This is a genomic window from Ruegeria atlantica, assembly GCF_013032455.1.
Taxonomy (GTDB): Bacteria; Pseudomonadota; Alphaproteobacteria; order Rhodobacterales; family Rhodobacteraceae; genus Ruegeria; species Ruegeria atlantica_B.
This window is the reverse complement of record NZ_WQCF01000016.1, coordinates 1-53755: the sequence shown is the minus strand read 5'-3', so window position 1 is coordinate 53755 and position 53755 is coordinate 1. Positions and strand designations below refer to the sequence as shown.

Below are 53755 nucleotides of genomic sequence, written 5' to 3'. Positions count from 1 at the left end.
GCACCGAAATGGTTATGCCCGGCGACAACGTGTCGTTCGGCGTTGAGCTGATCGCGCCGATCGCGATGGAAAACGGCCTGCGCTTCGCCATCCGCGAAGGCGGCCGCACCGTCGGCGCCGGCGTTGTGTCGAAAATTATCGAGTAATTCGCGCAAGCGAATGATCAGACGGAAAGGGCGTCCCTCGGGGCGCCCTTTTTTTGAACAGCCAATGGCATTGCTAAAGCTCCACACATTTTCTGTTCTGTCCGCTGTTCATTGATAGTTTTGAAAGGCCACATCGGAATTGCCACAATTCCCGAGAATTTTTTTAGTTTCCGCTCTTTGCCATCATTTCCGCCAATTACCCAGGTATTGTGTCCAAGAGCGCGCGTTGAAAAGTTGTCGCGCTCCAGTTACGGAGTGAGAAGTTGGATTTAATTAGAGAGATCAGCGCTTCATTTGGAAGCCTATTCTGGTCGTGGGGATCGCGTTTCGCAATTCTCCATCTGTGTGTTTGCGTATTCATAGTATACGCAATTTGGCACTTTCGCGGCCGCCCAACAGGATTTCTTCGTTTCATTTTCCCGCGCGAAATCTATTTTCATCGTTCTAACCTTGTCGACATTCAGGTTTTTCTCGTGAATTTTGTGCTGGGGGCATTCGGATTTTTCGGCGCTGTCCTGTTTGCGCCAGTTGTGGTCGATATTCTGCTGACCAAGCTAATTTCCTTGCAGGGCGCAGCGTTTCAGCCGCTGGATGTCACCTGGGGTCGAAGCGCCTTGGCGACCCTGATCATCGTCATGACTGCCGATTTCTGTAAATATTGGACGCATTATTTGCATCATGAAAGCAGAGTGTTGTGGCCATTCCACTCGTTGCATCATTCGGCCGAGGTTTTGACTCCACTCACGGTTAGCCGCATTCACCCAGTCTATATTCTGATCCGCAACTTGATGATGAGCCTTGGTGTGGGGGTCGCACAAGCGTTGATGCTATTTCTGCTGATTGGCAAGATTGACCTGCTGACCATCGGTGGCGCCAATGCGGGGTATTTTCTGTTCAACTTGTTCGGAGCGAACCTGCGACACAGCCATGTGTGGCTAAGTTTCGGACCGGTGCTGGAACATATTTTCATCTCTCCTGCTCAGCATCAAATCCACCACTCTTGCGCCGTAAAGCACCACAATAAAAATTATGGAGAAGTTTTCGCTCTTTGGGACTGGATTTTCGGAACACTCTATATTCCGAAGACAGAGGAAAAACTGGAATTTGGCATTGCTGATGCCCAAGGGGTGAAAATTGAGCAACCCCACGCCACCTTAAAAGATGCGTTCGTAAGGCCTTTCTTGGACAGTTTTGAAGAAGTGTCGGGAATGCCTCGCATCCAGCGTTCGACCGACAAAGACCAAAAGCCGTCAGCCAGTCAAAAGCAATGACGCGGGGTGTTTCGATCTGGCTGGATGTTCTTCGGGCACTTGCCACGCTTGTCGTCGTCCTCTCGCATTGGGCTTATCCTAGGTTCACGGATTCCAAGTACATATTTTTGCGAGACTGGAATGTCGGAAGCGACGCCGTCATCGTTTTCTTCGTGATTTCTGGCTGCGTTATTGCCTATGCTGCCGATCGCGATGCAGAGCCTGGACGGTTTGCCTTTAATCGTCTGACACGTCTGTGGTCGGTTATGTTGCCTGCGCTTGTCCTTACGCTGATCTTCGATGCAATCGGCAGTCGTCACGACCCCGCGGCCTATCCACCCATGTTCTTCCAACCTCTTCCCGTTGATGAATTTCTGCTTCGGGGATTGAGCTTTTCAAACGAGTGGGGGTTGTTCGGGAGGTTGCGACTTGGAAGCAATGGCCCGCTCTGGTCCCTCAGCTACGAGGCCGCTTACTACTTTTTGTTTGGCGTTGCCTTTTTTCTTCGAGGTTCAAACAGGCTAAGTGTGTTGGCCTTGGGCATGATGGTTTTCGGCCTTGATATTCTACTTTTGATGCCTGCCTGGTTGTTTGGTGTGGGATTTTGGCATTGGCTTAAGTCTGAGGGACCGATGCGTGTGTCCTATGCTATGGGTGTTGCATTGGCCGTTCTGGGGCCTTTGGCTTACATCGCGTGCCAGTTTGGCGGTGTGCCTGAGGTGCTTTCCAGTGCTACTGCAGCCACATTGAATGTAGATGATGCCCGTTTTGTTCTGGGATTTTCTGATGAGTTCATTTGGAATAACATGATTGGCGTCTTTACAGTTTGTCACTTGATGGGAGTCTCTGTGATTTTCACAGGGCAGGGCGCTCGGTTTCGATTGCTTAATTGGATCGCTGGTGCCAGTTTTTCGATCTACGTAGTGCACTACCCAACTCTGCAGCTTCTGAACACATTCATTCCTGAGATACCCGGTCGTGATATATTTCTTTTGCTTGGATCGCTTGCCGTCGGGTTGCTGTTTGCATCTGTGTTTGAGCGCCCAATCGGAAAAATTCGTAGAAAAGTTAAGTTACTTTGGCAAAACTCAGTCGCCGAAAATGTTAAAGATCAATAGCATTCGGCTGAATCATAAGCCACGCTCTTCTTTGCTTTGATGTTTTGCGTGAACAGAGTCGTTCGGGTCGGAGACAAACCGCTGTACATTGCGGACAATAGTTCTTGCGAAGTATACAAGACACATGTATAGCGCGCGAGTTCTCAACAAGAACATCAAGGCGGGGTGATTCCCGCCTTTTGGGTTCGAAGAGGGTTGGCGATGCGCGTCTGTCCTCCTCTCAACCTCAACGCCTGATAAAAGGCTGTTAATATGCAAAGCCAAAACATCCGTATTCGGCTGAAGGCATTTGACTATCGCGTTCTGGATGCCAGCACGCAAGAGATCGTCAACACTGCCAAGCGGACCGGCGCGAACGTGCGCGGCCCGATCCCGCTGCCGAACAAGATCGAGAAGTTCACGGTTCTCCGTGGCCCTCACGTTGACAAGAAATCCCGCGACCAGTTCGAGATCCGTACGCACAAGCGTCTGCTCGACATCGTTGATCCGACCCCCCAGACCGTTGACGCGCTGATGAAGCTCGACCTCGCTGCTGGTGTGGACGTCGAGATCAAGCTGCAGTCGTAAGATCGGAGGGTATAGATTATGCGCTCTGGTATTATCGCAAAAAAAGTTGGCATGACCCGCCTGTTCATGGAAGACGGCAAGCAGATTCCTGTGACCGTTCTTCACCTGGACAACCTGCAGGTTGTTGCACAGCGCACCGCTGACAAAGACGGCTACACCGCCGTTCAGCTGGGCGCCGGTGCAGCCAAGGCAAAACGCACCTCGAAGGCCATGCGCGGTCACTATGCCGCTGCCAAGGTTGAGCCCAAGCGTAAGCTGGCCGAGTTCCGCGTCTCCGAAGATGGCCTGATCGAAGTGGGCGCCGAGATTTCGGCAGAACACTTCCTGGAAGGTCAGAAGGTTGACGTTTCGGGCACCTCGATCGGTAAAGGCTTTGCCGGTGCGATGAAGCGCCACAACTTCGGTGGTCTGCGCGCCTCGCACGGTGTTTCGATCAGCCACCGTTCGCACGGTTCGACCGGTCAGTGTCAGGACCCGGGCAAGGTTTTCAAAGGCAAGAAGATGGCCGGTCACATGGGTGCTGCCCGTGTAACCACCCAGAACCTGGAAGTCGTCAAAACCGACGCCGACCGTGGTCTGGTCTTCATCAAAGGCGCCGTTCCCGGACCGAAATCGGGCTGGGTCACCGTCAAGGACGCCGTGAAGAAGAAAGCACCGGAAGGCCTGCCTTTCCCGGCTGCTGTGAAATCGGCTGCAACCGAAGCACCTGCGGAAGAAGCTCCCGCGGAAGGTGGTGAAGCATGAAACTTGATGTAATCAAACTGGACGGCGGCAAAGCCGGCGACATCGAGCTGAACGCCGATCTGTTCGGGCTCGAGCCGCGTGCGGACATCCTGCACCGTGTGGTCCGTTGGCAGCGCAACAACGCGCAGGCCGGCACCCACAAGGTGAAGACCCGCTCGGAAACCAGCTACTCGACCAAGAAGATCTATCGCCAGAAGGGCACCGGTGGCGCACGCCATGGTGACCGTAACGCGCCGATCTTCCGCAAAGGTGGTATCTACAAGGGCCCGACCCCTCGTTCGCACGGCCACGACCTGCCGAAGAAGTTCCGTAAGCTTGGCCTGCGCCACGCTCTGTCGGCGAAAGCCAAGGCAGGTGAACTGGTTGTGATCGAGAACGCCGAAGCCGAAGGCAAGACCGCCGCTCTGGCCAAACAGGTTGCAAACCTGGGCTGGAAACGCGCTCTGGTCATCGACGGCGCGACCGTGAACGAAGGTTTCCTGAAGGCGTCGCGCAACATCGAAGGTCTGGATATCCTGCCGTCGATGGGTGCAAACGTTTATGACATCCTCAAGCGTGACACCCTGGTGCTCACCAAAGCGGCTGTCGAAGCACTGGAGGCTCGTCTGAAATGAGCGCGAAGGCAGAACACTACGACGTGATCCGCAAGCCGATCATCACCGAAAAGTCGACCATGGCGTCCGAAAACGGCGCGGTTGTCTTTGAAGTGGCGATCGACAGCAACAAGCCGCAGATCAAAGAGGCCGTTGAGGCGCTGTTTGGTGTGAAGGTCAAAGCGGTGAACACCACCGTGACCAAAGGCAAGGTCAAGCGGTTCCGCGGCCAGCTGGGCCGTCGGAAAGACGTCAAAAAAGCATATGTGACCCTGGAAGAGGGTAACACCATCGACGTATCCACCGGTCTCTGATCGGATCACGTTTGTGGAGAGAGATAAAGGCCCCCGCGAAAGCGGGGGTTTTTCTTTAGGAGGCAACACCAAGAATTGAGCGCAAATTAGGCGTTTTTCCCGGAATTCACTTGCTATCCTGAGTGGGGTGTCTATCCGGTTTCCCACAAACAAAAACATGGCAGGCGCATGACCGAACCCTCTCTCTCGACACGGGGCAACCCAGAAAAGACCTCGGCGCGGGATTGGGTCACGACACTTGCTAAGTATCGCGAACCCAACCAGTGGCGCAGTTCATTTGAGCTGGGTGTCAGCATTATCCCATTCTTTGTGCTTTGGGCGCTGTCCTGGATGGCGCTACCCATCAGTTACTGGCTGGCATTTGCGATTGCGATCCTGAATGCGGCCTTCCTGCTGCGCCTGTTTGCGATCCAGCATGATTGCGGGCACGGAGCGTTCTTCAAGAACCGGACTGTCAGCGACTGGGTTGGACGCGTGATCGGGGTGCTGACCCTGACACCCTATGATGTCTGGCGCCGCACGCATTCTTACCATCACAACAGTTCGGGCAACCTGGACAAGCGGGGAATGGGCGATATCCATACTCTGACAGTGGCCGAGTACCAGTCCAAGACTCCCATCAACCGGTTCTGGTATCGCGTTTACCGAAATCCCGTCACACTGTTCGTTCTTGGCCCCAGCTATTTGTTCCTGTTCCAAAATCGCCTGCCTTTGGGATTGACGGGCAGCGTTCGGTTCTGGGTCAGCGCGATGGGCACCAATGTCGCTATTCTGGCCGCACTTCTGGCCGTCTACTACTTTGGCGGCCCGATGCCGGTCCTACTCATCTTTCTGCCCTCAACCCTGATTGCGGCAACTGCCGGAGTATGGCTGTTTTATGTGCAACACCAATTCGAAGAAACGCATTGGGATTCGGACGCGGATTGGCAGCTGCACGAGGCGGCCCTGCACGGTAGCTCGCATTATATCCTGCCGTCCGTATTGCAGTGGTTCAGCGCCAATATCGGTATCCACCATGTGCATCACCTGTACAGCCGCATCCCGTTCTACCGCCTGACCGAAGTGCTGCGCGATCATGATGAGCTGGCAAACAGCAACCGGATGACCATCCGCGAGAGCCTCGCCAACGCGCGGCTGCACCTGTGGGACGAAAAGAACCGCCGCCTCTTGTCCTTCGCCGAGGCAAAGGCGCTGTATGGGTAAAGGGGCAAGCCGCCCTAACCCGAGACCCGCCCGAGCAACGCGATGAGCCGTACCAGTGACTGCCCGTGGGATGGCGCCGCAACGGCTGAATAGCGCGCTTTATTGTGCCAAATACATCTTAACTCATAGCGAGGCGCAAACGCCCCCAAAGCGCCAGCCCGCCGGTACGGGCAGTCGCTGGCGCGGCGGCCTTCGGCCTTGTCCCGCGCTTGGCTGCGTTGAGGGATGGACGTCAGAAAAGTATATGTGACCGCGGAAGTGGGTAACACAATCGATATGTCCTCCGGTGTGAACGGACACGTCTTTGGAGATAGATAAAGAGCCCTAAGAAAGCGCGATTTTTTGTTGTGCCAAAGGTGCTCAACTTATAGGGGTTTCGCGGCTAACATATTGTTCAGTCTAAATTAGGCTTTTTAGAATGAAAATTTTACAGACCGTGATGTTGTGCATATTGACTGTGGCTTGTTCCGTTGCTGCTTTGTTCCTATATCTCTTGTGGAGCATGAAGAAAGTTACCGTGAACGGGCCGGCGGGCTCTAGCAGCTACACCCTAGATATGCTGGCAATTAACATCACAATTTTGGAAATTGTTCTGGCACTTGTAGGTTTTATTGTCGCTGCATTAGGGGTTATCGGCTATGCTGGTATTAAGACAGCGGCGATTGATGCCGCTGAAAAGGAGGCAAAACGGGTAGCTGATGAGCAAATGAGGCTTTACAGCCTTACTAAGGAAGGCACCCAAACGGGACTATCTGAGCATCCCGGTGGATATTCTGGAGCTGATGCACCCATTGATAGCGCGGTCCCGGCGTCGGAGGGAGAGTAATGTTAACCTATGCCGATAAAATGAGTATTGTGCGCCAGCATCAAAATGATGCACCTGTGCAAACTGTGCCTTTGGCACAAGCCTTGGGTGTTTCCGTTTACCACGTACCGAATTGGCCCGACGATTTGAGCGGAAAGATAATGAAGTCTGAAGAGCACGGTGGAAGCTCGGGCTATGCGATATTTGTAAACCAGGCGCACCATAAGAACCGTCGGCGCTTTACCACGGCGCACGAGATAGCGCATTACATCTTACATAAGGATGCAATTGGCGATGGAATCACGGATGATGGCCTCTATAGAAGTCGTCTTAGTAATTGGATGGAAGCTCAAGCCAACCAGTTGGCTGCAGACATTTTAATGCCGTGGAACTTGCTAAACAATTACATTGGAATGGGCATAACTTCGGTCACCAAGCTGGCGTCTATTTTTGAAGTATCGCCAAGTGCGATGTCCATTCGACTGGGCGTACCTGCGCAAGCGGAGGTGTCTCCACAAGCTGAGGTGAAGCCTCTAGCGGCGGAATTTTAGGCAGCTACGAGCGTTGGGTCGTGGTGCGTTTGTGAGTAAACGCTTTGTAACCAGAAAAAGCCGACCCGCCCTATAGACACCCACCCGCAACCCTGTTACATGCTCCCAATCTTGCGGCCTCGGATTCGTTCCGGGGCTTCTGATATTTGTAACGGGGACCTTCGGGGCCCTATGCCCTTGGCACCTACGGGGGCCTATCACATAGCGGGGAAACTCCCTGCACTTGCTAAACGGAAGACAGAAAGCATGGCACTCAAGTCGTACAAGCCGACGACGCCGGGCCAGCGCGGGCTGGTGCTGATCGACCGTTCGGAGCTTTGGAAAGGACGTCCGGTCAAGTCTCTCACAGAGGGTTTGACCAAATCGGGCGGCCGGAACAACACCGGACGGATCACTTCACGCCGCCGCGGCGGTGGCGCAAAGCGTCTCTACCGGATCGTTGACTTCAAACGTAATAAATTTGATGTCGCGGCAACCGTCGAGCGGATCGAATATGACCCGAACCGGACCGCATTCATCGCACTGGTAAAATACGAAGACGGCGAGCAGGCATATATCCTGGCTCCGCAGCGTCTGGCTGTTGGTGACAAAGTCGTGGCATCCGCCAAGGCCGACATCAAGCCGGGCAACGCAATGCCGTTCTCGGGCATGCCCATTGGTACCATCGTCCACAACATTGAGATGAAGCCTGGTAAAGGCGGTCAGATCGCACGTGCGGCCGGTACTTACGCTCAGTTCGTTGGTCGCGATGGCGGCTACGCTCAGATCCGTCTGAGCTCGGGCGAGCTGCGCATGGTCCGTCAGGAATGCATGGCCACCGTTGGTGCCGTGTCCAACCCCGACAACAGCAACCAAAACCTCGGTAAAGCCGGTCGTATGCGCCACAAAGGCGTTCGTCCGTCGGTTCGTGGTGTTGCAATGAACCCGATCGATCACCCGCACGGTGGTGGTGAAGGTCGTACCTCGGGTGGCCGTACGCCGGTTACTCCGTGGGGTAAGGACACCAAGGGTAAGCGTACCCGCAACAAGAACAAAGCGTCCCAGAAGCTGATCATCCGCTCGCGGCACGCCAAGAAGAAGGGACGTTAATCTATGTCTCGCTCTGTTTGGAAGGGTCCTTTCGTCGATGCTTACGTGCTGAAAAAAGCCGAAGCAGCGCGCGAGTCGGGCCGCAACGAAGTCATCAAAATCTGGTCGCGTCGTTCCACCATTCTGCCCCAGTTCGTGGGTTTGACCTTTGGTGTGTACAACGGCCAGAAGCATATCCCGGTAAACGTCTCGGAAGACATGATCGGTCAGAAGTTCGGTGAATACTCGCCGACCCGTACCTATTATGGCCACGCCGCAGACAAAAAAGCGAAGCGGAAGTAAGTCATGGGCAAGGAAAAGAACCCCCGCCGCGTGGCTGAAAACGAAGCAATGGCAAAAACCCGTATGCTTCGCACCAGCCCGCAGAAACTGAACCTGGTTGCGCAAATGATCCGCGGCAAGAAAGTCGAGAAGGCTCTGACCGACCTGACTTTCTCGAACAAGCGTGTCGCGCAGGACGTCAAGAAGTGCCTGCAGTCTGCAATCGCGAATGCCGAAAACAACCACAACCTGGACGTTGACGAGCTGATCGTCGCCGAAGCATGGGTTGGCAAAAACCTGGTCATGAAGCGCGGTCGTCCGCGTGCCCGTGGCCGTTTCGGCAAGATCATGAAGCCGTTCTCGGAGATCACCATCAAGGTGCGTCAAGTTGAGGAGCAAGCCTAATGGGTCATAAAGTAAATCCGATCGGCATGCGCCTGCAGGTCAACCGCACCTGGGATAGCCGCTGGTACGCCGACACCAAGGACTACGGTGATCTTCTTCTGGAAGACCTCAAAATCCGTGAGTTCATCAACAAAGAGTGCAAGCAGGCCGGTGTTGCCCGTGTGATCATCGAACGTCCGCACAAGAAGTGCCGCGTTACGATCCACACAGCACGTCCCGGTGTCATCATCGGCAAGAAAGGTGCAGACATCGAAGTTCTGCGCAAAAAGCTTGCTCGCATGACCGACAGCGAACTGCACCTGAACATCGTCGAAGTGCGCAAGCCCGAGCTTGACGCGCAACTGGTTGCCGAGTCCATCGCTCAGCAGCTGGAACGTCGTGTTTCGTTCCGTCGCGCAATGAAGCGCTCGGTTCAGAACGCCATGCGTATGGGCGCCCTGGGTATCCGGGTGAACGTCGCTGGTCGTCTGGGCGGCGCCGAAATCGCACGGACCGAGTGGTACCGCGAAGGCCGCGTGCCTCTGCACACTCTGCGTGCCGACATCGATTACGCACATGCCGAAGCGATGACCCCCTATGGGATCATCGGGATCAAGGTCTGGATCTTCAAAGGTGAGATCATGGAGCACGATCCGCAGGCACGTGACCGTAAAGCACAGGAACTCCAGGACGGCCCTGCACCTCGTGGTGCTGGTGGCGGTCGTCGCTAAGGAGGGAAAGATATGCTTCAACCAAAGCGTACTAAATTCCGCAAGATGCACAAAGGCCGGATCAAGGGCGAAGCCAAGGGCGGCTCTGATCTGAACTTTGGCACCTACGGCCTGAAAGCTCTTGAGCCTGAGCGTGTAACTGCACGCCAGATCGAAGCTGCACGTCGTGCCATGACGCGTCACATGAAGCGTCAGGGTCGTGTCTGGATCCGCATCTTCCCCGACACTCCGGTCACTGCAAAGCCGATCGAAGTTCGTATGGGTAAAGGTAAAGGTTCGGTCGACCGCTGGGCATGCAAAGTCAAGCCTGGCCGCGTGATGTTCGAGATCGACGGCGTCAATGACGACATCGCCCGCGAGGCCCTGCGCCTGGCCGCGATGAAGTTGCCGATCAAGACTCGCGTCGTGGTTCGCGAAGACTGGTAAGGCGATGGGGGGATACCCGTCCTAAGAATCGAAACCCCCGTCGGGAAACCGGCGGGGGTTTTCTTTTGGTTCCGATTTTTTGTGACTGTGCGGGTTGTGATAAATGTCGACCTGCGCCCAATGCCCTCATAGGCTGCGGCCAATGAATGGGAGGGTATTATGGTTCAACTGCGTAAGAAAGTATTCATCAAGGAAGTCATAGCCACGGATCAATTGGGTCAACCCTGCGATCCGATCAGCCGCGTTGCGGTCCTTGCGGTCGTTCAGAACCCTCTGGCCGGGACGTTTTCCGAGGACTTGTCCTCGTTGTTCGAGATTGGCGGTGCTTTAGGCGCGAACCTCGCCGCCGAAGTGGTGGGGCAACTGGATGGCACGCCGGTTTCTTACGGCAAGGCTGCAATTGTCGGCGCGAACGGCGACCTTGAGCAGGGCGGGGCGATGATCCACCCCAAGCTTGGCGCGCCCATGCGCGCAGCAGCCGGTGGCGGAGAGGCGGTGATACCTTCCAATGCCAAGCTGGGCGCACCGGGCTGTGCGATCGACCTGCCGTTGGGGCACAAGGACGACCCGTGGTCGTTTGACCATTTCGACACAATGACGCTGAGTATTCCCGATGCGCCGAAACCGGATGAGATCGTCTTATGTTTGGCCTATGCCGACGGCGGTCGCCCAATTCCCAGATGCGGGAAAGGGCCTGTGAAAACCTGAGTCCGGCCTTGCGACTATTTTCCAACGCGCATTCAGAAAAACAGGGTTGAAGGGTGGTAACTCGCCAGCATCGGTGAAATGAAGCACGCGTCAGCTTCGTCCCTGTTGGAATCGGCTGTGCGAATGAAATCGCGCCGGTTCAGTCCGGACGAGCAAGCAGAGAACACTTCTGGTACTCAGTGACAGAACCGAGAGATACAATGGGCCTCACATGCCGGGACGTTATGGTCCCAACCGAAAAACAACAGACAATTCACCCCGATGACACCGTGGCAAAAGCGTTCGACATCATCCGTGACAGCCGGGCGAGGTTTCTCCCGGTTGTGGATGAGAGCGGGAAATTTGTAGGCGCTTTCACAGCGCCGACGTTGATCAAAATGATCCTTCCGAGTGCAGCGCTGATTGGTATGAGTTCGGATGCACGTGTTCCGATCAGTAATCTCAGCTTTATGGACCTGACCAAAGAGGATTTTCGGAAGCAGATTGAGCGACTGAACGAGGAACGGGTAGGGGACCATTTGTCCAATCCAGCCAACATTCCTGTCGCCGCCCCTGACACGCCGGTGATGGAAGGCATCTTCCTGATCCATAAATTCAAGCGCCACGTCTTCCTGGTCGAGCCGGAAACCGAACGTTTCGTCGGCACTGTCAGCCCGAACTCGCTGATGGATCACGCGCTGAGTTAACCCCAAAATACCGGATCAGAAAATTGACCGAACATTCCGTCTCGCATGGAGAACACGCGTTCTCCGTTCCTCAACTATTGGGTATTGATCCCTTGTGGATCGCTACCGGCATTCTTATTGCCGTCTACGCAGTATTGATCACCGAAAAGGTGAACCGCGCCATTCTTGCGATGCTGGGCGCATCCTTGATGGTGTTGTTTGGTATTCTCAATCAAGAACAGGCCGTGGCTGGCGTGGACGCCAACACTCTGGCGCTGTTGATCGGCATGATGGTGATTGTAGGGATCACCAGCAAATGCGGGTTGTTTCAATACGTCGCGATCAAGGCGGCCAAGGTCGTCAAGGCCAACCCGACCGGTATTCTGGTCATGCTGACCCTGATCACGGCGATCTTTTCGGCCTTGCTGGATAACGTAACCACCGTTCTTCTGATTGCGCCGATCACGTTGCTGATCACGGACGCTTTGGAAACGCCCGTGTTTCCGTTCTTCTTCGCCGAGATTCTGGCCTCGAATGTGGGTGGTACCGCCACTCTGATCGGTGACCCGCCGAATATCATCATCGGCTCGGCCACCGGGCTCAGCTTTAACGAATTCGTAGTCAACCTGGCCCCGGTCTCGGCCATCTGTCTGGTTGTGCTGACCGGTATCATCTATCTGATGAACCGCCGCGCGCTGGCCGCCATCCCGAAATCGGCCAGCGAAAAGATCATGCGCTTCAACGAAGGCGAGGCGATCACAGATGTGCGCCTGATGATCAAATCCCTGTCGGTCTTGGCGCTGGTTTTGCTGGGCTTCACGCTGGGGCATGGCTACGGAATCCAGCCGGGTACCTCGGCGCTGGCTGGTGCTGGTCTGCTTATGCTGTTGGCCTATGGGCACCAAAGCGGCGAAGAGCAATCTGAGTCCGTCCACCATATCCTTGGTGAGGTGGAATGGGTTACGATCTTCTTCTTCGGCGGTCTGTTCGTGATCGTGGCCGGTGTTGAACATGTGGGCCTGCTCGAGTTCTTCGGCCAGAAAGTTCTGGAACTGACCGAAGGCGACATGATGTGGACCGCGTTCCTCATTTTCTGGGCGTCGGGCATCCTTTCGGCCATTCTGGACAACATCCCCTTTGTTGCCACGATGATCCCGCTGATCGAATCCACAACCGACACCTTTGGTGGCCCGGATGCGATCGAGCCGCTGTGGTGGTCGCTGGCGCTGGGGGCCTGTCTGGGTGGTAACGGTACACTGTTGGGGGCCAGTGCAAACCTGACCGTCGCCGCCTTTGCCGAGAAGGCCAAGCAGCCCATCGGCTTCGTGAAGTTCGCGATCTTGGCCTTCCCGATCATGATCCTGACGCTCATGATCGCCAACGTCTACATCTGGCTGCGCTACTTCTATTAGAGCGTTTGGCGTTTTAGCCGATTGTAAGCATCGAAATGCGCGTTCGACCGAAGGTCGAGGCAGCGCATTTCGATGCAAATTAAACGCTAAGCGATAAGTCGTACCCGACCAGCCGCTTTTCTGGGGTGGCTGGTCTCGCGCTTGTGTCTCGACTGGGCTATAGCCGGGGCATGGCACAGATTGAATCACTCTTCGTTACCCGCCTCTATCGCGCAGCTTTGTCCGAGTTCGATCCCAAGATCGATGCGGAAGAACTGGAAAGCTCTTGTCTTGTCATCGCCGAGGATGATGAGGCCGGACAGGAATGGTGTGAAGAGAACGGCTATCCCGGCTACACCAGCTATGCCTCGCTGACCGATCTGCCCTGGCGGTTCCCGATTTTTGCCGATCTGGTCAAGGCGCTGGATAAGCACGTGGCGGCCTTTGCCAAGGATCTGGAGTTTGATCTGGGTGAGGGCGAGCTGAAGCTCGAGGATCTGTGGATCAACATCCTGCCCGAGGGCGGCATGCATTCCAGCCACCTGCACCCGCACAGTGTGATTTCGGGCACGACTTATGTGTCGATGCCGGAAGGGGCGAGTGCGTTGAAACTGGAAGACCCCCGTTCGGGCCGCATGATGGCCGCACCGACGCGGATCAAAGGCGGGCGGCGGGATTTGCAGCCGTTCATCTATATGAAGCCGAAGGTGGGCGATGTTCTGCTGTGGGAAAGCTGGCTGCGTCACGAGGTGCCGATGAACATGGCCGAGGATGAGCGGATTTCGGTGAGTTTTAATTATAAGTGGGAGTAAGCCCCGATCCGCGTAGCGGCAATCGCTCCAGTGGAGCGATTGAGGGGCGAACGGGCGGAGCCCAGTTCGGTGCGAAGACTAGATGCTCACTCCGTCACCTAGGGCCTCAACGATTTCCTGTGCTGTGATTATTCTAATATTAAACTCCACTTCAAGCTGCTCTCGGTGTTTAAGGAAGTCCGTATCGCTTGTCGCAAAAAGATCGCGACCGCTCACTATATGATCTTCCAGATGCAACGCGTCCGCGTGGTGGCCGCGCCCCAATATTGCGTTTATTCTTTTGTAGGGTGTTTCATCAGAAGCAATTTTTGCATTTCCAGTGGTCGCCAACGGGCTGCCTATTATCATTGTTGGAAGCCTTTTTCGTTCGGCATCAATCTTTTTGGTGGTTTTTACAGCTTCGATGTTGACGGCCCAAAGTTCCACGCATCCTTTTCGTTCTAGTTTGCGCAAAATTTTTAAATCTGCACTGGGGTCCCAGGTTACAGTAAGCTTGCTTTTCCTATCTTTCATCTCGCTCTCTGGTCTATGCAAACGGGTAACGTCGCAAGGAAAGAGCAAATTTCAGTCAATGTCGATCTACTGAGGTTTTGTTGGTCGCAAAAAAACCTGTGGCTGAGTTCCCAAACTTTCCCTTGCCACCCCACCCCTAACCCCCTATAGAGCGGCATCCTGCGATCTCCCGGCGTTGTCGGGCGATTCGTATGTCTATCATTCATCCACCAGGTCCAAGGTGACCCGTGTACGGGGCCTTCTGGTGTTTTGAGCAAAGGAAAAAGGCGATGAACGCCCAAGAACTGCGTGACAAGACCCCGGACCAGCTCCGCGAGGAACTGGCCAACCTGAAGAAAGAAAGCTTTAACCTGCGCTTTCAACAGGCAACCGGTCAGCTGGAAAACACTGCTGGCATCAAAGCGGCTCGCCGCAACGCTGCCCGCGTCAAAACCATTCTGAACGAAAAGGCCGCTGCTGCGGCATCGGAGGAGTAATCCTATGCCCAAGCGTATCCTGTCCGGCGTGGTAACCAGCGACGCCAACGAGCAAACCGTAACTGTTTCGGTTGAGCGTCGTTTCAAGCACCCGCTGCTGCACAAAACCGTCCGTAAGTCTAAGAAATACCGGGCTCACGACGAAAAGAACGCCTTCAAGGTCGGCGACACCGTACGCATCATCGAATGCGCGCCGAAATCGAAGACGAAACGTTGGGAAGTTCTGGAAGCGTAAGTTTCCGGGATTTTCCCATTTGTCGAAACCCTGGGGGATCTAACGAGACCAGCCCCCACAGGTCGGGAGAAACCACATGATCCAGATGCAGACCAATCTGGATGTCGCTGACAACTCCGGCGCACGCCGAGTTCAGTGCATCAAGGTCCTGGGTGGTTCCAAGCGTAAATACGCCTCCGTTGGCGACATCATTGTCGTCTCGGTGAAGGAAGCCATCCCGCGCGGCCGCGTAAAGAAAGGTGACGTCCGCAAGGCCGTCGTCGTACGCACCGCCAAGGAAGTCCGTCGCGAAGACGGCACCGCGATCCGTTTCGATCGCAACGCCGCCGTCATCCTGAACAACAACAACGAGCCCGTAGGTACCCGTATCTTTGGCCCCGTTGTTCGTGAACTGCGCGGCAAGAACTTCATGAAAATCATCTCGCTGGCTCCGGAGGTGCTGTAATCATGGCTGCTAAACTCCGCAAAGGCGACAAGGTCGTCGTGCTGGCCGGCAAGGACAAGGGCAAAGAGGGAACTATCACCTCGGTTGACCCGAAAGCCGGTAAAGCTGTTGTCGATGGCATCAACATCGCCATCCGCCACACCCGTCAGTCGCAGAACTCGCAAGGTGGTCGCCTGCCTCAGGCAAACCCGATCGAGCTGTCGAACCTGGCGCTGCTGGACAAGAACGGTAAAGCAACCCGCGTTGGCTTCCGCATGGAAGGTGACAAGAAGGTCCGCTTCGCCAAGACCACAGGGGACGTGATCGATGCTTGATTCCGCAACCTACACCCCGCGTCTGAAAGCTCAGTACGCTGAAACCATCCGTGCCGCTCTGAAAGAAGAGTTCGGCTACAAGAACGACATGCAGCTGCCCAAGCTGGAAAAAATCGTTCTGAACATCGGTTGTGGTGCTGAGGCGGTCAAAGACTCGAAGAAAGCGAAAGCTGCTGTCGAAGATCTGACTGCGATTGCTGGTCAAAAGGCCGTTGCAACCAAGGCGAAGAAGTCGATCGCGGGTTTCCGCGTCCGTGAAGACATGCCGCTGGGCGCGAAAGTGACCCTGCGCGGTGACCGGATGTACGAATTCCTGGATCGTCTGATCACCATCGCGATGCCGCGTGTTCGTGACTTCCGCGGTGTGAAGCCGTCTTTCGATGGTCAGGGCAACTTTGCCATGGGCATGAAAGAGCACATCGTGTTCCCGGAAATCGATTTCGACAAGGTCGACGAAGTCTGGGGCATGGACATCGTAATTGCCACCACAGCGAAAACCGACGCTGAAGCAAAGGCACTGTTGAAAGCTTTCAACATGCCGTTCAACGCGTAAGCGCCGGGAGGATTGAGACATGGCTAAAAAAGCAATGATCGAACGCGAGAAGAAGCGCGAACGCCTGGTGGCCAAATATGCCGCAAAGCGTGCCGAGCTGAAAGAAATCGCGAATGACGAGAGCAAGCCGATGGAAGAGCGTTTCAAAGCGCGTCTGAAACTGGCGAAACTGCCGCGCAACAGCTCGGCTACACGTCTGCACAACCGTTGTCAGCTGACCGGTCGTCCCCACGCTTACTACCGTAAGCTGAAGGTCAGCCGTATCGCGCTGCGCGAGCTGGGTTCTGCTGGTCAGATCCCCGGCATGGTGAAATCGAGCTGGTAAGGGAGACATAGATATGAACGATCCTATCGGCGATATGCTCACCCGTATCCGCAACGCGCAAATGCGCGGCAAGTCCACCGTTTCCACCCCGGCTTCCAAGCTGCGCGGTTGGGTTCTGGACGTGCTGGCGGACGAAGGTTACATCCGTGGCTACGAAAACACGACCGGTGAAAACGGTCATCCGGCCATCGAAATCAGCCTGAAATACTACGAAGGCACCCCTGTCATTCGCGAACTGAAGCGGGTCTCAAAACCCGGTCGCCGCGTGTACATGGGCGTCAATGACATCCCGCAGGTCCGTCAGGGTCTGGGCGTGTCGATTGTCAGCACTCCGAAAGGTGTGATGTCGGACGCAAACGCTCGCTCCAACAATGTTGGCGGCGAAGTGCTCTGCACCGTCTTCTAAGGAGGTCTGCAATGTCTCGTATTGGTAAAAAGCCGGTCGAGCTGCCCAGCGGCGTTTCCGCCTCTGTGTCGGGTCAGACCATCGAAGTCAAAGGTCCGAAAGGCACCCGCAGCTTCACCGCAACTGACGATGTTTCCCTGTCGGTCGAAGACAACGTGGTCAAAATTGATCCGCGTGGTTCGTCCAAGCGTGCTCGTCAGCAGTGGGGCATGAGCCGCACCATGGTTGCCAATCTGGTAACCGGTGTGACCCAGGGCTTCAAAAAAGAGCTGGAGATCCAGGGTGTCGGTTACCGGGCTCAGATGCAGGGCAACACCCTGAAGCTGAACCTGGGCTACAGCCACGATGTTGATTTCACTGCCCCGGAAGGTGTCACCATCACCGCGCCGAAGCAGACCGAAATCGTTGTGGAAGGTATCGACCAGCAGCAGGTGGGCGAAGTCGCGGCCAAAATCCGCGAATGGCGCCGTCCCGAGCCGTACAAAGGTAAGGGCATCCGCTATAAGGGCGAGTTCATCTTCCGCAAGGAAGGCAAGAAGAAGTAAGGACGCAGACAATGGCAAACAGCAAAAGAACCCTGTTTCTGAAGCGCCGCCTGCGCGTTCGGAACAAACTTCGCAAAGTCAACGCGGGCCGTGTACGCCTGTCGGTTCACCGTTCGAACAAGAACATCAGCGTTCAGCTGATCGACGACGTTCGTGGCGTGACCCTGGCCTCGGCCTCGACCCTGGAAAAAGATCTGGGTGTTGTTGGCAAGAACAACGTCGAAGCGGCCACCAAAGTGGGCGCGGCCATCGCCGAGCGTGCCAAGAAGGCAGGCGTCGAAGAGGCCTATTTCGATCGAGGTGGCTTCCTGTTCCACGGCAAGGTGAAGGCAGTTGCCGACGCCGCGCGTAAAGGTGGTCTGAAGATCTAAGACTTGCGGGCGGGTTTCGATCCGCCCCGATGATCCGGGGGCCTCGGCGACAGTCGGGGCTCACTTGGATTGAAGAAAACGGCGCCGTAAGCGCCACATGAGAAAAGGGATGCCAAATGGCAGAACGTGAAAACCGTCGGGGCCGTGGCCGCGACCGTGAAGAAGCACCGGAATTTGCAGATCGCCTGGTCGCAATCAACCGCGTGTCGAAAACCGTAAAAGGTGGTAAGCGCTTTGGCTTCGCCGCTCTGGTGGTTGTCGGCGATCAGAAAGGCCGCGTCGGCTTTGGTAAAGGTAAAGCGAAAGAAGTACCTGAAGCCATCCGCAAGGCGACTGAACAAGCCAAGCGTCAGATGATCCGCGTACAACTGCGCGAAGGTCGGACCCTACACCACGACATCGAAGGCCGTCACGGCGCCGGTAAAGTGGTTATGCGCACCGCACCTGAAGGTACTGGTATCATCGCCGGTGGTCCGATGCGTGCCGTGTTCGAAATGCTGGGCGTCAAGGACGTTGTTTCCAAGTCGCTGGGCTCGCAGAACCCGTACAACATGATCCGTGCCACCATCAACGGCCTGCAGAAAGAGCAGAGCCCGCGTTCGGTTGCCGCACGTCGTGGTAAAAAAGTTGCCGACATCCTGCCCAAGCGGGACGAAGCACCGGCTGCTGAAGCCGAAGCGTAAGGAGAGCGACCCATGGCAAAAACCATCGTCGTCAAGCAGATCGGTTCCCCGATCCGCCGCCCCGCCGAACAGCGCGCAACCCTGATCGGTCTGGGCTTGAACAAGATGCACAAGACCCGTGAGCTGGAGGACACTCCTTCGGTCCGCGGCATGATCAACAAGATCCCGCATCTGGTAGAGATCGTCGAAGAGCGCGGCTAAGCGCGACTTCCATCGAACTAAGAAACGCCTCCGACTTGCTCGGGGGCGTTTTTTTTACGTTTTAGATATTTTGTCGTTTTTCAACGTGCATTGCCGTCATTTTACCGCAGGTAGGCGACGAGATATCTATCTTGAGAGGTTGTGTAGATTGGCTTCTTTACAACCCATATTTGGCAGCCCAACCCATTGCCCGTTCTCCGAACATCGCCGCGGATCTTTGAATTTCGTCAGCGTAAGCCTCGATCAACCGTGCCTTGATTTCCCCCCGTAGCAAGACCTGAGCCTTGTCTCCCTTTTCGTTGGGAGAAGGAACAAGGTTTGTGTCCTTGTCCAGGCGATGTTCCATCGACCATTTTGAGCCACTACGTTGTTCGCCCGTCACCGTAGTATAGATTTCGTCGCTTATTCCCCTGGGACTGGAAATAATCTCCTCCAAGGAAAACACTCTGATAGCGTCTTCGCCGTATACATCGCGCCAAACTCGATAAATCTCGGAAGGTTGGGAGTTCAGCGGAGGCGCTAACGTTTCCTGATCGACAATCATCTGCCCCTTTTGCGTCCCAAGCATCTCCTCCATGCGAGCTTGTTGCTGAGATCTTATTCTTAGCAAGTTTCCTCGTGTCTCTCTGCGCAGGCGCATATTTATTGCAGACCATGCACGCGAAATAGGATCGCGGAGTAAAAGGACAATTTTGGCGTGAGGTAAAAGGGAATGCACGCGTTGCACTTCTTTGCGTTTCAGCCGCGAGTAGCCCGGTGTGATATCGCCCGTAATCACCCCCTCGGGTTTGAGGGAGAACATTTCGAGGTAATCCGCGTCGCAGCATCCGTTTTCGAGATAGCTGCGGCTTTTTTTTAGAAATTGCAGGTCACGTTCGTCGACCTTTCGAACGCCGTCGCGCGCACGTCGCGCGTTCAGTAGTGATAGACGGATACCCCCAGCTTGCAGCGCGTCGTAGAGTTTTTGTTGTCTTTCGTGTCGTTTGGGTATCTCGCTCCCGTCGAAATGGTGGAATTCTTTGACAAGAGGCATCCAATATCGGTCATCCAGTGACAGGATTTGCTGTAGTGTGCGTGTTCCGGCTTTTTGAAGTCCGATACATAGGAAATCTGGACCCACTACCTCTGGTGGATGAACTAACAAACTCTGCTCCTTCAAGTTACTTCGGCGAAATCGACCTTGGATGTATCTAACTTCGAGCGAACCATGGCGAGAATCATTGTTGTAGGGTGTTCTCCACAGGATTGCTGCAAATAAAAGCAATTTTGGGATCAAGCCCGTTTCAGCCATACCATAGTTGCATAGCGGCTAGACTGAATTCTGCGTTGTTAGTGGTGTCCGGCGAGCCTATCTGCATCCTGTCTCCAAAAGGAACAGAAACTCTATCATCGGGGAATTCGCTCCGATCAGGAAAGGAATATAGATATGGCCCATACAGCAACAGCACATCACGGCGGCATTAACCTGATTACGCGCGCTACAGATTTCGTCGCGAGAATCAAAGAAGCCTATACTTTGCGCGCCGAATACAACCGCACTTTTTCGGAACTGCAAGGCCTGACTGACCGCGAACTGAACGATATCGGCGTACGTCGCTGCGATATTAAGGATATTGCGCACGACCACGTCTACTGCGCGTAACCTTGCGATCCACCACTCACCCAGAGGCGCCAATTGGCGCCTCTTTTGGTTTTTGGTCTCGCACATCACAGTTTCGGAATTTCTAAGTAAGTGGCATTGATAGGGTTTCCCTTGTAGGGCAAAGGCTGTCAGGACGGGTTCAACTGCCGTATTATTTTGACAGAAAGACACATTATGGCGCGTGAATATCAGATCGGAATGCTATGGGTCGAAGGACCGCTAAGCTTTCTTGAGCAGCTCTGCATCAAGTCCTATCTGGACGCCGGTCAAAGCGTGCGCCTCTATACCTACGACAACGTCACGAATATCCCGGACGGGGTAGAGAAAAGAGATGCGCGTGAAGTTTTGCCCGATTCTGAGTTCATTACGCATGGAAGAACTGGAAGCCCCGCGCCGCATTCGGACAAGTTCCGGTATCGGATGTTGGCACAAGAGCCTGATCTGATCTGGGCTGATACGGATGCCTATTGCCTGCGACCGTTCACAACGCCAAACGGCCACTACTACGGATATTTGGAAGGAGAGGTGGCCATTGGCGTGCTGGCCCTGCCTCAGGACAGTGAAACGCTGGGCAAACTGATCGAGTTCACCAATGATCCGTATCGCATTCCGCCCTGGTTGCCGCCCCGCCATCGCAAACCGTTGGAGGAAGCACAGCGAAACGGGGCACCCGTGAATGTTGCCGAAACTCTTTGGGGGGTTTGGGGCCCAAAGGCTATGACATGGGCACTGAGACAGACGGGCGAGATAAAATACGCTCTGCCTGAGCACGTTTTTTACCCGCTGAACTACACGCGCCGACGCGCTTTGGCTCGACCCGGAGCGAACGTAGACAGATTTTTCAAGGAAGATACGGTATCGATCCACCTATATGGTCGTCGGATGCGGGCGATCATGCAGAACAAGTATGAAGGTAAACCCGACCCCGACAGTCTGGTCGGGAAGCTGGTCGAGAAACATGGTATCGACCCACTTGCAGCGCCCATTCAGCCGCGTGAAGGGGGCAAGGAAATGGCAGCACAGGGCGAAGAGTGAGGCGACACCCACCTCAGACTTGCCAAGCGGGATCAACGCGCCTATACGCCTCCGGTGGACTGATGTCCGCGAGAATCAAAACCAAGAAATGCCGTGTTTGGCCCATCACGCTTCGGGGGTCACATCCGGCTTAGGAGAAGCGAAATGAAACTGAACGAATTGCGCGACAATCCTGGCGCCAACCCGAAACGCACCCGCGTTGGCCGTGGTCCGGGTTCCGGCAAAGGTAAAATGGGTGGCCGTGGTATCAAAGGCCAGAAATCCCGTTCGGGTGTGGCCATCAATGGCTACGAAGGCGGCCAGATGCCGCTGTACCAGCGCCTGCCCAAGCGTGGCTTCAACAAGCCGAACCGCAAGGAATTTGCCGTCATCAATCTGGGCCTGATCCAGAAATTCGTCGACGCCGGCAAACTGGACGCCAAAGCTGCGATCACCGAAGATGCTCTGGTTGCGTCCGGTCTGGTTCGCCGCAAGCTGGACGGAATCCGCGTTCTGGCCAAAGGCGAAATCAGCGCCAAAGTGAACCTGGAAGTAACAGGTGCTTCGAAAGCTGCTGTTGAGGCAGTTGAAAAAGCGGGTGGTTCACTGACGGTCACAAAAGCTGCTGCGGCAGAGTAAGCGCTTGTGAGCGGGCGAAGACCCGCTTACATAGAGCACTAAGTTTTCCCAGACGCCGCCCGAGCCGGAAAACGGTTCTGGGCGGTGTTTTCATAAGAGAGACCGATTTATGGTATCAGCAGCAGAACAAATGGCAGCCAACACAAGCTGGTCTGCCCTTGGCAAAGCCACCGATCTGCGCAACCGCATCCTGTTCACACTGGGTTTGTTGATCGTTTATCGCCTGGGCACCTTCATTCCGGTGCCGGGAATCGACGGACAAGCGCTGCGCGAGTTCATGGAGCAAGCGGGGCAAGGCATCGGCGGCATGGTTTCGATGTTCACCGGCGGGGCGCTGGGACGAATGGGCATCTTTGCCCTTGGTATCATGCCCTATATCTCGGCCTCGATCATCGTGCAGCTGCTGACATCTATGGTTCCCGCGCTCGAACAACTCAAGAAAGAGGGCGAGCAGGGGCGTAAGAAGATCAACCAATACACCCGTTTCGGCACTGTGGCTCTGGCCACCGTTCAGGCCTATGGTCTGGCGGTTTCGCTGGAATCGGGCGATCTGGCGACCGATCCGGGCTTGTTCTTCCGCATGTCGACCATGATCACTCTGGTTGGCGGTACTATGTTCCTGATGTGGCTGGGTGAACAGATCACCGCGCGCGGCATCGGCAACGGTATCTCTCTGATCATTTTCGTCGGCATCATTGCCGAGGTCCCGGCCGCTCTGGCGCAGTTCTTTGCCTCGGGTCGTTCGGGCGCAATCAGCCCTGCCGTGATCGTTGGTGTGATCCTCATGGTCATCGTCGTGATCACCTTTGTGGTGTTCATGGAGCGGGCCTTGCGCAAGATCCATATCCAATATCCGCGCCGTCAGGCCGGTATGAAGATCTATGAGGGCGGCTCTAGCCACCTGCCGGTCAAAGTGAACCCGGCGGGCGTTATCCCGGCGATCTTTGCCAGCTCGCTGCTGTTGTTGCCTGTGACGATCTCGACCTTCTCGTCGGGTGCAACCAATGGGCCGATCATGTCATGGCTGCTGGCCAACTTTGGCCCCGGACAGCCGTTGTACCTGTTGTTCTTTGCCTCGATGATCGTGTTCTTTGCTTACTTCTATACGTTCAATGTGTCGTTCAAACCGGACGATGTAGCGGACAACCTGAAAAAGCAGAACGGTTTTGTGCCGGGTATTCGTCCGGGCAAGAAAACCGCCGAGTATCTGGAATACGTGGTCAACCGCGTGCTGGTTCTGGGTTCGGCTTATCTGGCGCTGGTCTGTCTGTTGCCGGAGATTCTGAGGAACCAGTTCGCCATTCCGTTCTATTTCGGCGGTACATCGGTTCTGATTATCGTCTCTGTGACCATGGACACGATCCAACAGGTCCAGAGCCATCTGCTGGCGCATCAATACGAAGGGCTGATCGAAAAGTCCCAACTGCGCGGCAAGGGTAAGAAACGTGGCAGGAAGGGACCCGCTCGTCGATGAATATCATTCTTCTTGGGCCCCCGGGGGCCGGTAAAGGGACGCAAGCGCGCCACCTGGTCGAAACACGCGGCATGGTTCAGCTGAGCACAGGAGACATGCTGCGCGAAGCCAAGACCTCGGGTACCGAGATGGGCCAGAAGGTTGCGGCGATCATGGATGCAGGCAAGCTGGTCACGGATGAAATCGTGATCGGCCTGATCGAAGAGAAGCTGACCAGCGAAACAGGCGCCGGTTTCATCTTTGACGGTTTCCCCCGTACGCTGGCGCAGGCCGATGCACTGGCAGCGTTGCTAACCAAGCTGGGTCAGTCGTTGCATACCGTGATTGAGATGCGCGTCGATGACGAAGCGCTGGTGGACCGTATCACGGCACGTTCGACCTGTGGCGGATGTGGTGAGGTCTACAATGACAACACCAAACCGATCCCGGCGGATGGCAAATGCACCAATTGTGGCAAGGAAAATGATTTCCAGCGCCGCGCGGATGACAACGAAGACAGCCTGCGCACGCGTCTGATGGAATACTACAAAAAGACGTCGCCACTGATCGGTTATTACTATGCCAAGGGCGATCTACGCCCGGTCAATGGCTTAGCCGATATCAAGGAAGTCACTGCCTCGATTGAGGCGATTCTTGGCTGATGTCAGGTAGGGGCTTGACGGCCCCACCAAAACCCCATATCGACCCACATCCCTATGGGAATCAAGACTGCAGGCGGGATTCGTCCCAAATGCCCCGACCACCTCGAATAATGCTGAACCCTCTGGCGGCACTGCCACGGTTAGGCGTTGTGAAAAAAGGTTCTGGAGTTACGGAACCGCAACGAAAAGGAAAGTGACACGTGGCACGTATTGCCGGCGTAAACATCCCGACTGCAAAGCGGGTACCAATCGCCCTCACCTATATCACCGGTATCGGAAACACCTCGGCCAAAGCGATCTGCGAAGCTGTAGGCATTGAAGCGCACCGTCGCGTCAACGAACTGTCCGACGCCGAAGTTCTGGCCATCCGTGAACATATCGATGCAAACTTCACCGTCGAAGGTGACCTGCGTCGTGAAGTTCAGATGAACGTCAAGCGCCTGATGGACCTAGGCTGCTACCGCGGTCTGCGTCACCGCCGCAACCTGCCGGTTCGCGGTCAGCGCACCCACACCAACGCTCGTACCCGCAAAGGCCCCGCAAAGGCCATCGCTGGTAAGAAGAAATAAGGGAGGGTCTGACTGATGGCACGTGACAAGACTCGCGTTAAGCGCAAAGAGCGTAAGAACATCGCATCGGGCGTCGCCCATGTGAATTCGACCTTCAACAACACCAAAATCCTGATCTCGGACGTACAGGGCAACGCCATCTCGTGGTCGTCTGCCGGTACCATGGGTTTCAAGGGTTCGCGGAAATCGACCCCCTACGCCGCTCAGATGGCTGCAGAAGACGCAGGCAAGAAGGCGCAGGAACATGGCGTCAAGACGCTGGAAGTCGAAGTTCAGGGCCCCGGTTCGGGTCGTGAATCGGCTCTGCGTGCGCTGGCTGCAGTGGGCTTCAACATCACGTCGATCCGCGACGTGACACCGATCGCTCACAACGGCTGCCGTCCGCCGAAGCGTCGTCGCGTCTAAGCGATTTTGAATTGAGCTGGGGCTGTGTTTTTTGCACGGCCCCAGCACGTCATTTTGAACCTCGGGCGTCTGCACCTTGTTGGTCATGGGGCGCGGACAGGAATGGAGGGATTACATGATCCATAAGAATTGGGCAGAATTGATCAAGCCGACCCAGCTGGAAGCCAAGCCGGGCAATGATCCCGCGCGTCAGGCGACATTGGTTGCCGAGCCGCTGGAGCGTGGCTTTGGTCTGACTCTGGGCAACGCGCTGCGCCGCGTTCTGATGAGCTCGCTGCAAGGCGCAGCCATCACCAGCGTCCAGATCGACAACGTCCTGCACGAGTTCTCCTCGGTTGCAGGCGTTCGTGAAGACGTCACCGACATCATCCTGAACCTCAAGGGTGTGTCGCTGCGCATGGAAGTCGAAGGCCCCAAGCGCCTGTCGATCAATGCCAAAGGCCCCGCAGTTGTCACCGCCGGTGACATCAGCGAAAGCGCCGGTATCGAGGTTCTGAACCGCGATCACGTCATCTGCCACCTGGACGATGGCGCCGACCTGTTCATGGAACTGACCGTCAACACCGGTAAAGGTTATGTCTCGGCTGAGAAGAACAAGCCAGAAGATGCACCTATCGGCCTGATCCCGATCGATGCGATCTACTCGCCGGTCAAAAAGGTTGCCTATGACGTTCAGCCGACCCGCGAAGGTCAGGTTCTGGACTATGACAAGCTGACCCTGAAGATCGACACCGACGGTTCGATCACCCCGGAAGACGCGCTGGCCTTCGCCGCTCGTATCCTGCAGGACCAGCTGTCGATCTTCGTTAACTTCGACGAGCCGGAATCGGCTGGCCGCCAGGACGAAGACGATGGTCTGGAGTTCAACCCGCTGCTGCTGAAGAAAGTAGACGAGCTGGAACTGTCGGTCCGTTCGGCAAACTGCCTGAAAAACGACAACATCGTTTACATCGGCGATCTGATCCAGAAAACCGAAGCTGAGATGCTGCGCACCCCGAACTTCGGCCGCAAGTCGCTGAACGAGATCAAGGAAGTGCTGTCCGGTATGGGTCTGCACCTCGGCATGGATGTCGAGGACTGGCCGCCCGACAACATCGAAGATCTGGCAAAGAAATTCGAAGACGCGTTCTAAGCGCGTCTTCCCCAATGCCCGGGCTTCCGGGGACTGTATGGGCGCTGATGCCCCAAGGAGAGCCGGTGACACGCATCGCCGGCCAGACAAAGCAAAACGCGAAAGAAGGAATTGAAAAATGCGTCACGCACGTGGTTACCGCCGCCTGAACCGTACTCATGAGCACCGTAAAGCTCTGTTTGCGAACATGGCTGGCTCGCTCATCGAACATGAGCAAATCAAAACGACTCTGCCCAAGGCAAAAGAACTGCGCCCGATCATCGAAAAGCTGGTCACTCTGGGCAAGCGCGGCGACCTGCACGCCCGCCGTCAGGCCGCAGCACAGCTGAAAGAAGACAAAGACGTCGCGAAGCTGTTCGAAGTTCTGGGCCCCCGCTACGCCGAGCGTCAGGGCGGTTATGTCCGCATCCTGAAAGCTGGCTTCCGCTATGGTGACATGGCTCCGATGGCGATCATCGAATTCGTTGACCGTGACATTGACGCCAAAGGCGCGGCCGACAAGGCCCGCGTTGCCGCCGAAGAGGCAGCAGACGAAGAATAAGAAAGCCCCGCTTTCTAAATATATAACCCCCGTGTCTCCGGATGCGGGGGTTTTTTGTCGGCAGATCTGCTTGCTCCTGACCTATTTGATCCACCCTTGTTCGCGATAGTATCGGACAGCGCCCGGATGCATGGGTGCGGGCAAGCTGTCGCGGATCATCTCAGACGGTTGCAGGCTGGACAGGGCAGGGTGCTCGTGGCCCAATTCGCTTAGGCTTTCAAAGGTGAATTTGACGAAAGCGTAGACATCCTCATCGGAAAACTCTGCACTGCTTAGAAATACTGCCTTGTAGCCAAAGGATTTCGTCGGTGCCGTTATACCTGTGTACGCGTTTGCAGGAATTGTTTCTTTGCTGAGCGCATCAGAACCCGCGACCAACTTGTCAATCGGTTGCCCAGACAGGTTTAGCAAGTGGATCGGGCAAGTGTGAGCTGTCTTTTGGATCAAACCGGACGGGTAACCAACAACTGCTGCCACGGCATCAATCTTTCCTGCGCACAGTGCGGAATATTGCGCTTTCATGTCCTTTGGTTTGACTGTTTGGAAAGAAGACACATCCCACTTCGCCGAGCTCGGGATTTGCTTGACTAAATGCGTCGCGGACTTGCCTAATCGGACACGCTTGCCGCTCAGGTCGCCAGCCGTGTAAATCCCAGCGTCTTTTCGGGCAACGATGGTCAAGGGTTCGCTATGAACTGAAAACAAGGACCGTAGAGCGGGGTTCGGACCTTTGGACTGAAAGTAGCCGCCGCCTTCCAATGCCTGTTTAGCCCAGTCTGACCGCGCTACGACGATATCAAATTTTCCACTTTGAAGTTTTGGAAGGTTTTCCGTCGGGCCATTCGTAGGCTTAGCCCGGCACTTGTAGCCGTTTATTTCTCGGTCCAAGGATTTGCAGATCAGATCACCGACGTGGAAATAGTACCCTCCCTTTCCACCTGTACCAACAGTCACTTTGATATCTGCAGCCTGAGAGGCAGGCGCGATTGATCCAATAAGTGCAGCGATAATCAAAAATGAAAAGCGAGGGAGAATGAGCATGTTCAGGCAAAAGGTTTTAAACACAATTCTTCCGTTTTTAGTAGCGGTTGTGGGGGCATGTTTCCTGCGCCGCCGCTGCCCGTCAATGCGAATTGTTGCCAGAATCGCAAACTTGGGTGATCCTTTAAGAAATTAAAGGATCGCAATATGTTTAGATATTTAATAATTGCGCTCGGGATTGGCGCATCCACAGCACTTTATGCGCAAGAGACGTCTGACGATACAGCGGCAGACGAAGACGTGTCGGCAGACCAATCTAATTTTCTGACGGATGCTGAGCTTCAAACTCTTGTTGCTCCGGTGGCTCTGTACCCGGACACTTTGCTCATCCAGATATTTGTTGCTGCCACTCAGCCGTTGGAGATCGTGAAGGCCGAGCGTTTCCTGTTGGACAACGCCGACCGTGATCCGGTCGAGTTGGAGCCGGAAATCGAAGCCATGGGCTGGGACCCTTCGGTCAGTGTACTTGCAACGGCTTTTCCCGAAGTTGTTGGACAGATGGCCACTCATATTGACTGGACTGAAACGATGGGCACCGCGATGTTGGCCCAGTCCGATGATGTAATGGACGCTGTTCAGGTTATGAGGGACCAGGCGATTGACAGTGGTGCTTTGGTCTCGGGTCCTGAACAAACCGTAGAGGTGGCCGAAGATGAAACAGTCGTCATCACGCCAACAAACACTGAGACAGTGTATGTACCCGAGTACAATCCTGAAACAGTCTACACCGGACCTTCGACCGGAGACATAGTGGGTACGGCTTTGCTGACATTTGGTGCTGTTGCCCTCATTGATGAAATTTTTGACGACGACGATGATTGGTACGACTATTGGGGTTGCCGGAATTGTGGGGGCTGGAATGGTCAACCCATCGTCCGGAACCCCGATATCGACATTGATGTCGACCGCAACGTCAATATCGACAACGTTGATCTTGGCGATCGAAAGGATATCGGATGGCAACCCGACCCTGATCGCAAAAAGCAGGCGCAGGATAAAATCTCGAACCACAAAAGGCCCGAAGGTGGCCGTGGCGATCTGCCGGTGAACCGCCCTGAAGGCCGAACGGACGAGTTGCGGGCGAAACTGAGCCGGGAATCCGGTGCTGCTGATATCAGCCGGGATGGCGCATCGCTGGATCGGGCAGCAGCGGTTGCCGCCGGAGCAGGTGCGGGAGCCGTCGCTGGCGGTGCTCTTGCCAATCGCGGCGGTGGAAAAAAGGACCTGCCACAAGTGAACCGAGGCAATGTCGACCGGGATAAAGCTGCGGCCAAACAGCAAGCCGTCGACCGTACCAAGCAAAGACCAGATGCTGCGAAAAAGCCTGTTAAACAAAAACCTCAGGCCGCCAAGAAACCTCAGGCGAAGAAAACGACGACGACTCAGCGCAAACAATCTGCGTCGAAAGGTAAGGCGATGAAGAAACAGGCGTCAGGGAAGAGAACCCACAGCGCGTCCAATCGCGGCCACGCCGCCAAAGGAAAGCGGAGACGGTAAGATGCGTAATTCGGTTTTTTCTATTGTATTTATTGCTGCAACTGCGGGTCCGGCACTTTCAGATGGGGCTCGGTTTGATACGCCGCAGACCGCCTTGGATACCTTTGTCGATGCCCTGAGGGCGGATGATCAGAACAAGTTATTGGAAATTTTCGGACCCGAGGCCGAAGACCTGATTGGGACAGGTGATCCCGTCGAGGACCGGGAAAGGCGGCAAGAAGTGCTTGGCATGTACGCCGAGGGTTATCGCTTTCAGCCAGAGGATGAAGGGGTTGTTATCCTGCTGGGCGAAGACAGCTGGCCTTTCCCGATCCCCATTTCCCGCGGGGAAGACGGTTGGCATTTCGATCTCGAAGCTGGGATTGAAGAGCTCTCGGCCAGAGAGATTGGTTTGAACGAACTGGATGTCATCGAATTGCTTGAGGCTTACGTCGATCTTCAGGCCGCGTTCAGGCTGGTCGATCACAATGGCGATGGCGTGATGGAATTTGCTCAGACGATCATTGCGGATCCGGGTGTCAGAAACGGGCTGTTCTGGCCCGAAGAAGACAGCTTTGTCGGTGCAGCGCTGGCCCGAGCTGCCGCGTCGGGTTGGAGTGATGGCGAGGCAGACTATGACGCCGAGCCCTTTCTTGGATATTACTACACCGTCTTGCAGGGGCAGGGTCCAAACGCTCCGGGAGGGGCGTATTCCTATTTTGTCGGCGATAAGTTCGTTGCCGGGCATGCGCTGTTGGCGGTCCCGTCGGACTACGGTGAAACCGGAATCCATTCATTTCTGGTGGGTGAAAACGGGATCGTCTATGAGGCGGATTTTGGTCCCGATACACTCGAGCGATTGGCTGAAATCTCAACCTATGATCCCGGTCCGGATTGGTCGCCGGTCGAGTGATGAGTTGAGTTAAACTTTGAGTCTGCGTTTGTCACCAACCATGCCAATCGCCGAGGGATTACCTTGCTGGGCACATGTCTGCACGGTCTTCTGAACCGACTGCCGCCGGAAGCTTGCATTACGTTTCACGTGGGCGCATATCCAACTCAACTCTGAAAGTTGAGGTCACTATGTTCCGCGCGACACTTATCGCTTTTTCCTTCGTATGCGCTTCGGCTGCCATTGCGGAAACCCGTGTGCCGCAGTCGCAAGCCGAGATATCGTTGGGTTTTGCCCCGGTGGTCAAAGAGGCCTCGCCTGCGGTCGTCAATATCTATGCCAAGATCGTTCGGCAGGGGCGTTCAAACCCGTTCTTCTCGGACCCGTTCTTTCAGGATTTCTTTGGCGGTGGCTTTGCTGAACCGCGTCCACGGGTGCAGAACTCTCTGGGATCGGGTGTGATCCTGTCCGCGGACGGCTATGTGGTGTCGAACTATCACGTGGTCGGGACGGCCACCGAAATTCGAGTGGTGACGACAGACCGGCGCGAATATTCGGCCCAGGTCGTGCTGGGTGACAAGGAGAGCGATATCGCCATTTTGCGCCTTGAAGAGGCCGAAGACCTTCCGTTCCTGCAATTGCGCGACTCGGATCATGTCGAGGTGGGTGAGCTAGCCTTGGCCATTGGCAACCCCTTTGGGGTCGGGCAGACCGTGTCGTCGGGCATCATATCGGGGCTTGCCCGAACCGGGGCTGCAACCGGTAACGCGCGAGGTTATTTCATTCAGACAGACGCGGCCATCAATCCGGGGAACTCGGGTGGCGCGTTGATCGATGTGAACGGCGACCTGATCGGGATCAACACCGCGATCCTGACCCGTTCGGGCGGCTCAAACGGTATCGGCTTTGCGATTCCGGCCAATCTGGTGGCCGAGTTCCTGCGACAGGCGCAGCAGGGCAATGAAAGATTTGTAAGCCCTTGGGCCGGAATGGCAGGCCAGCACATGAGCGCCGATATCGCCGAGTCGCTGGGTCTGGTGATCCCTATGGGCGTGGTGATCTCTGACTTGCACCCGCTCAGCCCATTGGCTGAGGCCGGGCTGCGTGTCGGTGACGTGGTAACCCATGTGGATGGGGATGAGGTGAACTCTCCGGCAGAGATGAAGTTCCGCATGTCCGTGGCTGGTGTCGGCGGCACCTCGGTTGTGACACGGCTGCGCGGTGATGAAAACGCCGAGGTTGAGGTAGCTCTGATCAAGGCTCCCGATCATCCAGCGGCCGAAGAAACGACGCTAGATGAACAAACGGTAATGCCTGGCCTGACCATTTCGCGCATTAACCCGGCGGTGATTGCGCGAATGGGGCTGGCGCTGTCCCAGACGGGTGTGGTCGTGGTGGATGCGGGGCGATATGGCGGTCGCTCCGGTTTGCGTGTGGGGGATGTGGTCAACAGCATCAATGGCGCGCAGATTGAAACCCCCGGCGATGTTGTTGATGCTCTGACCAACCCGGGGCGCAGGCTGACCTTGGATATCGTGCGCGGGGGACGCTCGGTTTCCCTGCGGTTCAGGCTGTAAATTCGTGAGCGACCTTTTCGATACCGGGGCTGCCGAGCCTGCGCCGTCTGCCCATCGCCCTCTGGCGGATCGGTTACGACCGAAGACGCTGGCCGACGTGATCGGGCAGGAACAGGTCTTGGGGCCGGACGCGCCGCTGGGTGTTATGCTGGCCTCGGGCAGCTTGTCGAGTCTGGTGTTCTGGGGGCCTCCGGGTGTGGGGAAAACCACGATCGCGCGGTTACTGGCGCAAGAGACTGATCTGCATTTTGTACAGATCAGCGCGATCTTCACCGGCGTGCCGGATCTGAAGAAAGTGTTCGAGGCCGCCAAGATACGCCGTCAGAACGGGCAGGGCACGCTGCTGTTCGTGGATGAGATTCACCGGTTCAACAAAGCCCAGCAGGATGGCTTTCTGCCGCATATGGAGGACGGCACGATCCTGTTAGTCGGAGCCACGACCGAGAATCCGTCTTTTGAGTTGAACGCCGCTGTGCTGAGCCGGGCGCAGGTGCTGGTGCTGGAACGACTTAGTCTGGCCGATCTGGAACGTCTGACTCAACGTGCGGAAAAGGAATTGGACCGCGCCCTGCCACTGAACGGTCCCGCCCGTGAGGCGCTGCAAGAAATGGCCGACGGTGACGGGCGCGCGCTGCTGAACTTGATCGAGCAGGTCGCGGCGTGGAAGGTCGATGCGCCGCTGGACCCGGATGCGCTGTCGACCCGGCTGATGCGTCGGGCGGCGAAATACGACAAATCCGGGGATGAGCATTATAATCTGATCTCGGCCCTGCACAAATCAGTGCGTGGGTCGGACCCGGATGCTGCGCTTTATTGGTTTGCCAGGATGCTGACGGGCGGAGAAGATCCGCGCTACCTGGCGCGTCGGATCACGCGGATGGCGGTCGAGGATATCGGATTGGCCGACCCACAGGCACAGGCGATCTGCCTGCAATCGTGGCAGACCTATGAACGCCTAGGTAGCCCCGAGGGCGAGCTGGCGCTGGCGCAGGCGCTGGTTTATCTGGCTTTGGCCCCGAAATCGAACGGGGCCTATGTCGGATACAAAGCCGCAATGCGACTGGCCAAGCAGTCGGGCAGTGAGCCTCCACCCAAGCATATCCTGAACGCGCCGACCTCGTTGATGAAGGATCAGGGCTATGGCGCGGGCTATGCCTATGATCATGATGCCGAGGATGGGTTTTCAGGCCAGAACTACTTTCCGGACGGTATGGAGCGACCCGAATTGTACCAGCCGGTCGAACGAGGGTTCGAACGCGAGTTGAAAAAGCGGCTGGACTATTTCGCCAAGTTGCGGGCGCAGCGGAACGGCTAAGGCCTGCTTGACTCTTTGCCCTTTGCACGCCACAGACGCGCATGTTTTCTAAGGCACGTACAGACAGGTTTACCGCGCAGAACATCTGCGCGACGCAGGGGATATCGGCATGAGCGGCGTACAGATGATCACCGTGGCAGAGGGTGATGGCGACCAGCGGCTGGACCGGTGGCTGCGCCGCCTGTTTCCGCATGTCAGCCAGGGGCGCATCGAAAAGATGTGTCGCAAGGGTGAGCTGCGGGTTGAAGGCGGACGGGTCAAGGCTTCGACCCGGCTCGAGGCCGGTCAGGTTGTGCGCGTGCCGCCGCTGCCCGATGCGGATCACAAGCCAGCCGAGGTCAAGCGCCGCATCTCGGATGCGGATGCCAAGATGATCCAGTCTTGTGTTATTTATCGCGACGAACACGTGCTGGCGTTGAACAAACCGCATGGCCTGCCGGTGCAGGGCGGCAGCGGTCAGACTCGCCATGTGGACAGCCTGTCCGAGGCACTGCGGTTCGGCTATGACGAGAACCCTCGCCTTGTGCATCGGTTGGACAAGGACACGTCAGGCGTTTTGCTGTTGGCCCGCACGCGCGAGGCCGCAAAAGGGCTGACCGCCGCGTTCCGTCACCGTGATACGCGCAAGATCTACTGGGCCTTGGTGGCCGGGGTGCCGACCCCCTACCTGGGTGAGATCAAGACCGGGCTGGTCAAGGCCGCGGGCCACGGCAAGCAGGGCGAAGGCGAAAAGATGATCGCCGTACATATGAACGAGGTGAACGACACGCCCGGCGCGAAAAGGGCGCATACGCTTTACGCGACGCTATATCGAGTCGCAGGGCGCGCCGCCTGGGTTGCGATGGAGCCGATCACAGGCCGTACGCATCAACTGCGCGCGCATATGGCAGCCATTGGCCATCCGATCATCGGTGACGGTAAATACGGCGGCTCGGGGCAGGAGAATCTTGGCGATGGCTGGGGCGCGCAGCTTGGCGGTATCATCAGCAAGAAATTGCACCTGCACGCGCGTCAGGCTTCATTTCAGCATCCGGTGACGCGGAAGACAATCACGGTGACCGCACCTTTGCCCGATCACATGAAGCACAGTTGGGACACGTTCGGCTGGACCGAAGACCTGGCTGACAACGATCCCTTTGAGGCGCTGCAATGAGCGCACCGCTGCGTTTGGTGCTGTTCGACGTAGACGGCACTTTGGTTGACAGTCAGGGCAGTATCGTGGCGGCGATGACCGCCAGTTTCGATGCACACTCCCTGCCGGTGCCCAAGCGGGATGCAATCCTGTCTATTGTGGGCCTGTCCCTTCCGGTAGCCATGGCGCGATTGGCGTCGGAACATTCCGACACGGTTCAGCAGCGTTTGGTTGATGGCTACAAGCAGGCCTATCATGCGCATCGGCTGGAACAGGGGGCGGCCAGTTCGCCGCTCTATCCAGGGGCGCTGGATGCGATTGAGGCGCTACATGCGGTGCCCGAGGTTCTGCTGGGCGTGGCTACCGGGAAATCGCAGCGTGGACTGGACGCCTTGATCGAGGCGCACGGGCTGGAGCGGTACTTTGTGACCCGGCAGGTGGCGGATCACCACCCGTCGAAACCGCATCCGTCGATGGTCGACACAGCGCGCAGCGAAACCGGGGTGGAGGCGGCCAACACGGTCATGATCGGTGATACACAGTTCGACATGGACATGGCCCGCGCCGCTGGTGTGGCTGGCATTGGCGTGGCCTGGGGTTATCACGAGCGGTCCGCTTTGAGCGGTGCCACTAGCATAATCGAAACTTTTGAGCAGCTGCCTCGTGCGCTGGACGATATCTGGACCTGAAGACATGAGCGACTGGAAACCGAAACGATTTTGGACCGAGAGTGCGGTGGTTGATGCCGAGGGCGGCTATACCGTGGAACTGGATGGTCGCAGTGTGAAAACTCCGGCCAAGGCCACCCTGATCCTGCCGACCCGTGCCATGGCTGAAGAAGTGGCGGCGGAATGGGACGCGCAGGATAAAGAGGTCGACCCGACCTCGATGCCGTTCACACGATCGGCAAATGCCGCCATCGACAAGGTTCGCCGTCAACACGCTGAGGTTGCGGACATGCTGGCCGACTACGGCGATTCGGATCTGCTTTGTTATCGCGCGGCCCACCCGCAAGAGTTGCAGGAGCGTCAGGCCGAGCAGTGGGACCCGGCATTGGACTGGGCCGCCGAGGTGCTTTTGGTTCGACTGCAATCCGTGGTCGGCGTGTTGCATCAGCCCCAACCACCTGAAGCTCTGACCGCCCTCAGGCAACGTGTTCATGCACTTAGCGATTTTCAACTGGCTGCTTTCCACGACCTTGTAAGCCTGTCTGGGTCGCTTATTCTGGGATTGGCTGCCGCCCAAAACTGGCGCACAGCCGAAGAAATCTGGAATATTTCAAGGTTGGACGAACTTTGGCAGATCGAGCAATGGGGCCATGACGATGAAGCCTTCGCAGCCGCAGAAGTCAAAAAAGCCGCCTTTTTGCACGCAAAACGGTTCTTTGACCTCTCGAATTGAACCTTCAGCGCCTGATTTTACAACCTCGGATGAGGCATCTCTGAATTGACTCATCGTTTTCCCTGATCCTGCCCTTGACGTTTGTTTATGAATGCGACCAAACTCGTGCCCACTAAAGGGGAGACACCTTTGGGGAAACCTTTCTGGTGCCAGAGGTGCCGGACAGAACCGTCCCTGGAGTGGGGCGGACAATCAGGAAGAGGTAAAAATGAAAAAATCCGTAATCTTGGGCGTGGCAACCATCGCCGCGCTGGCTGCTGGTGCAGCTGCGGCGGGGACCGTCGATGATGTCAAAGCACGCGGTAAACTGAACTGCGGCGTGGCAACCGGCGTACCCGGCTTTGCCAGCCCGGATGCCAACGGCGAATGGCAGGGTTTTGACGTGGCCGTGTGCCGCGCAGTCGCAGCCGCCGTTCTGGACGATCCGTCCGCTGTCGAATTCATTCCGACCACCGGTAAAACACGTTTTACCGCTCTGGCTTCGGGCGAGATCGACATGCTGGCTCGTAACACCACCTGGACCTTCAGCCGCGATGTGGACTTGAAGTTCGAATTTGTGGGCGTCAACTACTATGATGGTCAGGGCTTCATGGTTCCCAAGGCGCTGGGCGTCAGCTCGGCCAAGGAACTGGATGGCGCAACCGTCTGCATCCAGACTGGCACCACCACCGAGCTCAACCTGGCGGACTTTTTCCGCATCAACAACATGAGCTATGAGCCGGTTCCGATCGAAACTAACGCCGAAGCGCAGCAGCAGTATCTGGCTGGTGCCTGTGACGTCTATACAACAGACGCATCCGGCCTAGCGGCTACCCGCGCCACGTTTGAAAACGCTGGTGATCACGTGATCCTGCCCGAAATCATCTCGAAAGAGCCGCTGGGCCCGCTGGTCCGTCACGGCGATCACGAGTGGGGCGATGTGGTTCGCTGGACCCTGAACGCGCTGATCGCGGCGGAAGAACTGGGCGTGACCTCGGCCAATATCGACGAACTGTCGAGCGGCCCCGGCGACAACCCGGAAGTGAACCGTCTGCTGGGTACCGAAGGTACTCTGGGTGAGATGCTGGGTCTGGATGCGACCTGGGCACAGCGCGCGATCAAGGTGGGCGGCAACTACGGCGAAGTGTTTGCCAAGAACATCGGTGAGGAAACTCCGATCGGTCTGGCACGCGGCCTGAACGCACAGTGGACCGATGGCGGTCTGCTATATGCACCGCCGTTCCGCTAAAATCCACGGAATAGGGCGCAGGGCAACCTGCGCCCTTTTTCCTTAAATAAGAAACACTCCCGGATAGATTGAGCGAAGACCAACTTCGCCGGTTAAAAGCGGGATGCACGGGGAAAAAAATAGGTCATGACGACAATCACTGACCCGCCGAAGGAGCACTTCCGGCTGTCCATGCTCCTTTACGATACGCGGTATCGATCTGCGACCATTCAGGTCATAGCGATGATCGGTTTCATGCTTCTGGCAGCCTGGATTATTAGCAACACCATTCAAAACCTCGAAACGCTGGGCAGAACTGTCGGGTTCGGTTTTTTCAGCGAGCCGTCGAGTTATGACATCAACCAACGCCTGCTGGAATACGACTCGCGCGATACCCATTTGCGTGCGGCCTTCATAGGCTTGCTGAACACGCTTGTTGTCGCGGTTCTGGGCTGTATCACGGCAACGATCATCGGCGTCATGGTTGGTGTTCTGCGTCTGTCGAACAACTGGCTGATCGCGCGGATCATGACGGTTTATGTCGAAATGTTCCGCAACGTTCCGGTTCTGCTTTGGATCGTGTTCGCCATGGCGATCCTGATCGAAAGCCTGCCAGCACCACGTGCGTTCCGGGGTGAGAATCCAGAAGCCACAATGGATCTGTTCGGCACGGTCGCTGTGACCAACCGCGGGGTCTATATCCCCGAATTCCTGTTTTCGCGCGGTTTGGGTGACATCCACCTGTTCGGCACGTCGAGCTTGCGGTTTGATGTTTCTCTGGACCTCGTAGCGTTCCTAATTGTCCTTGGCGGCAGTATTTTTGCTATGCGCAAGGTGTCGGCCTGGGCCAATGCCACGCAGGAACAGACGGGCGATCGTCCAACCATTTGGCACATTCAGCTGGGCCTGCTGTTCGTCCCATCTGCCATCCTTTTGACTGTGCTGGGCTTCCACCTCGGCTATCCCGAATTGAAGGGCTTCAACTTTACCGGCGGCACCCATTTGCGGAACTCGCTGATTGCCCTCTGGCTGGCCCTGTCGCTGTACACTGCGGCTTTCATCGCCGAGATCGTGCGTGCCGGTATTCTGGCCATCTCTAAAGGCCAGACCGAGGCCGCATCTGCACTGGGCCTGCGCCCGGGTCGGACCATGCGCCTTGTGATCCTGCCGCAGGCGCTGCGGGTGATCATCCCGCCGATGATCTCGAACTATCTGAACCTGACCAAGAACTCGTCACTGGCGATTGCGGTCGGATATATGGACATCACGGGGACCCTAGGTGGCATCACCATGAACCAGACCGGGCGTGAGCTGGAATGCGTTCTGCTGCTGATGCTGGTCTATCTGACCATCTCGTTGAGCATTTCGGCGGTGATGAACTGGTACAACAACCGTGTCAAACTGGTGGAGCGGTAATATGAGTGATGTTTCATTTGTCCGCACGGAAATGTTGCCGGAAAAGGCTCCGCCCGCATCCGAAGTGGGTGTGCTGGGCTGGATCAGGCATAACCTGTTCTCAAGCTGGCTCAACGCCATCCTGACCATAGTGTCGCTGTTCTTCATCTACTATGTGCTCTCGAACATCCTGGCATGGACGTTCCAATCCGTTTGGAACGCCAATTCCCTGTCGGAGTGTCGTGAGATCATGATGGCGACATGGGGCGATACCCACGGTCATGCTTGCTGGGGTGTTATCAAGGACCGGTGGCTACAATTGCTGTACGGTTTTTATCCGCCTTATCCGGCGCATCCGGACGCAACATGGTCTAATCCGCCAGAAACTGGCGCGTGGCCGGCCTATTTCCGTCCAAACCTGACCTTCATCCTGTTGCTTGTTGCGATTGCGCCTGTGCTGTTCACTAAAGTTCCGCGCAAACTGCTTTTCGTGACGGCGGCCTACCCGTTCCTGCTGCCTTGGTTGATGTGGGGCGGCAGCATCTGGGGACCGCTGATGGTCGCCGCTGGGTTTGCCATTGGATATCTTGCATACAAGTTTGTGCTCCCAGTCGCAGGTTCACTGATAGCGATGATCGTTGCGGTCGCGCTGCCAATTCTTTGGTGGTTGTTTGCTGCTGGTTCGGTTGCTGACGCGATCAACTCTGTCATTCCGATTGGCATTGCCTCAGTAGAAAGTCGTGACTTTGGTGGCTTCATGCTGGCGATCCTGTTGGGGGTTGTCGCCATCGGTGTCTCATTGCCCATCGGTATCGTACTGGCACTGGGTCGTCAGTCGGATCTGATGATCGTTAAGTATCTGTGCGTGGGCTTTATCGAATTCATCCGTGGCGTACCGCTGATCACCCTGCTGTTCGTGGCCTCGCTGCTGTTGAACCTGTTTCTGCCGCCGGGTACCAATTTTGACATCATCCTGCGGGTGATGATCATGATGACCCTGTTCTCGGCCGCCTATATGGCCGAGGTAATCCGGGGTGGTCTGGCAGCTCTGCCACGCGGTCAGTACGAGGGGGCCGACAGTTTGGGCCTGAACTACTGGCAGGCGCAACGGCTGATCATCATGCCACAGGCTCTGAAAATCTCGATCCCGGGCATCGTGAGCACGTTCATCGGTATCTTCAAGGATACCACGCTGGTTTCGATCATCGGTCTGTTCGACGTGATCGGCCTGACCAACGGCATCCGCGCCGATACCGCCTGGAATGGCGTCTACTGGGAACTGTTTGCCTTTATCGGCGTTCTGTTCTTCGTCGTCTGCTTCTCCATGTCCCGTTATTCCATGTACCTGGAGCGCAAGCTTCAGACTGGCCACCGTTAAGGAGTTCAACGCATGTCTCAACTTGCTGTAGAACGTGAAATCGACCGCACGAAGATGCAGGTGAGCGACGAGGTCGCCATCGAGATCACCAACATGAACAAATGGTACGGGTCCTTCCACGTGCTGCGCGACATCAATCTGACCGTCAATCAGGGCGAGCGGATCGTTATCGCGGGGCCGTCGGGATCGGGTAAGTCCACTCTGATCCGCTGTCTCAACGCGCTGGAGGAACACCAGCAGGGCAGGATCGTCGTGGACGGAACGGAACTGTCGAATGACCTGAAAAACATCGACAAGATCCGGTCTGAGGTTGGCATGGTGTTCCAGCACTTCAACCTGTTCCCGCATCTGACCATTCTGGAAAACTGCACGCTGGCCCCGATCTGGGTGCGCAAGACGCCCAAGAAAGAGGCCGAAGAACGTGCGATGCATTTCCTGGAAAAGGTGAAGATCCCCGAGCAGGCCGACAAGTATCCGGGTCAGCTTTCGGGTGGTCAGCAGCAGCGTGTGGCGATTGCGCGCTCGCTCTGCATGATGCCGCGGATCATGTTGTTTGATGAACCGACATCGGCGTTGGACCCCGAGATGATCAAAGAGGTGCTCGACACCATGATCGAGCTGGCCGAGGAAGGCATGACCATGTTGTGCGTGACCCACGAGATGGGCTTTGCCCGTCAGGTCGCCAACCGCGTGATCTTTATGGATGCCGGTCAGATCGTGGAACAGAACGAACCGGAAGAGTTCTTCAACAATCCGCAGAGCGAACGGACCAAGCTGTTCCTCAGCCAGATTCTGGGACACTGATACCGGCGAAATTGTCGAAAAGGCGGGGTTTTGCCCCGCCTTTTTTTTCATTCCAGCAACTCGCGCGGAATGACAAAGGCTTGAACGTTGCCGCTGTGCCACTGAACATGTGCCCAGTCGTCGATGTCGAACCGGATCACGGTCGTGGCGCAGGTCGGGTAGTCGTGGAACCGTGCATGGTTGGGGGCCTGCCGGACGATACGGCTGGCAAAGGCGGCAATGCCGGGGTTGTGACCCAGCATCAGCACCGTGGGTTCCGTGGCGCCTGACAGCTCGATCAGCATGTCTTCGGGGTCCGCATGATAGAGCGTGCGGTGAAAGCAGACCTTGTCCGCCCGCAACTTCATCCGATCCCACGTCTCGCGCGTGCGGGCCGAGGTTGAGCTCAGTACCTCATCGGGCAGCCAACCGTTGTTGCGTAACCACCCAGCAATCGCCGGGGCCGATTTGCACCCACGCTTGTTCAGGGGGCGGTCATGATCAGTAAGCGCCGGGCTGCCCCAACTGGATTTCGCGTGGCGGGTCAGGATCAGGGTACGGGTCATGACGGGTGAAACGCTCGCATATGGTGGGCGGATTGCTCCGGGTCGCGCTCTACGCCTGCGCTGAGCGGGCAGGACAACCGCGCAAGGCAGCCACCGGTCATGCAGGTTTGCCCTTCTGGCGTAGATAGATGAGCGTGACAGGCGGGCACGTCATAAAGATCTCGGGTGTTCAGCGCACCGACCGGGCAAGATGTTGCACAGGGAGCCGGGCAATCTGTGCAAGGTGACGTGCTGCTGCCTTCGGGGATGTCGAATTCCCGCCCGAAATGCAGCGCCCCTCGGAATGAGATCATCATACCCACTGTATCATGCACCAAAGCGCCAACCGGGCTGCTGAAGGTGCGCCCGGATTTCAGCGCCCAGTCGATGAAGGGCGCATAGGGTGGTCCGCCAAACGGAAAATGTGCCTGAGCGCCCAAATCCTGTGCCATCTGCCCGATGACGCGGCTGGACCAGCGGTCCACCGGGTCGGGGCCTGACCATTCTGCGGACGCTTTCAGGACAGGCCAGAAGGCCGCACCCGCGCCCAAAAGAACCAGAGTTCCCCCGTCCAGACCCTTGGCACCACTTAGTCGTGGATGCGTCGCGCCCATGACGATCAGGCCCGCTTGATGCGCCGCGCGCATGACCCAGCCATAGCTGATTGCTGCCGCGTAAGAGGATGGTGGGGGATGTCCGGTCATCTCTCCTCTGCGGGTTACGTCAATCGGGCCGGATCAGCGAACCAGCACCATGTTCGGTGAACAGTTCCAACAATACGGCGTTGGGTGCACGCCCGTCCAGAATGACCACTGCGCGGACACCGCTGTGCAGCGCGTCCAGTGCGGTCTCGGTCTTGGGGATCATGCCGCCCGCAATGGTGCCATCCATTGTCATTTCGCGGATCTGACCGGCTTTTAGCTCGGTCACAACCTCACCGCTTGCGTTCTTCACACCCGAGACGTCGGTCAGCAGCAACAGTCGGTCTGCCTTAAGCGCTGATGCGATTGCTCCGGCTGCGGTATCGCCATTGATGTTGAATGTCTCGCCGTTCGTGCCCGCACCCAAAGGGGCGATGACAGGGATTACATCATGCGCGAAAAGGTTGTGCAGAATGGCCGGATCCATCTGAGACGGAGAGCCGACAAACCCAAGCGAAGGATCGGCCTGATCGCAGACAATCAGGTTGGCGTCCTTACCGGACAAACCCACCGCTTTGCCACCCTGACCATTGATCGCCTGCACGATGCGCTTGTTCACGAGGCCGGACAGCACCATCTCGACCACTTCCACGGTGGCCTTGTCTGTCACACGCTTGCCGTTGACGAATTCGGACTGGATATCCAGCTGTTTCAGCATCGCGTTGATCATTGGTCCGCCGCCATGCACGACCACCGGGTTTACACCGACCTGGCGCATCAGAACGACGTCGCGGGCAAAGCTTTCCATCGCTTCGTCGCTGCCCATGGCATGACCGCCAAGTTTGATAACGACGATTGCCCCATCATAGCGCTGCAGATAGGGCAATGCGCTGTTCAAGGTGGCTGCGGTGGCGATCCAGTCCCGGTTCATATCTCGTGTCTTCATGGCTGCTTATCCCTCTGGCATCCTGTGTTAGGGCCTTTGAAGGGTGGTGCCAAGACCGGATAGCGAATATCCTCGGATCGCGGAGAAGCAAATAACCATCAAGGGAACACTACAACACAAAACTCCCTTATAGTGCTCGGGGACATCGCCAGCCTACGACCGCAGGATTGGTGTGGGGCCGACCGGCCGGATTATTCCAAATGGGCGATAATCGACCGCAAGGTGGGAATGCCGTCCCCTTTTTCAGACGAGGTCAGTACAATTTCCGGGAAGGCTGCGGGATGTTTCGACAGTGCTCCGCGCACTTGCTCCAGCACCTTTTCCCGATCCTTGGCTTTGACCTTGTCAGCCTTGGTCATAACGCATTGAAAGGTCACGGCGCTGGTGTCCAGCAGCTTCATGATCTCGGCATCGACGGGTTTCACCCCGTGGCGCGAGTCGATCAGGACAAAGGCCCGGCGCAGAGTTTGACGGCCGCTCAGGTATTGCTTCAGCAGCCTTTGCCACTTTTCGACCACCTTGACCGGCGCGTTGGCGTAGCCATAGCCGGGTAGGTCGACCAGATACAGCTCGGGGCCTTGGGTGAAAAAGTTGATCTCTTGCGTGCGGCCCGGCGTGTTTGAGGCACGCGCCAGCCCCTTGGTGCCAGTCAGCGCGTTGATCAGGCTGGATTTGCCCACGTTTGAACGACCCGCAAAACAGACCTCTAGCCGGTCAGGCGCTGGCAGGCCATTCATGGCCACGACCCCTTTGACGAACTCGGATTCGCCCGCAAACAGTTTGCGGCCACGCTCCAGCGCGAAATCATCGGGGTTTTCGACCAAGGGAAAGGGGAGGGTGCTCATAACAGATCTACCTTATCGCCAACCGATATTGCGCCGCCTTCCTGAACCTCGGCATAGACGCCAAAATCCTGGTGGCCCCAGGTTTGCAGCGAGCCGAGCGTATCGGCGTCGCGTGTACCTGTGTCCGGGTTGGCCGTTGTTGCTAGGCATCGGGTGATCCGTTCGCGCACGCGGAATATGGTGCCCCCGATCCGCACGTCACGGCCCAGCCAGTCGAATTCTTCCCACGGCGGCAGGCCATCAAACCAGATATTCCCGCGCCAGCGAAGGGGTGAGAGCTCCTGACCCAGTTTTTGACTGACTGCACGATGCGAGGCCATGTTGCACAGGCTGACCGAAGGGTATTCGCTGTCGGTCATGCCGCGCCCCGGAACCCGGATGATCCGGGCCGACGCAGCCCGGTCCGCAGGCATCAGCGGTTTGACCCAGTCCAGAAAAGCTTGCTGTTCGCTGTCTGGTGCAAAGGTCAGGTCCGGACGATCCGGGTGGGACAATGTCAGTGTGTCGCCGCTTGATCGCGCCGAAATAGCCATCAACTGCGGAGCCTTCGCACCGCGGCTGAAATTGGCGCAAGGTACCCAGTCCGAACCATCCGCCTTGGACGCTTCATGCGCGACCGCCCAAACGCGATCCCCGGGCATGGTCTGCCCGGGGATTACGGTTACGGTCTGGACGGCTTCACGACCATGGCTTTTGATCGGATGCCGCCAAAGCTGGGTCACTTCAGCTGTCATTTATCATCCGTCTTTGGCGTGCGCTTAAAGCCGGATTTGATATTGCCGAATACGTCCGGCTTGTAGCCTTGGCTGCGCATGATCAAGTACTGTTGCGTGAACGTGATGGTATTGTTCGCGATCCAGTAGACCACCAGCCCGCTGGCAAAGCTGCCCAGCATGAACATGAATACCCACGGCATCCAGGCAAAGATCATCGCCTGCGTCGGGTCGGTTGGTGCCGGGTTCAGCTTCTGCTGCAGCCACATCGAGATACCCAGCAACAGCGGCAGGATACCGATAAAGATCAGCGCCATGATCGAGTCAGGCTGCGGACCGGCAAAGGGCAGCAGTCCAAACAAGTTCATGATCGAGGTCGGGTCCGGCGCGCTGAGGTCCTGGAACGGGCCGAACCAGGGGGCTTGGCGCAGTTCGATGGTGACAAAGATCACCTTATACAGCGAGAAGAAGATCGGGATTTGCATCAAGATTGGCAAACAGCCCGCGGCGGGGTTTACCTTTTCCTTCTTGTACAGCTCCATCATGCCCTGCTGCATCTTCTGCCGGTCGTCTCCTGCGGCCTCTTTCAGGGCCTCCATCTGTGGCTGCAATTCCTTCATCTTCGCCATCGAGACATAGGATTTATAGGCCAGCGGGAACAGGATCGCCTTGATGATCAGGGTCAGGCCGATGATGGACCAGCCCATGTTGCCGATCAGCGCGTTGATGTTGTGCAGCAGCCAGAAGATCGGCTTGGTCAGGAAAAAGAACCAGCCCCAGTCGATGCTGTCGATGAATTTCTGCACGCCTTCCGCTTGGTACTCGCGGATGGTTCCCCATTCCTTGGCTCCGGCAAACAATCGCGTCGTCACTTGCGCCGTTTCCCCGGCACCTACGGTCAGCGTCGGTGTCTTGATGTCGGCCTGATAGACTTTGTTCCGGGCGTTGAACGCAGCCGAAGAAGTGAACTGGGATCCCTGCTCGGGGATGAGCGTTGTCATCCAGTAGTGATCCGTGAACCCGATCCAGCCTTCATTCATGTTTTCGAATGTTTCGGACTCATCCTGTAGATCGCCATAATCGACTTCGGTGAGAGTGCCATCAGCCATGCTGATCAGGCCCTCATGCAGGATGAAGAAGTTTTTCAGGTCGGGAATGTCGCCATCTTCGCCAATACCATGGCGGGCAAGGATACCGTAGGGTGCCATCGCCACAGTAGCGTCGGATGCGTTCTCAACCGATTGGGTGACGGTGAACATATAGTTTTCGTCTACCGAGATCATACGGCGGAAGGTCAACCCCTTGCCGTTTTCCCATTTCAGGGTGATCGGCGTTTCAACGCCCAGCGTTTCACCCTCTTCAACCGTCCATTGCGTGTTCGGGCCGGGTACGTCTTCGCCTCCGACACCTGCGCCCGGAGCCCAGCCATACAGGGCGTAATAGGCGGATTCAGACCCGACCGGTGAAAGCAGGTCAACGATTGGTGCACCTTCGTCGATCGAAACTTTGTAGTCTTTCAGGAGCAATTCATCGATCCGGCCACCCGACAGCGACAGGCTGCCTTTCAGGCGCGGCGTGTCGATTTCGACCCGTGGAGCCTGATCCTCGGGCAGCGCTTCTTCGGTGGCAGTTGTCGTGCCACCTGCTGTCCCGGTGCCAGTGGCGCTGGGCGTCTGAACCTCATTGCCTTCGACGGCGGTAATCTCGGTCTGTTCCGATGTTGGCGCCTGTTCCGGAGGGGGGAACAGCACGAACCAAACAAGGATTACGAGAAAGCTGAGCGCGGTTGCAAGGATGAGATTCTTGTTCTGATCGTCCATTGGGGACAGCCACCTTAAGCAGTGAAACACACCCGGTGGGTTCAACAGAGTGCAGGCCCAAAGGTCAAGCGGAATCGCCTGTTATTTCGTCAGGGATCGCTTTTCTGTGGCGTAAATCAGCGATTAGGGGCCGGTCTTCCGGCCGATTTCGGGTATTCCGTTGACCTTGTTCTGATGCGCCGCCATCCAGTCCAGCGTCTTTTCGAAAGGCATCGGCTTGCCGATCCCGAAGCCCTGGACGTGATCGCATCCCAGTTGCGCCATCAGGGCATGTTCGCCCTTGGTCTCGACCCCTTCGGCAAGGGTCTCGACATTCAGACGTTCTGCCATGGTCAGGATGGCGCTGACCAGTTGTTGCTGGCTGGCATCGCGATCCGCCTTGGCGACAAAAGAGCGGTCAATCTTGATCCGCGAGACGTCAAATCGTTTGATCGACGCAATCGAGGCATGCCCGGTTCCGAAATCGTCCAGATCAATGCAACAGCCAAGCTCGGACATACTGAGCACGTTGCGTGTTATTACGTCATCTGGCTGGCGCGAGAATACGGTCTCGAGTATTTCGACCGCCAGCCGGTCCGGCGTCAGGTTGTTCTGATCCAGCTCCCATTTCAGGTGGTCTATCAGGGCCGGGTCCCGCAATTCCTCCGAGGAGAAGTTGACGCCGATCCGGGGCACGATAACCCCAGCGCGATCCCATTCACGCATAGCTTCAAAAGCGTGATGCCGCATCGCCTGGCCAAGTTTCCCCATCAATTCAGACTGTTCGGCAAAGGGCAGGAATACTTGTGGCCCCAACACGCCTTTCTGCGGATGTTCCCAACGGGCCAAAGCCTCAAACCCTGTGACGCGCCCGGTATCGGTCGAAATCTGAGGCTGAAACCAGGGCCGGATTTCACCGTTGTCCAACGCAGCTTCGAACTCCTTGCGTAGATTGGCTCGGATACGCGAGCGGCGGCGTGTTTCATTGGAATAGGCGCGGATGGTTGATGGGCCGTTCCGCTGGGCTTCATTCAACGCTGCTGAGGCCGCGTCAATCCAGTCTTCGTATCGCTCGTTTGACACATTGGACAGCAAACTGAAGCCGATCGAGCATGAGACATAGACCCCTGTACCGTTCAGTGTGAAGGGATCTTCGACCATTGCCTGAATACGTCCGGACATCTGAATACAGGCCTCAAGATCCAACTGATGGGATGGGCGCAGGCCGATTGCGATCTTATCCTGACCCAATCGGGTTGCGATGTCCTGCGTGCGAATAGCTGAAAGAATGCGGTGGCCAAACTGGTCAGCCAAGTGGTTGGCGGCAGCGTTGCCATGCAGATCCAGAAAATCCGAAAATTCATCTAGCGCGACAATTATGCAGGCCGATTCCGCTCCGCTGGAGGCGGAGGATTGGAAGATCCCCTCTAATTCGGTGGCAAATGTGTCGATCGCCATCATGCCGCCGGGCGGGCGGTTCTGCTGGCGAATATTGTCAGCCCGCTCTTCAAGCGCGGCTGCGCCCATGAATAGAACCGGCAGGCCAAGAGCGACGATCACCAGAGCCCTTTCGCCCCCCATCCAGAAGGCTGCAAGGCTGATGGCCGGAACAAAGGCCAGCGCTGCAGGGCCGTTCAGAGCTGAGGTAAGGGCGTGAAGAATGCGTTCGACTTTGATATGTTTCCACATCGGATTTCAGGGCCTCTACGTTGGACAAAGCACGTATTGGGCAACCGTAGAAAACCAATCTGAGTCAGACGTTAACGCAGCTGTGGAATCTCGTCTGAATTTTCGTCTTTTTTGCCGGGTTTCAGGGCAAGGTTCGCGAAATCGAACAGTTTAGGATCCAGAAGATGCGAGGGGCGCGCGTTGGTCAAAGCCCTGAACATCACCTGCCGTCGACCGGGGCTGTTCTTTTCCCACTGGTCCAGAATCTGTTTTACCTGTTGACGCTGTAACCCATCCTGACTGCCGCAGAGGTCGCAGGGGATAATGGGATAATTCATCGAAGTGGCGAATTTCGCGCAATCAGCCTCGGCTACGTGGGCCAAGGGGCGGAAGACGAACAAATCACCCTCTTCGTTCACCAGCTTGGGTGGCATTGTAGCCAGACGCCCACCGTGGAACAGGTTCATGAAGAACGTCTCGAGGATATCATCGCGGTGATGGCCCAGTACGACGGCGGAACAGCCTTCTTCCCGAGCGATCCGGTAGAGGTTGCCCCGGCGTAGTCGCGAGCACAGGGCGCAATAGGTACGGCCCTGCGGAACCTTGTCCATGACGACGGAATAGGTGTCCTGATATTCGATGCGGTGCGGTACGCCCATGCGCTCCAGAAACTCGGGCAGGACGGTGGCCGGGAAACCGGGCTGGCCCTGATCCAGATTGCAGGCCAGAAGGTCGACCGGCAGCAATCCACGCCACTTCAGCTCATAAAGAACTGCAAGCAGGGTATAGCTGTCTTTGCCGCCCGACAGACAGACCAGCCAGCGCGGCGGTTTGCCATCCTTATCATGGGCGGACGGGTCCACCATCCCATAGTGCTCGATGGCCTCACGGGTTTGGCGCACGATGCGTTTGCGTAACTTCTTGAACTCGGTGGTCGAGGGCGCGCCAGCAAAGAGCGGATGGATATCGTCAGCTTCGTCAAACATGCGCAGCCCCTACAATAGTTGGCGCAACCGGGCAAGATGTCGACCGGTTGCGGGGTCTAGTTCTTCTTTGTCCGGCTATCGGTGTCTGGCACAGGATCGTAGCCATCCCCGCCCCAAGGATGGCAGCGGCCAATCCGCCGTGCGGCGAGCCACGCGCCTTTGATCGCGCCGTGTTTCTCAAGCGCTTCCAGTGCATAGGCGGAGCATGTGGGTTGATAGCGGCAGTTAAACCCGACCCACGGGCTGAATATCAGCCGATAGGCCCGGACGGGCAGGGCCAAGATATGTGACAGCAGAGTCATTTCCGCGTGCTGTGGACCTTGCGCAGAGCATAGCGCAGATCGTCCAACAAAGCGTCGAACGGACGCGCGGCAGTCACTTCGGCGCGTCCGATCAGCACGTAATCCCATCCATCGCGGCCAGCCTCTGGCAAGACGGCCCGCGCGGCCTCGCGCAGGCGCCGTTTGGCGCGGTTGCGGGCCACGGCATTGCCGACCTTCTTGGAGCAGGTGAAACCGACGCGAATCCCCGTACCCTCATCCACAGCGCGCTTGCGGGCCTGCACCATCATGGATGTGGTGCCCTGCCTACGCGCACGGGCGGCTTTCAGGAAATCGGATCGTTTTTTAAGAACAGTCAGAGTTTCAGGCGCGCAAACGGACGCCGCCGGAGGCATATCCCCGGGGTGGTTCTTACCATCCTCAGGAGCCTCCGGCGGCGTCATGTTCATAACCTGATCGGTGAGCGGTTTACGCGCTCAGCGACTTGCGGCCACGTGCGCGGCGCGCGTTCAGGATCTTGCGGCCGGCCTTGGTGGCCATGCGCGCGCGGAAACCGTGGCGGCGTTTGCGAACCAGGTTCGAAGGCTGATAGGTGCGTTTCATCGCTCCGTCTCCAATCAATAGCGGTGGGGTGCGGCGCGGATTCGCCTGGCCCTAGTGTTCGAAGCCCGTCCTCTACTGGGTAGCGGGGGGTAAGTCAAACCCCTAGGTGGGGGTTTTGACGCCTTTTGCAACAATTCTGTAACCACAGCGTACGAAAGGTTTCAAAATGGCGGTTATACGGCCCTTACCCCTCACATTCGCTGCTGTAAACATCAAGGCCGCGTGAGGCCCCTGTTGTATTGGCCCGCGACGGCGCATGTTTGGGGCAGAATGAAACGTACGAAACCGGACAGCCTTATGAGCGATACAACTCAGGCCCCGCGCAGCGGGCTTGCGCGACATATTCCTTTGCTGGTGATTCTCGCCGTCGCTGCGGTGGGTTTTTTCACGCTGGGCGACTATCTGACCTTTGAGACATTGCGCGACAATCGCGAAGCGCTGTTGGCGTGGCGGGATGCAAATTATTGGTCAATGGCGGCTGCTTTCGTGGCCATTTATATTGTCATCGTTGCTTTTTCATTGCCGGGCGCTGCTGTGGCCTCGATGACTGGCGGGTTCTTGTTCGGTCTCTTCGCGGGCACGGTTTTCAATGTATTCGCAGCAACGGTCGGTGCTTCGGCCATCTTTCTCGCGGCGCGCTGGGGGTTGGGCGAATCCCTGACGGCGCGGCTGGAATCATCCGAAGGCACAGTCAAGAAACTGAAGGATGGCCTGCGCGAGAACGAAATATCGGTCCTGTTTCTTTTGCGGCTTGTGCCGGTTGTCCCGTTCTTTGTGGCCAATCTTGTGCCCGCACTGGTGGGTGTGAAATTCCGTAACTTCCTGATTACCACGGCGCTTGGCATCATTCCGGGCGGTATTGTCTACACCTGGATCGGCGTCGGGTTGGGGGGCGTGTTTGATCGGGGTGAGACTCCGGATGTCTCGCTGCTGTGGGAGCCCTTTGTCATTGGCCCGATCATTGGCTTGTGCGTGCTGGCAGCGCTGCCGATAGTTATCAAAGCCCTGCGCGGCAAAAAGGACGCCTGAATTCATGCAAGAACTGAAAACCGATATCCTGGTGATCGGGGCCGGGTCAGGCGGCTTGTCTGTGGCGGCCGGTGCCAGCCAGATGGGTGCTGACGTGATCCTTCTGGAAGGTCACAAGATGGGTGGCGATTGCCTGAACTTTGGCTGTGTTCCGTCGAAGGCCCTGATTGCAAGCGGCAAGGCTGCCTATGGGCAGGCACATGCTGCGGCGATGGGCGTGGCAGACGTCGTGCCTCAGGTGGACTACGCGGCCGCCAAGGATCACGTCCAATCGGTGATAGCCCAGATCGAACCGATGGACAGCCAAGAGCGGTTCGAAGGGTTCGGGGTCAAGGTGATTCGGGAATATGGCAGCTTTGTCTCTCCGACACAGGTTCAGGCGGGGAAAAACCTGATCACCGCACGGCGGGTGGTGATTGCGACCGGATCGTCACCTCTGGTGCCGCCGATCCCCGGTTTGGATCAGGTGCCTTACTACACCAATGAGACGATCTTTGACCTGCGCGACAAGCCCGAACACCTGCTGATCATTGGCGGTGGTCCGATTGGCCTGGAAATGGCGCAGGCACATATTCGTTTGGGTTGTGAAGTGACTGTGATCGAAGGCATGCAGGCGCTGGGCAAAGACGACCCCGAGGCAGCAGGTATCGTGTTGGACGCATTGCGGGCCGAAGGCGTGGCCATTCATGAGCAGGCGATGGTCGCGCAGGTCCGCGACAATAACGGTGTGGTCGAGGTTGTGACCCAAAATGGTGACATCTTCTCGGGCTCGCATCTGTTGCTGGCAGCGGGACGTAAGGCCAACACCGACCGGCTGAACCTTGCAGCCGCCGGGATCGAGCCGACCCGTACCGGGATCAAGGTCGACGAGGCGCTGCGGACCACAAACCGCAAAGTCTATGCCATCGGTGACGTTGCAGGCGGTCTGCAATTCACCCATGTCGCTGGGTATCACGCCGGAATCATCATTCGTTCGGCCCTGTTTGGCCTGCCGTCCAAAGCAAAGACGGCGCATATTCCCTGGGCCACCTATACCGACCCCGAACTTGCGCAGGTTGGCCTGACCGAGGCTCAAGCGCGCGAACAGCACGGTGACAGGCTGGAAATCGCGCGGTTCTACTATCACCACAACGACCGTGCGATATCCGAGCGCAAAACGAAGGGCTTCATCAAAGTCATGGTCGTGAAAGGCCGACCTGTCGGTGCTACAATCGTGGGGCATCAAGCGGGCGAATTGATCAACTTGTGGTCGCTGGCGCTGGCTAATAATCTGAAGATGGGGCAGATCGCGGCAATGGTTTCGCCCTATCCGACGATCGGAGAGCTTAACAAACGGGTGGCGGGGGCCTATTTCACGCCAAGGCTGTTTGAGAATCAGACAGTTAAACGAGTGGTCAGGTTCGTCCAGCGCTGGATGCCCTAACCGGGAAAGGGAGAGCAGATTGAACTCACTGTCGGGCCGATTTCTGATCCTGACGACGGTCTTCGTTATGTTGGCCGAGATTTTGATCTTTGTCCCTTCGATTGCGCGGTTTCGTGAAGATTTCCTGCTGAACCGTCTTGAACGCGCGCAGATCGCGTCACTGGCCCTGTTGGCCGATGACATGCTGGCAGAAGACCTCGAGGCTGAACTGCTGGCCAATGCGGGTGTCTATAACGTTGTACTTCGGCGCGACGAGGTGCGGCAGTTGATGCTGTCTTCACCGATCCCAGAGGCGATCACCAATACTTATGACCTGCGCGATGCGGGGGCGTGGGTTCTGATCCGGGATGCGCTGACACGGATGTTCACCCCGGACAATGAAGTCATTCGCGTGATGGGTGAGCCAGTCAAAGGCGCGGGGCTGCTGATCGAGGTGACCATCGACAGCGAGCCGCTGCGGATGGCGATGACCGATTATGGTCTGCGTATTCTGGGTCTGTCCTTCGTAATTTCCATCATCACGGCTTTTTTCCTGTTCCTCGCTGTGCGTGTCGTGCTGGTGAAGCCGATCAAAAGCGTTGTGGGCTACATGCAGCGCTATGCCGAGGCCCCAGAGGATGCACGGGGCATCATCTCACCCAACTCCAAAGTGACCGAGCTGCGCGAGGCCGAGGAGGCGTTGCAGCAGCTGCAAACGGAACTGACGCAGGCCCTGAAACAGAGGGAACGTCTGGCGCAGCTAGGCGAGGCGGTGGCCAAGGTGAGCCATGATCTGCGCAACATCCTGACTTCGGCGCAGTTATTCACTGACCGGATAGAATCCAGCGATGACCCGCTGGTGGGGCGCATGGCGCCTAAGCTGGTGAATTCGATCACGCGGGCAGTGTCTCTGTGTGAAAGTACCTTGGCCTTTGGTCGTGCCGAAGAGCCCGCGCCGACCCTGACCATGGTTCCTTTGCGCGACGTGGCCGAGGATGTAGTCGTCAGCGAGAAACTGGCCGTAGCCGATTCCTGCGTCGAGTTCGTGAACGAGGTGCCGAAGGATCTCGTGGCGCGTGCGGACCCCGAACAAATTTTCCGTGTCATGATGAACCTTGTGCGCAACGCCCGTCAGGCGTTGGTGGCCTCGGGTAAACCGGGCAAGATTACGATCGGCGGTTGTGTCCACGAGGATGACTGGTGTGTCGAGATAAGGGATAACGGACCTGGCTTGCCGCCCAAGGCGCGTGAAAACCTGTTCACACCGTTTCAGGGCGGTGTGCGCAAGGGTGGCTCTGGTCTGGGCCTCGCCATCTCACAGGAACTGGTGCGCGGACATGGGGGAGACCTTGTTCTGAAAGAGACGGGGCCGGAGGGAACTGTATTTGAAATTCGGCTCCCGCGGGGCGATCTGACTTTTTAAAATATTTTTGAAGAATCGACTTGCACGTCCCCAGAGGTAGGTCTACATAGCGCCTCACCAACGCGGACCGATAGCTCAGCTGGATAGAGTACTTGACTACGAATCAAGGGGTCGGGGGTTCGAATCCTCCTCGGTCCGCCACTTGGTGCTTGTTGAACGTCACACGAACCTGACCCAACCGTCACAGTGCGACCAGGACGGGGTGAACGCTCAACATCAGATGGCGCACCAGGCCGAACAGTCCTTTTGCAATGAAATGGATCTGTGCTTCACTGTCTGCATAAACGGCACAACCTGGATGCTTGAGACCCTCCAGAGATATCTAGGGTCAGGATTCATAACCAATAGATGACTGTAGCTGCGAGTGCGATTGCGGAGAGGAAGACTTTGGGACA

66 protein-coding genes, 1 tRNA gene and 1 pseudogene are annotated in these 53755 nt (G+C 56.8%); 54 read left to right on the top strand and 14 right to left on the bottom strand.

Annotated features, from left to right (window positions below):
- From tuf to GOW93_RS19305, 19 genes and pseudogenes are all read left to right on the top strand, one after another.
- A pseudogene (gene tuf, locus GOW93_RS19395) lies at positions 1–146 on the top strand (elongation factor Tu); the annotation flags it as partial.
- Positions 147–409: 263 nt separating this feature from the next.
- Positions 410–1417, top strand: a complete 1008-nt coding sequence (locus tag GOW93_RS19390) for a sterol desaturase family protein (RefSeq protein ID WP_170387796.1) — start codon at positions 410–412, stop codon at positions 1415–1417.
- Positions 1414–2514, top strand: a complete 1101-nt coding sequence (locus GOW93_RS19385) for an acyltransferase family protein (protein ID WP_170387794.1) — start codon at positions 1414–1416, stop codon at positions 2512–2514. Before GOW93_RS19390 ends, GOW93_RS19385 begins: the two co-directional genes overlap by 4 nt.
- 252 nt (positions 2515–2766) lie before the next feature.
- Positions 2767–3081 carry a 30S ribosomal protein S10 gene (rpsJ, locus tag GOW93_RS19380; RefSeq protein ID WP_008756422.1) on the top strand — a complete coding sequence of 105 codons (315 nt, stop codon included), beginning with the start codon at positions 2767–2769 and terminating at the stop codon, positions 3079–3081.
- 18 nt (positions 3082–3099) lie between these two features.
- Positions 3100–3825: a 50S ribosomal protein L3 gene (rplC, locus tag GOW93_RS19375; protein ID WP_170351686.1), complete on the top strand. Its 726-nt coding sequence runs from the start codon at positions 3100–3102 to the stop codon at positions 3823–3825.
- Positions 3822–4439, top strand: coding sequence for a 50S ribosomal protein L4 (rplD, locus tag GOW93_RS19370; RefSeq protein ID WP_155148664.1), 618 nt, complete (start codon positions 3822–3824; stop codon positions 4437–4439). Before rplC ends, rplD begins: the two co-directional genes overlap by 4 nt.
- Positions 4436–4732, top strand: a complete 297-nt coding sequence (locus GOW93_RS19365) for a 50S ribosomal protein L23 (RefSeq protein ID WP_008757532.1) — start codon at positions 4436–4438, stop codon at positions 4730–4732. Before rplD ends, GOW93_RS19365 begins: the two co-directional genes overlap by 4 nt.
- Positions 4733–4900: 168 nt before the next feature.
- Positions 4901–5935: a fatty acid desaturase gene (locus GOW93_RS19360; RefSeq protein ID WP_170387792.1), complete on the top strand. Its 1035-nt coding sequence runs from the start codon at positions 4901–4903 to the stop codon at positions 5933–5935.
- A gap of 418 nt (positions 5936–6353) precedes the next feature.
- A complete protein-coding gene (locus GOW93_RS19355; RefSeq protein ID WP_170387790.1) occupies positions 6354–6761 on the top strand; it encodes a hypothetical protein in 408 nt (135 codons plus the stop codon).
- Positions 6761–7291: an ImmA/IrrE family metallo-endopeptidase gene (locus tag GOW93_RS19350; protein ID WP_170387788.1), complete on the top strand. Its 531-nt coding sequence runs from the start codon at positions 6761–6763 to the stop codon at positions 7289–7291. Before GOW93_RS19355 ends, GOW93_RS19350 begins: the two co-directional genes overlap by 1 nt.
- A 246-nt stretch (positions 7292–7537) precedes the next feature.
- Entirely contained in the window at positions 7538–8380 is an 843-nt protein-coding gene (gene rplB / locus GOW93_RS19345) for a 50S ribosomal protein L2 (protein ID WP_008757664.1), read from the top strand.
- A 3-nt stretch (positions 8381–8383) separates the two neighbouring features.
- A complete protein-coding gene (gene rpsS, locus GOW93_RS19340) occupies positions 8384–8662 on the top strand; it encodes a 30S ribosomal protein S19 (protein WP_005980699.1) in 279 nt (92 codons plus the stop codon).
- 3 nt (positions 8663–8665) lie between these two features.
- Entirely contained in the window at positions 8666–9046 is a 381-nt protein-coding gene (gene rplV, locus GOW93_RS19335) for a 50S ribosomal protein L22 (protein WP_039538267.1), read from the top strand.
- A complete protein-coding gene (gene rpsC, locus GOW93_RS19330; RefSeq protein ID WP_008758042.1) occupies positions 9046–9756 on the top strand; it encodes a 30S ribosomal protein S3 in 711 nt (236 codons plus the stop codon). The genes rplV and rpsC overlap by 1 nt, the downstream gene beginning before the upstream one ends.
- 12 nt (positions 9757–9768) lie before the next feature.
- Entirely contained in the window at positions 9769–10182 is a 414-nt protein-coding gene (rplP, locus tag GOW93_RS19325; RefSeq protein ID WP_085823145.1) for a 50S ribosomal protein L16, read from the top strand.
- A gap of 159 nt (positions 10183–10341) precedes the next feature.
- On the top strand, positions 10342–10890 hold the full coding sequence (locus tag GOW93_RS19320) for an amino acid synthesis family protein (protein WP_170387786.1): 549 nt from the start codon (positions 10342–10344) through the stop codon (positions 10888–10890).
- Positions 10891–11090: 200 nt separating this feature from the next.
- On the top strand, positions 11091–11576 hold the full coding sequence (locus tag GOW93_RS19315; RefSeq protein ID WP_170387784.1) for a CBS domain-containing protein: 486 nt from the start codon (positions 11091–11093) through the stop codon (positions 11574–11576).
- A gap of 23 nt (positions 11577–11599) precedes the next feature.
- On the top strand, positions 11600–12967 hold the full coding sequence (locus tag GOW93_RS19310; protein ID WP_174819166.1) for a sodium:proton antiporter: 1368 nt from the start codon (positions 11600–11602) through the stop codon (positions 12965–12967).
- A gap of 170 nt (positions 12968–13137) precedes the next feature.
- Positions 13138–13758: a 2OG-Fe(II) oxygenase family protein gene (locus tag GOW93_RS19305; protein ID WP_170387782.1), complete on the top strand. Its 621-nt coding sequence runs from the start codon at positions 13138–13140 to the stop codon at positions 13756–13758.
- A gap of 78 nt (positions 13759–13836) precedes the next feature.
- Here the strand turns inward: GOW93_RS19305 and GOW93_RS19300 are convergent, their stop codons facing one another.
- Positions 13837–14271, bottom strand: a complete 435-nt coding sequence (locus GOW93_RS19300) for a hypothetical protein (protein ID WP_170387780.1) — start codon at positions 14269–14271, stop codon at positions 13837–13839.
- A 269-nt stretch (positions 14272–14540) separates the two neighbouring features.
- On the opposite strand from GOW93_RS19300, the gene rpmC reads away from it, so the two are divergent.
- From rpmC to rpmD, 11 genes are all read left to right on the top strand, one after another.
- Positions 14541–14747, top strand: coding sequence for a 50S ribosomal protein L29 (gene rpmC / locus GOW93_RS19295; protein ID WP_010437082.1), 207 nt, complete (start codon positions 14541–14543; stop codon positions 14745–14747).
- 4 nt (positions 14748–14751) lie between these two features.
- The gene (gene rpsQ, locus GOW93_RS19290; protein WP_152459158.1) at positions 14752–14982 is read left to right on the top strand and encodes a 30S ribosomal protein S17; all 231 of its coding nucleotides are present in this window, start codon (positions 14752–14754) and stop codon (positions 14980–14982) included.
- 76 nt (positions 14983–15058) lie between these two features.
- Positions 15059–15427 (top strand): 50S ribosomal protein L14, encoded by a 369-nt coding sequence (rplN, locus tag GOW93_RS19285; protein ID WP_008757934.1) that lies wholly within the window; start codon positions 15059–15061, stop codon positions 15425–15427.
- A 2-nt stretch (positions 15428–15429) separates the two neighbouring features.
- On the top strand, positions 15430–15741 hold the full coding sequence (gene rplX / locus GOW93_RS19280; RefSeq protein WP_170328772.1) for a 50S ribosomal protein L24: 312 nt from the start codon (positions 15430–15432) through the stop codon (positions 15739–15741).
- Positions 15734–16294 (top strand): 50S ribosomal protein L5, encoded by a 561-nt coding sequence (rplE, locus tag GOW93_RS19275; RefSeq protein ID WP_170387778.1) that lies wholly within the window; start codon positions 15734–15736, stop codon positions 16292–16294. Before rplX ends, rplE begins: the two co-directional genes overlap by 8 nt.
- Before the next feature lie 19 nt (positions 16295–16313).
- Entirely contained in the window at positions 16314–16619 is a 306-nt protein-coding gene (gene rpsN / locus GOW93_RS19270) for a 30S ribosomal protein S14 (RefSeq protein ID WP_010437098.1), read from the top strand.
- 13 nt (positions 16620–16632) lie between these two features.
- Positions 16633–17025 carry a 30S ribosomal protein S8 gene (rpsH, locus tag GOW93_RS19265; RefSeq protein ID WP_155148687.1) on the top strand — a complete coding sequence of 131 codons (393 nt, stop codon included), beginning with the start codon at positions 16633–16635 and terminating at the stop codon, positions 17023–17025.
- An 11-nt stretch (positions 17026–17036) separates the two neighbouring features.
- A complete protein-coding gene (gene rplF, locus GOW93_RS19260) occupies positions 17037–17570 on the top strand; it encodes a 50S ribosomal protein L6 (RefSeq protein WP_170387776.1) in 534 nt (177 codons plus the stop codon).
- 11 nt (positions 17571–17581) lie between these two features.
- Entirely contained in the window at positions 17582–17941 is a 360-nt protein-coding gene (gene rplR / locus GOW93_RS19255) for a 50S ribosomal protein L18 (protein ID WP_170387774.1), read from the top strand.
- 116 nt (positions 17942–18057) lie between these two features.
- Positions 18058–18624, top strand: coding sequence for a 30S ribosomal protein S5 (rpsE, locus tag GOW93_RS19250; protein WP_170328768.1), 567 nt, complete (start codon positions 18058–18060; stop codon positions 18622–18624).
- Between the two features lie 12 nt (positions 18625–18636).
- Positions 18637–18825, top strand: coding sequence for a 50S ribosomal protein L30 (rpmD, locus tag GOW93_RS19245; protein WP_005621828.1), 189 nt, complete (start codon positions 18637–18639; stop codon positions 18823–18825).
- Between the two features lie 157 nt (positions 18826–18982).
- Here the strand turns inward: rpmD and GOW93_RS19240 are convergent, their stop codons facing one another.
- Positions 18983–20116, bottom strand: a complete 1134-nt coding sequence (locus GOW93_RS19240; RefSeq protein ID WP_170387772.1) for a sulfotransferase — start codon at positions 20114–20116, stop codon at positions 18983–18985.
- Between the two features lie 135 nt (positions 20117–20251).
- On the opposite strand from GOW93_RS19240, the gene GOW93_RS19235 reads away from it, so the two are divergent.
- The 9 genes from GOW93_RS19235 (at position 20252) to rplQ (ending at position 26882) form a co-directional block, all read left to right on the top strand.
- Entirely contained in the window at positions 20252–20467 is a 216-nt protein-coding gene (locus tag GOW93_RS19235; RefSeq protein ID WP_170387767.1) for a DUF1127 domain-containing protein, read from the top strand.
- Positions 20468–20641: 174 nt separating this feature from the next.
- Positions 20642–21502 (top strand): hypothetical protein, encoded by an 861-nt coding sequence (locus GOW93_RS19230; protein ID WP_254443688.1) that lies wholly within the window; start codon positions 20642–20644, stop codon positions 21500–21502.
- A 144-nt stretch (positions 21503–21646) separates the two neighbouring features.
- Positions 21647–22120, top strand: a complete 474-nt coding sequence (rplO, locus tag GOW93_RS19225) for a 50S ribosomal protein L15 (RefSeq protein WP_170387765.1) — start codon at positions 21647–21649, stop codon at positions 22118–22120.
- A gap of 109 nt (positions 22121–22229) precedes the next feature.
- Complete coding sequence (gene secY / locus GOW93_RS19220; RefSeq protein ID WP_170387763.1) at positions 22230–23594, top strand: preprotein translocase subunit SecY; 1365 nt, start codon at positions 22230–22232, stop codon at positions 23592–23594.
- Positions 23591–24235, top strand: coding sequence for an adenylate kinase (locus tag GOW93_RS19215; protein WP_170387761.1), 645 nt, complete (start codon positions 23591–23593; stop codon positions 24233–24235). Before secY ends, GOW93_RS19215 begins: the two co-directional genes overlap by 4 nt.
- Positions 24236–24435: 200 nt before the next feature.
- Positions 24436–24804 (top strand): 30S ribosomal protein S13, encoded by a 369-nt coding sequence (gene rpsM, locus GOW93_RS19210; RefSeq protein WP_008757392.1) that lies wholly within the window; start codon positions 24436–24438, stop codon positions 24802–24804.
- Positions 24805–24819: 15 nt separating this feature from the next.
- On the top strand, positions 24820–25209 hold the full coding sequence (gene rpsK, locus GOW93_RS19205) for a 30S ribosomal protein S11 (RefSeq protein ID WP_008757289.1): 390 nt from the start codon (positions 24820–24822) through the stop codon (positions 25207–25209).
- A 115-nt stretch (positions 25210–25324) separates the two neighbouring features.
- Positions 25325–26341, top strand: coding sequence for a DNA-directed RNA polymerase subunit alpha (locus GOW93_RS19200; RefSeq protein WP_170387759.1), 1017 nt, complete (start codon positions 25325–25327; stop codon positions 26339–26341).
- A gap of 118 nt (positions 26342–26459) precedes the next feature.
- Entirely contained in the window at positions 26460–26882 is a 423-nt protein-coding gene (gene rplQ, locus GOW93_RS19195; RefSeq protein WP_170387757.1) for a 50S ribosomal protein L17, read from the top strand.
- 81 nt (positions 26883–26963) lie between these two features.
- Here the strand turns inward: rplQ and GOW93_RS19190 are convergent, their stop codons facing one another.
- Positions 26964–27923, bottom strand: a complete 960-nt coding sequence (locus GOW93_RS19190; protein WP_254443689.1) for a TAXI family TRAP transporter solute-binding subunit — start codon at positions 27921–27923, stop codon at positions 26964–26966.
- Between the two features lie 147 nt (positions 27924–28070).
- On the opposite strand from GOW93_RS19190, the gene GOW93_RS19185 reads away from it, so the two are divergent.
- The 11 genes from GOW93_RS19185 to GOW93_RS19135 all read left to right on the top strand — a co-directional run bounded on the left by GOW93_RS19185 (position 28071) and on the right by GOW93_RS19135 (position 40500).
- Positions 28071–29420 (top strand): DUF3300 domain-containing protein, encoded by a 1350-nt coding sequence (locus GOW93_RS19185; RefSeq protein WP_170387752.1) that lies wholly within the window; start codon positions 28071–28073, stop codon positions 29418–29420.
- A 1-nt stretch (position 29421) separates the two neighbouring features.
- On the top strand, positions 29422–30312 hold the full coding sequence (locus tag GOW93_RS19180) for a DUF2950 family protein (RefSeq protein ID WP_170387751.1): 891 nt from the start codon (positions 29422–29424) through the stop codon (positions 30310–30312).
- A gap of 170 nt (positions 30313–30482) precedes the next feature.
- On the top strand, positions 30483–31868 hold the full coding sequence (locus GOW93_RS19175; protein ID WP_170387749.1) for a trypsin-like peptidase domain-containing protein: 1386 nt from the start codon (positions 30483–30485) through the stop codon (positions 31866–31868).
- A gap of 4 nt (positions 31869–31872) precedes the next feature.
- Positions 31873–33183, top strand: a complete 1311-nt coding sequence (locus GOW93_RS19170; protein ID WP_170387747.1) for a replication-associated recombination protein A — start codon at positions 31873–31875, stop codon at positions 33181–33183.
- Between the two features lie 109 nt (positions 33184–33292).
- Positions 33293–34336, top strand: a complete 1044-nt coding sequence (locus tag GOW93_RS19165; protein WP_170387745.1) for an RluA family pseudouridine synthase — start codon at positions 33293–33295, stop codon at positions 34334–34336.
- Positions 34333–35004 carry an HAD-IA family hydrolase gene (locus tag GOW93_RS19160; RefSeq protein WP_170387743.1) on the top strand — a complete coding sequence of 224 codons (672 nt, stop codon included), beginning with the start codon at positions 34333–34335 and terminating at the stop codon, positions 35002–35004. The genes GOW93_RS19165 and GOW93_RS19160 overlap by 4 nt, the downstream gene beginning before the upstream one ends.
- Before the next feature lie 4 nt (positions 35005–35008).
- On the top strand, positions 35009–35716 hold the full coding sequence (locus GOW93_RS19155; RefSeq protein ID WP_170387742.1) for an ATP12 family chaperone protein: 708 nt from the start codon (positions 35009–35011) through the stop codon (positions 35714–35716).
- 208 nt (positions 35717–35924) lie between these two features.
- The gene (locus tag GOW93_RS19150) at positions 35925–36944 is read left to right on the top strand and encodes an amino acid ABC transporter substrate-binding protein (RefSeq protein WP_170387740.1); all 1020 of its coding nucleotides are present in this window, start codon (positions 35925–35927) and stop codon (positions 36942–36944) included.
- A 126-nt stretch (positions 36945–37070) separates the two neighbouring features.
- Entirely contained in the window at positions 37071–38339 is a 1269-nt protein-coding gene (locus tag GOW93_RS19145) for an amino acid ABC transporter permease (protein ID WP_170387738.1), read from the top strand.
- 1 nt (position 38340) lies between these two features.
- Positions 38341–39696 carry an amino acid ABC transporter permease gene (locus GOW93_RS19140; protein WP_170387736.1) on the top strand — a complete coding sequence of 452 codons (1356 nt, stop codon included), beginning with the start codon at positions 38341–38343 and terminating at the stop codon, positions 39694–39696.
- A 12-nt stretch (positions 39697–39708) separates the two neighbouring features.
- Complete coding sequence (locus tag GOW93_RS19135; RefSeq protein WP_302477035.1) at positions 39709–40500, top strand: amino acid ABC transporter ATP-binding protein; 792 nt, start codon at positions 39709–39711, stop codon at positions 40498–40500.
- 47 nt (positions 40501–40547) lie between these two features.
- Here the strand turns inward: GOW93_RS19135 and GOW93_RS19130 are convergent, their stop codons facing one another.
- From GOW93_RS19130 to rpmH, 11 genes are all read right to left on the bottom strand, one after another.
- Positions 40548–41045: a SixA phosphatase family protein gene (locus GOW93_RS19130; RefSeq protein WP_170387734.1), complete on the bottom strand. Its 498-nt coding sequence runs from the start codon at positions 41043–41045 to the stop codon at positions 40548–40550.
- Positions 41042–41728 (bottom strand): ferredoxin, encoded by a 687-nt coding sequence (locus GOW93_RS19125; protein WP_170387732.1) that lies wholly within the window; start codon positions 41726–41728, stop codon positions 41042–41044. The genes GOW93_RS19130 and GOW93_RS19125 overlap by 4 nt, the downstream gene beginning before the upstream one ends.
- Positions 41729–41747: 19 nt before the next feature.
- Complete coding sequence (gene argB, locus GOW93_RS19120) at positions 41748–42611, bottom strand: acetylglutamate kinase (RefSeq protein ID WP_170387730.1); 864 nt, start codon at positions 42609–42611, stop codon at positions 41748–41750.
- 191 nt (positions 42612–42802) lie between these two features.
- The gene (gene yihA, locus GOW93_RS19115) at positions 42803–43456 is read right to left on the bottom strand and encodes a ribosome biogenesis GTP-binding protein YihA/YsxC (RefSeq protein WP_170387728.1); all 654 of its coding nucleotides are present in this window, start codon (positions 43454–43456) and stop codon (positions 42803–42805) included.
- On the bottom strand, positions 43453–44190 hold the full coding sequence (locus GOW93_RS19110) for an MOSC domain-containing protein (RefSeq protein WP_170387725.1): 738 nt from the start codon (positions 44188–44190) through the stop codon (positions 43453–43455). Before GOW93_RS19110 ends, yihA begins: the two co-directional genes overlap by 4 nt.
- Positions 44187–45989: a membrane protein insertase YidC gene (yidC, locus tag GOW93_RS19105; RefSeq protein ID WP_170387723.1), complete on the bottom strand. Its 1803-nt coding sequence runs from the start codon at positions 45987–45989 to the stop codon at positions 44187–44189. The genes GOW93_RS19110 and yidC overlap by 4 nt, the downstream gene beginning before the upstream one ends.
- Before the next feature lie 123 nt (positions 45990–46112).
- Entirely contained in the window at positions 46113–47657 is a 1545-nt protein-coding gene (locus tag GOW93_RS19100; RefSeq protein ID WP_170387721.1) for a putative bifunctional diguanylate cyclase/phosphodiesterase, read from the bottom strand.
- Positions 47658–47728: 71 nt separating this feature from the next.
- Positions 47729–48622, bottom strand: a complete 894-nt coding sequence (ttcA, locus tag GOW93_RS19095; RefSeq protein ID WP_170387719.1) for a tRNA 2-thiocytidine(32) synthetase TtcA — start codon at positions 48620–48622, stop codon at positions 47729–47731.
- Between the two features lie 56 nt (positions 48623–48678).
- The gene (gene yidD, locus GOW93_RS19090; protein ID WP_170387717.1) at positions 48679–48924 is read right to left on the bottom strand and encodes a membrane protein insertion efficiency factor YidD; all 246 of its coding nucleotides are present in this window, start codon (positions 48922–48924) and stop codon (positions 48679–48681) included.
- A complete protein-coding gene (rnpA, locus tag GOW93_RS19085; RefSeq protein ID WP_170387715.1) occupies positions 48921–49346 on the bottom strand; it encodes a ribonuclease P protein component in 426 nt (141 codons plus the stop codon). The genes yidD and rnpA overlap by 4 nt, the downstream gene beginning before the upstream one ends.
- A gap of 25 nt (positions 49347–49371) precedes the next feature.
- A complete protein-coding gene (gene rpmH / locus GOW93_RS19080; RefSeq protein ID WP_005980833.1) occupies positions 49372–49506 on the bottom strand; it encodes a 50S ribosomal protein L34 in 135 nt (44 codons plus the stop codon).
- Positions 49507–49803: 297 nt separating this feature from the next.
- Between rpmH and GOW93_RS19075 the strand changes: the two genes are divergently transcribed.
- From GOW93_RS19075 to GOW93_RS19060, 4 genes are all read left to right on the top strand, one after another.
- The gene (locus GOW93_RS19075) at positions 49804–50535 is read left to right on the top strand and encodes a TVP38/TMEM64 family protein (RefSeq protein ID WP_170387713.1); all 732 of its coding nucleotides are present in this window, start codon (positions 49804–49806) and stop codon (positions 50533–50535) included.
- Between the two features lie 4 nt (positions 50536–50539).
- Positions 50540–51958: a dihydrolipoyl dehydrogenase family protein gene (locus GOW93_RS19070; protein WP_170387710.1), complete on the top strand. Its 1419-nt coding sequence runs from the start codon at positions 50540–50542 to the stop codon at positions 51956–51958.
- Positions 51959–51977: 19 nt separating this feature from the next.
- Positions 51978–53360: an ATP-binding protein gene (locus GOW93_RS19065; protein ID WP_254443687.1), complete on the top strand. Its 1383-nt coding sequence runs from the start codon at positions 51978–51980 to the stop codon at positions 53358–53360.
- A gap of 64 nt (positions 53361–53424) precedes the next feature.
- Positions 53425–53501 (top strand) — tRNA-Arg (locus GOW93_RS19060).
- Positions 53502–53755: the final 254 nt, after the last annotated feature.

Excerpts from the sequence above, each read along its gene's own strand:
- GOW93_RS19315 (WP_170387784.1), top strand. The coding sequence starts at position 11,091 with ATGGGCCTCACATGCCGGGACGTTATGGTCCCAACCGAAAAACAACAG.
- GOW93_RS19215 (WP_170387761.1), top strand. The coding sequence starts at position 23,591 with ATGAATATCATTCTTCTTGGGCCCCCGGGGGCCGGTAAAGGGACGCAA.
- secY (WP_170387763.1), top strand. The coding sequence starts at position 22,230 with ATGGTATCAGCAGCAGAACAAATGGCAGCCAACACAAGCTGGTCTGCC.
- GOW93_RS19180 (WP_170387751.1), top strand. The coding sequence starts at position 29,422 with ATGCGTAATTCGGTTTTTTCTATTGTATTTATTGCTGCAACTGCGGGT.
- rpsK (WP_008757289.1), top strand. The coding sequence starts at position 24,820 with ATGGCACGTGACAAGACTCGCGTTAAGCGCAAAGAGCGTAAGAACATC.
- GOW93_RS19165 (WP_170387745.1), top strand. The coding sequence starts at position 33,293 with ATGAGCGGCGTACAGATGATCACCGTGGCAGAGGGTGATGGCGACCAG.
- GOW93_RS19130 (WP_170387734.1), bottom strand. The coding sequence starts at position 41,045 with ATGACCCGTACCCTGATCCTGACCCGCCACGCGAAATCCAGTTGGGGC.
- GOW93_RS19320 (WP_170387786.1), top strand. The coding sequence starts at position 10,342 with ATGGTTCAACTGCGTAAGAAAGTATTCATCAAGGAAGTCATAGCCACG.
- GOW93_RS19070 (WP_170387710.1), top strand. The coding sequence starts at position 50,540 with ATGCAAGAACTGAAAACCGATATCCTGGTGATCGGGGCCGGGTCAGGC.
- rpmH (WP_005980833.1), bottom strand. The coding sequence starts at position 49,506 with ATGAAACGCACCTATCAGCCTTCGAACCTGGTTCGCAAACGCCGCCAC.
- GOW93_RS19300 (WP_170387780.1), bottom strand. The coding sequence starts at position 14,271 with ATGAAAGATAGGAAAAGCAAGCTTACTGTAACCTGGGACCCCAGTGCA.
- GOW93_RS19135 (WP_302477035.1), top strand. The coding sequence starts at position 39,709 with ATGTCTCAACTTGCTGTAGAACGTGAAATCGACCGCACGAAGATGCAG.
- GOW93_RS19355 (WP_170387790.1), top strand. The coding sequence starts at position 6,354 with ATGAAAATTTTACAGACCGTGATGTTGTGCATATTGACTGTGGCTTGT.
- rplC (WP_170351686.1), top strand. The coding sequence starts at position 3,100 with ATGCGCTCTGGTATTATCGCAAAAAAAGTTGGCATGACCCGCCTGTTC.
- yihA (WP_170387728.1), bottom strand. The coding sequence starts at position 43,456 with ATGAGCACCCTCCCCTTTCCCTTGGTCGAAAACCCCGATGATTTCGCG.
- GOW93_RS19075 (WP_170387713.1), top strand. The coding sequence starts at position 49,804 with ATGAGCGATACAACTCAGGCCCCGCGCAGCGGGCTTGCGCGACATATT.
- GOW93_RS19200 (WP_170387759.1), top strand. The coding sequence starts at position 25,325 with ATGATCCATAAGAATTGGGCAGAATTGATCAAGCCGACCCAGCTGGAA.
- rpsC (WP_008758042.1), top strand. The coding sequence starts at position 9,046 with ATGGGTCATAAAGTAAATCCGATCGGCATGCGCCTGCAGGTCAACCGC.
- GOW93_RS19175 (WP_170387749.1), top strand. The coding sequence starts at position 30,483 with ATGTTCCGCGCGACACTTATCGCTTTTTCCTTCGTATGCGCTTCGGCT.
- rplX (WP_170328772.1), top strand. The coding sequence starts at position 15,430 with ATGGCTGCTAAACTCCGCAAAGGCGACAAGGTCGTCGTGCTGGCCGGC.
- GOW93_RS19145 (WP_170387738.1), top strand. The coding sequence starts at position 37,071 with ATGACGACAATCACTGACCCGCCGAAGGAGCACTTCCGGCTGTCCATG.
- rnpA (WP_170387715.1), bottom strand. The coding sequence starts at position 49,346 with ATGACGCCGCCGGAGGCTCCTGAGGATGGTAAGAACCACCCCGGGGAT.
- GOW93_RS19160 (WP_170387743.1), top strand. The coding sequence starts at position 34,333 with ATGAGCGCACCGCTGCGTTTGGTGCTGTTCGACGTAGACGGCACTTTG.
- GOW93_RS19360 (WP_170387792.1), top strand. The coding sequence starts at position 4,901 with ATGACCGAACCCTCTCTCTCGACACGGGGCAACCCAGAAAAGACCTCG.
- rpsQ (WP_152459158.1), top strand. The coding sequence starts at position 14,752 with ATGCCCAAGCGTATCCTGTCCGGCGTGGTAACCAGCGACGCCAACGAG.
- rplQ (WP_170387757.1), top strand. The coding sequence starts at position 26,460 with ATGCGTCACGCACGTGGTTACCGCCGCCTGAACCGTACTCATGAGCAC.
- rpsS (WP_005980699.1), top strand. The coding sequence starts at position 8,384 with ATGTCTCGCTCTGTTTGGAAGGGTCCTTTCGTCGATGCTTACGTGCTG.
- GOW93_RS19305 (WP_170387782.1), top strand. The coding sequence starts at position 13,138 with ATGGCACAGATTGAATCACTCTTCGTTACCCGCCTCTATCGCGCAGCT.
- rplE (WP_170387778.1), top strand. The coding sequence starts at position 15,734 with ATGCTTGATTCCGCAACCTACACCCCGCGTCTGAAAGCTCAGTACGCT.
- GOW93_RS19230 (WP_254443688.1), top strand. The coding sequence starts at position 20,642 with ATGGCGCGTGAATATCAGATCGGAATGCTATGGGTCGAAGGACCGCTA.
- GOW93_RS19240 (WP_170387772.1), bottom strand. The coding sequence starts at position 20,116 with ATGGCTGAAACGGGCTTGATCCCAAAATTGCTTTTATTTGCAGCAATC.
- rpsJ (WP_008756422.1), top strand. The coding sequence starts at position 2,767 with ATGCAAAGCCAAAACATCCGTATTCGGCTGAAGGCATTTGACTATCGC.
- rplF (WP_170387776.1), top strand. The coding sequence starts at position 17,037 with ATGTCTCGTATTGGTAAAAAGCCGGTCGAGCTGCCCAGCGGCGTTTCC.
- rplR (WP_170387774.1), top strand. The coding sequence starts at position 17,582 with ATGGCAAACAGCAAAAGAACCCTGTTTCTGAAGCGCCGCCTGCGCGTT.
- GOW93_RS19350 (WP_170387788.1), top strand. The coding sequence starts at position 6,761 with ATGTTAACCTATGCCGATAAAATGAGTATTGTGCGCCAGCATCAAAAT.
- rplV (WP_039538267.1), top strand. The coding sequence starts at position 8,666 with ATGGGCAAGGAAAAGAACCCCCGCCGCGTGGCTGAAAACGAAGCAATG.
- GOW93_RS19385 (WP_170387794.1), top strand. The coding sequence starts at position 1,414 with ATGACGCGGGGTGTTTCGATCTGGCTGGATGTTCTTCGGGCACTTGCC.
- GOW93_RS19190 (WP_254443689.1), bottom strand. The coding sequence starts at position 27,923 with ATGCTCATTCTCCCTCGCTTTTCATTTTTGATTATCGCTGCACTTATT.
- rplB (WP_008757664.1), top strand. The coding sequence starts at position 7,538 with ATGGCACTCAAGTCGTACAAGCCGACGACGCCGGGCCAGCGCGGGCTG.
- GOW93_RS19110 (WP_170387725.1), bottom strand. The coding sequence starts at position 44,190 with ATGACAGCTGAAGTGACCCAGCTTTGGCGGCATCCGATCAAAAGCCAT.
- yidC (WP_170387723.1), bottom strand. The coding sequence starts at position 45,989 with ATGGACGATCAGAACAAGAATCTCATCCTTGCAACCGCGCTCAGCTTT.
- rpsE (WP_170328768.1), top strand. The coding sequence starts at position 18,058 with ATGGCAGAACGTGAAAACCGTCGGGGCCGTGGCCGCGACCGTGAAGAA.
- rpsN (WP_010437098.1), top strand. The coding sequence starts at position 16,314 with ATGGCTAAAAAAGCAATGATCGAACGCGAGAAGAAGCGCGAACGCCTG.
- rpsH (WP_155148687.1), top strand. The coding sequence starts at position 16,633 with ATGAACGATCCTATCGGCGATATGCTCACCCGTATCCGCAACGCGCAA.
- GOW93_RS19140 (WP_170387736.1), top strand. The coding sequence starts at position 38,341 with ATGAGTGATGTTTCATTTGTCCGCACGGAAATGTTGCCGGAAAAGGCT.
- ttcA (WP_170387719.1), bottom strand. The coding sequence starts at position 48,622 with ATGTTTGACGAAGCTGACGATATCCATCCGCTCTTTGCTGGCGCGCCC.
- GOW93_RS19100 (WP_170387721.1), bottom strand. The coding sequence starts at position 47,657 with ATGTGGAAACATATCAAAGTCGAACGCATTCTTCACGCCCTTACCTCA.
- rplN (WP_008757934.1), top strand. The coding sequence starts at position 15,059 with ATGATCCAGATGCAGACCAATCTGGATGTCGCTGACAACTCCGGCGCA.
- GOW93_RS19150 (WP_170387740.1), top strand. The coding sequence starts at position 35,925 with ATGAAAAAATCCGTAATCTTGGGCGTGGCAACCATCGCCGCGCTGGCT.
- GOW93_RS19185 (WP_170387752.1), top strand. The coding sequence starts at position 28,071 with ATGTTTAGATATTTAATAATTGCGCTCGGGATTGGCGCATCCACAGCA.
- GOW93_RS19125 (WP_170387732.1), bottom strand. The coding sequence starts at position 41,728 with ATGACCGGACATCCCCCACCATCCTCTTACGCGGCAGCAATCAGCTAT.
- rplO (WP_170387765.1), top strand. The coding sequence starts at position 21,647 with ATGAAACTGAACGAATTGCGCGACAATCCTGGCGCCAACCCGAAACGC.
- GOW93_RS19155 (WP_170387742.1), top strand. The coding sequence starts at position 35,009 with ATGAGCGACTGGAAACCGAAACGATTTTGGACCGAGAGTGCGGTGGTT.
- rplD (WP_155148664.1), top strand. The coding sequence starts at position 3,822 with ATGAAACTTGATGTAATCAAACTGGACGGCGGCAAAGCCGGCGACATC.
- rpmD (WP_005621828.1), top strand. The coding sequence starts at position 18,637 with ATGGCAAAAACCATCGTCGTCAAGCAGATCGGTTCCCCGATCCGCCGC.
- argB (WP_170387730.1), bottom strand. The coding sequence starts at position 42,611 with ATGAAGACACGAGATATGAACCGGGACTGGATCGCCACCGCAGCCACC.
- GOW93_RS19235 (WP_170387767.1), top strand. The coding sequence starts at position 20,252 with ATGGCCCATACAGCAACAGCACATCACGGCGGCATTAACCTGATTACG.
- rplP (WP_085823145.1), top strand. The coding sequence starts at position 9,769 with ATGCTTCAACCAAAGCGTACTAAATTCCGCAAGATGCACAAAGGCCGG.
- rpmC (WP_010437082.1), top strand. The coding sequence starts at position 14,541 with ATGAACGCCCAAGAACTGCGTGACAAGACCCCGGACCAGCTCCGCGAG.
- yidD (WP_170387717.1), bottom strand. The coding sequence starts at position 48,924 with ATGACTCTGCTGTCACATATCTTGGCCCTGCCCGTCCGGGCCTATCGG.
- GOW93_RS19365 (WP_008757532.1), top strand. The coding sequence starts at position 4,436 with ATGAGCGCGAAGGCAGAACACTACGACGTGATCCGCAAGCCGATCATC.